This is a genomic window from Acinetobacter sp. FDAARGOS_724 (assembly GCF_013364475.1).
Lineage (GTDB): Bacteria > Pseudomonadota > Gammaproteobacteria > Pseudomonadales > Moraxellaceae > Acinetobacter > Acinetobacter variabilis.
Genome location: NZ_CP054908.1, coordinates 1,554,416 through 1,612,086, shown reverse-complemented (window position 1 = coordinate 1,612,086; position 57,671 = coordinate 1,554,416). Strand labels below are relative to the sequence as shown.

Annotated in this window: 49 protein-coding genes and 1 tRNA gene (2 of these 50 running past the window's edge); 26 read left to right on the top strand and 24 right to left on the bottom strand. The window is 42.0% G+C overall.

The window, feature by feature from the left end; all coding sequences use genetic code 11:
* Together FOC32_RS08880 and nfuA are read right to left on the bottom strand one after the other, a co-directional pair.
* Window positions 1-1,885: the 5' portion of a TonB-dependent receptor domain-containing protein gene (locus FOC32_RS08880; protein WP_175967039.1), read on the bottom strand. Its footprint begins 185 nt before the window's first position; the window shows 1,885 of its 2,070 coding nt (coding positions 1-1,885); the start codon lies at window positions 1,883-1,885; its stop codon lies beyond the left edge, outside the window.
* A 177-nt stretch (window positions 1,886-2,062) separates the two neighbouring features.
* Window positions 2,063-2,701 carry a Fe-S biogenesis protein NfuA gene (gene nfuA / locus FOC32_RS08875; protein WP_004783039.1) on the bottom strand — a complete coding sequence of 213 codons (639 nt, stop codon included), beginning with the start codon at window positions 2,699-2,701 and terminating at the stop codon, window positions 2,063-2,065.
* 158 nt (window positions 2,702-2,859) lie between these two features.
* Between nfuA and FOC32_RS08870 the strand changes: the two genes are divergently transcribed.
* The 3 genes from FOC32_RS08870 (at window position 2,860) to FOC32_RS08860 (ending at window position 6,244) form a co-directional block, all read left to right on the top strand.
* Window positions 2,860-3,477 (top strand): rhomboid family intramembrane serine protease, encoded by a 618-nt coding sequence (locus FOC32_RS08870; RefSeq protein ID WP_004783040.1) that lies wholly within the window; start codon window positions 2,860-2,862, stop codon window positions 3,475-3,477.
* A gap of 113 nt (window positions 3,478-3,590) precedes the next feature.
* Entirely contained in the window at window positions 3,591-4,535 is a 945-nt protein-coding gene (locus FOC32_RS08865; protein ID WP_175967037.1) for an ABC transporter substrate-binding protein, read from the top strand.
* A 167-nt stretch (window positions 4,536-4,702) separates the two neighbouring features.
* The gene (locus FOC32_RS08860) at window positions 4,703-6,244 is read left to right on the top strand and encodes a hypothetical protein (RefSeq protein ID WP_175967035.1); all 1,542 of its coding nucleotides are present in this window, start codon (window positions 4,703-4,705) and stop codon (window positions 6,242-6,244) included.
* A gap of 451 nt (window positions 6,245-6,695) precedes the next feature.
* Here FOC32_RS08860 and FOC32_RS08855 read toward each other — a convergent pair whose 3' ends face one another.
* Entirely contained in the window at window positions 6,696-8,315 is a 1,620-nt protein-coding gene (locus tag FOC32_RS08855; RefSeq protein ID WP_104426473.1) for an inorganic phosphate transporter, read from the bottom strand.
* A 516-nt stretch (window positions 8,316-8,831) separates the two neighbouring features.
* Here FOC32_RS08855 and metH point away from each other — a divergent pair.
* From metH to FOC32_RS08835, 4 genes are all read left to right on the top strand, one after another.
* Complete coding sequence (gene metH / locus FOC32_RS08850) at window positions 8,832-12,518, top strand: methionine synthase (protein WP_175967033.1); 3,687 nt, start codon at window positions 8,832-8,834, stop codon at window positions 12,516-12,518.
* Window positions 12,519-12,806: 288 nt separating this feature from the next.
* A complete protein-coding gene (locus tag FOC32_RS08845) occupies window positions 12,807-13,670 on the top strand; it encodes a hypothetical protein (RefSeq protein ID WP_175967031.1) in 864 nt (287 codons plus the stop codon).
* 5 nt (window positions 13,671-13,675) lie between these two features.
* Window positions 13,676-14,498, top strand: a protein-coding gene (locus FOC32_RS08840) for an IS5-like element ISAba27 family transposase (protein ID WP_076611894.1) whose coding sequence is annotated in 2 segments (ribosomal slippage) — window positions 13,676-14,056 and window positions 14,058-14,498 — 822 coding nt in all. Because the reading frame shifts where the segments join, the coding sequence is not laid out codon by codon here.
* A gap of 49 nt (window positions 14,499-14,547) precedes the next feature.
* Window positions 14,548-14,997 carry a hypothetical protein gene (locus FOC32_RS08835; protein WP_175967030.1) on the top strand — a complete coding sequence of 150 codons (450 nt, stop codon included), beginning with the start codon at window positions 14,548-14,550 and terminating at the stop codon, window positions 14,995-14,997.
* 93 nt (window positions 14,998-15,090) lie between these two features.
* Here FOC32_RS08835 and FOC32_RS08830 read toward each other — a convergent pair whose 3' ends face one another.
* Window positions 15,091-15,465, bottom strand: coding sequence for an endonuclease domain-containing protein (locus FOC32_RS08830; RefSeq protein ID WP_175967028.1), 375 nt, complete (start codon window positions 15,463-15,465; stop codon window positions 15,091-15,093).
* 255 nt (window positions 15,466-15,720) lie between these two features.
* On the opposite strand from FOC32_RS08830, the gene dhaK reads away from it, so the two are divergent.
* The gene (gene dhaK / locus FOC32_RS08825; RefSeq protein ID WP_175967026.1) at window positions 15,721-17,451 is read left to right on the top strand and encodes a dihydroxyacetone kinase subunit DhaK; all 1,731 of its coding nucleotides are present in this window, start codon (window positions 15,721-15,723) and stop codon (window positions 17,449-17,451) included.
* A gap of 120 nt (window positions 17,452-17,571) precedes the next feature.
* Here the strand turns inward: dhaK and FOC32_RS08820 are convergent, their stop codons facing one another.
* From FOC32_RS08820 to FOC32_RS08810, 3 genes are all read right to left on the bottom strand, one after another.
* Entirely contained in the window at window positions 17,572-18,846 is a 1,275-nt protein-coding gene (locus tag FOC32_RS08820) for a glutaminase (protein ID WP_175967024.1), read from the bottom strand.
* Between the two features lie 266 nt (window positions 18,847-19,112).
* The gene (locus FOC32_RS08815) at window positions 19,113-19,919 is read right to left on the bottom strand and encodes an SDR family oxidoreductase (protein WP_175967022.1); all 807 of its coding nucleotides are present in this window, start codon (window positions 19,917-19,919) and stop codon (window positions 19,113-19,115) included.
* A complete protein-coding gene (locus FOC32_RS08810) occupies window positions 19,919-20,614 on the bottom strand; it encodes a hypothetical protein (RefSeq protein ID WP_175967020.1) in 696 nt (231 codons plus the stop codon). Before FOC32_RS08810 ends, FOC32_RS08815 begins: the two co-directional genes overlap by 1 nt.
* A gap of 174 nt (window positions 20,615-20,788) precedes the next feature.
* Between FOC32_RS08810 and FOC32_RS08805 the strand changes: the two genes are divergently transcribed.
* From FOC32_RS08805 to FOC32_RS08795, 3 genes are all read left to right on the top strand, one after another.
* On the top strand, window positions 20,789-23,683 hold the full coding sequence (locus FOC32_RS08805; protein WP_175967018.1) for a valine--tRNA ligase: 2,895 nt from the start codon (window positions 20,789-20,791) through the stop codon (window positions 23,681-23,683).
* A gap of 70 nt (window positions 23,684-23,753) precedes the next feature.
* Window positions 23,754-25,172: an AAA family ATPase gene (locus FOC32_RS08800; RefSeq protein WP_175967016.1), complete on the top strand. Its 1,419-nt coding sequence runs from the start codon at window positions 23,754-23,756 to the stop codon at window positions 25,170-25,172.
* A complete protein-coding gene (locus FOC32_RS08795; RefSeq protein ID WP_175967014.1) occupies window positions 25,165-25,893 on the top strand; it encodes an HNH endonuclease in 729 nt (242 codons plus the stop codon). The genes FOC32_RS08800 and FOC32_RS08795 overlap by 8 nt, the downstream gene beginning before the upstream one ends.
* A 92-nt stretch (window positions 25,894-25,985) precedes the next feature.
* Here FOC32_RS08795 and FOC32_RS08790 read toward each other — a convergent pair whose 3' ends face one another.
* From FOC32_RS08790 to FOC32_RS08780, 3 genes are all read right to left on the bottom strand, one after another.
* Window positions 25,986-26,360 carry an endonuclease domain-containing protein gene (locus tag FOC32_RS08790; RefSeq protein WP_175967012.1) on the bottom strand — a complete coding sequence of 125 codons (375 nt, stop codon included), beginning with the start codon at window positions 26,358-26,360 and terminating at the stop codon, window positions 25,986-25,988.
* A gap of 172 nt (window positions 26,361-26,532) precedes the next feature.
* On the bottom strand, window positions 26,533-27,576 hold the full coding sequence (locus FOC32_RS08785) for a molecular chaperone DnaJ (RefSeq protein ID WP_175968181.1): 1,044 nt from the start codon (window positions 27,574-27,576) through the stop codon (window positions 26,533-26,535).
* 143 nt (window positions 27,577-27,719) lie between these two features.
* Entirely contained in the window at window positions 27,720-28,406 is a 687-nt protein-coding gene (locus FOC32_RS08780) for a carbonic anhydrase (RefSeq protein ID WP_175968179.1), read from the bottom strand.
* Window positions 28,407-28,884: 478 nt separating this feature from the next.
* Between FOC32_RS08780 and FOC32_RS08775 the strand changes: the two genes are divergently transcribed.
* Window positions 28,885-29,562, top strand: coding sequence for a DUF421 domain-containing protein (locus FOC32_RS08775; protein WP_034170417.1), 678 nt, complete (start codon window positions 28,885-28,887; stop codon window positions 29,560-29,562).
* Here the strand turns inward: FOC32_RS08775 and FOC32_RS08770 are convergent.
* The 5 genes from FOC32_RS08770 to FOC32_RS08750 all read right to left on the bottom strand — a co-directional run bounded on the left by FOC32_RS08770 (window position 29,559) and on the right by FOC32_RS08750 (window position 35,095).
* Window positions 29,559-30,260, bottom strand: a complete 702-nt coding sequence (locus tag FOC32_RS08770) for an HAD family hydrolase (protein WP_175967010.1) — start codon at window positions 30,258-30,260, stop codon at window positions 29,559-29,561. The genes FOC32_RS08775 and FOC32_RS08770 overlap by 4 nt on opposite strands.
* A gap of 131 nt (window positions 30,261-30,391) precedes the next feature.
* A protein-coding gene (locus FOC32_RS08765) for an IS3 family transposase (RefSeq protein ID WP_104426777.1) occupies window positions 30,392-31,614 on the bottom strand; the annotation gives its coding sequence in 2 pieces (ribosomal slippage) (window positions 30,392-31,278 and window positions 31,278-31,614; 1,224 coding nt in all).
* 95 nt (window positions 31,615-31,709) lie between these two features.
* A complete protein-coding gene (locus tag FOC32_RS08760; RefSeq protein ID WP_175967008.1) occupies window positions 31,710-32,867 on the bottom strand; it encodes a porin in 1,158 nt (385 codons plus the stop codon).
* A 136-nt stretch (window positions 32,868-33,003) separates the two neighbouring features.
* Window positions 33,004-34,245 (bottom strand): MFS transporter, encoded by a 1,242-nt coding sequence (locus FOC32_RS08755; RefSeq protein ID WP_175967006.1) that lies wholly within the window; start codon window positions 34,243-34,245, stop codon window positions 33,004-33,006.
* Window positions 34,246-34,343: 98 nt separating this feature from the next.
* A protein-coding gene (locus FOC32_RS08750; protein ID WP_416378060.1) for an IS5 family transposase occupies window positions 34,344-35,095 on the bottom strand; the annotation gives its coding sequence in 2 pieces (ribosomal slippage) (window positions 34,344-34,861 and window positions 34,861-35,095; 753 coding nt in all).
* Between the two features lie 126 nt (window positions 35,096-35,221).
* On the opposite strand from FOC32_RS08750, the gene FOC32_RS08745 reads away from it, so the two are divergent.
* From FOC32_RS08745 to putP, 5 genes are all read left to right on the top strand, one after another.
* Window positions 35,222-35,851, top strand: a complete 630-nt coding sequence (locus FOC32_RS08745; RefSeq protein WP_175967002.1) for a 1-acyl-sn-glycerol-3-phosphate acyltransferase — start codon at window positions 35,222-35,224, stop codon at window positions 35,849-35,851.
* Between the two features lie 65 nt (window positions 35,852-35,916).
* Complete coding sequence (locus tag FOC32_RS08740) at window positions 35,917-36,834, top strand: patatin-like phospholipase family protein (RefSeq protein WP_005234509.1); 918 nt, start codon at window positions 35,917-35,919, stop codon at window positions 36,832-36,834.
* A gap of 101 nt (window positions 36,835-36,935) precedes the next feature.
* Window positions 36,936-37,418, top strand: a complete 483-nt coding sequence (locus FOC32_RS08735) for an NfeD family protein (RefSeq protein ID WP_004783073.1) — start codon at window positions 36,936-36,938, stop codon at window positions 37,416-37,418.
* 3 nt (window positions 37,419-37,421) lie between these two features.
* On the top strand, window positions 37,422-38,273 hold the full coding sequence (locus tag FOC32_RS08730; RefSeq protein ID WP_005234507.1) for an SPFH domain-containing protein: 852 nt from the start codon (window positions 37,422-37,424) through the stop codon (window positions 38,271-38,273).
* Between the two features lie 213 nt (window positions 38,274-38,486).
* A complete protein-coding gene (gene putP / locus FOC32_RS08725; RefSeq protein WP_175967000.1) occupies window positions 38,487-39,998 on the top strand; it encodes a sodium/proline symporter PutP in 1,512 nt (503 codons plus the stop codon).
* 82 nt (window positions 39,999-40,080) lie between these two features.
* On the opposite strand, the gene FOC32_RS08720 is transcribed toward putP, so the two are convergent.
* Both FOC32_RS08720 and prpF read right to left on the bottom strand, forming a co-directional pair.
* Complete coding sequence (locus tag FOC32_RS08720; RefSeq protein ID WP_175966998.1) at window positions 40,081-40,989, bottom strand: polyprenyl synthetase family protein; 909 nt, start codon at window positions 40,987-40,989, stop codon at window positions 40,081-40,083.
* A gap of 224 nt (window positions 40,990-41,213) precedes the next feature.
* Window positions 41,214-42,404 carry a 2-methylaconitate cis-trans isomerase PrpF gene (gene prpF, locus FOC32_RS08715; RefSeq protein WP_175966996.1) on the bottom strand — a complete coding sequence of 397 codons (1,191 nt, stop codon included), beginning with the start codon at window positions 42,402-42,404 and terminating at the stop codon, window positions 41,214-41,216.
* Between the two features lie 331 nt (window positions 42,405-42,735).
* Here prpF and FOC32_RS08710 point away from each other — a divergent pair, with 331 nt between their 5' ends.
* The 4 genes from FOC32_RS08710 (at window position 42,736) to FOC32_RS08695 (ending at window position 47,460) form a co-directional block, all read left to right on the top strand.
* On the top strand, window positions 42,736-44,088 hold the full coding sequence (locus FOC32_RS08710) for an amino acid permease (RefSeq protein WP_175966994.1): 1,353 nt from the start codon (window positions 42,736-42,738) through the stop codon (window positions 44,086-44,088).
* A gap of 91 nt (window positions 44,089-44,179) precedes the next feature.
* Window positions 44,180-44,255: transfer RNA gene (locus FOC32_RS08705), tRNA-Arg, on the top strand.
* Window positions 44,256-44,592: 337 nt separating this feature from the next.
* Complete coding sequence (locus FOC32_RS08700) at window positions 44,593-45,921, top strand: OmpP1/FadL family transporter (protein WP_004783080.1); 1,329 nt, start codon at window positions 44,593-44,595, stop codon at window positions 45,919-45,921.
* 321 nt (window positions 45,922-46,242) lie between these two features.
* A complete protein-coding gene (locus FOC32_RS08695; protein WP_004783082.1) occupies window positions 46,243-47,460 on the top strand; it encodes an OmpP1/FadL family transporter in 1,218 nt (405 codons plus the stop codon).
* Window positions 47,461-47,530: 70 nt separating this feature from the next.
* On the opposite strand, the gene thrH is transcribed toward FOC32_RS08695, so the two are convergent.
* Window positions 47,531-48,148, bottom strand: a complete 618-nt coding sequence (gene thrH / locus FOC32_RS08690; protein WP_004783083.1) for a bifunctional phosphoserine phosphatase/homoserine phosphotransferase ThrH — start codon at window positions 48,146-48,148, stop codon at window positions 47,531-47,533.
* Between the two features lie 208 nt (window positions 48,149-48,356).
* Here thrH and FOC32_RS08685 point away from each other — a divergent pair, with 208 nt between their 5' ends.
* Window positions 48,357-49,091 (top strand): phosphoadenylyl-sulfate reductase, encoded by a 735-nt coding sequence (locus tag FOC32_RS08685; RefSeq protein WP_004783085.1) that lies wholly within the window; start codon window positions 48,357-48,359, stop codon window positions 49,089-49,091.
* Between the two features lie 172 nt (window positions 49,092-49,263).
* The gene (locus FOC32_RS08680; RefSeq protein ID WP_175966992.1) at window positions 49,264-50,646 is read left to right on the top strand and encodes a WS/DGAT/MGAT family O-acyltransferase; all 1,383 of its coding nucleotides are present in this window, start codon (window positions 49,264-49,266) and stop codon (window positions 50,644-50,646) included.
* 158 nt (window positions 50,647-50,804) lie between these two features.
* Here the strand turns inward: FOC32_RS08680 and FOC32_RS08675 are convergent, their stop codons facing one another.
* From FOC32_RS08675 to FOC32_RS08650, 6 genes are all read right to left on the bottom strand, one after another.
* On the bottom strand, window positions 50,805-50,978 hold the full coding sequence (locus tag FOC32_RS08675; RefSeq protein WP_004783090.1) for a PA1571 family protein: 174 nt from the start codon (window positions 50,976-50,978) through the stop codon (window positions 50,805-50,807).
* 132 nt (window positions 50,979-51,110) lie between these two features.
* Window positions 51,111-52,565, bottom strand: coding sequence for a ribonuclease G (gene rng / locus FOC32_RS08670; RefSeq protein ID WP_175966990.1), 1,455 nt, complete (start codon window positions 52,563-52,565; stop codon window positions 51,111-51,113).
* 39 nt (window positions 52,566-52,604) lie between these two features.
* Window positions 52,605-53,171, bottom strand: a complete 567-nt coding sequence (locus FOC32_RS08665; RefSeq protein WP_175966988.1) for a Maf family nucleotide pyrophosphatase — start codon at window positions 53,169-53,171, stop codon at window positions 52,605-52,607.
* The gene (mreD, locus tag FOC32_RS08660) at window positions 53,159-53,650 is read right to left on the bottom strand and encodes a rod shape-determining protein MreD (RefSeq protein ID WP_005234482.1); all 492 of its coding nucleotides are present in this window, start codon (window positions 53,648-53,650) and stop codon (window positions 53,159-53,161) included. Before mreD ends, FOC32_RS08665 begins: the two co-directional genes overlap by 13 nt.
* Window positions 53,637-54,494, bottom strand: a complete 858-nt coding sequence (gene mreC / locus FOC32_RS08655) for a rod shape-determining protein MreC (protein WP_175966987.1) — start codon at window positions 54,492-54,494, stop codon at window positions 53,637-53,639. The genes mreD and mreC overlap by 14 nt, the downstream gene beginning before the upstream one ends.
* A 16-nt stretch (window positions 54,495-54,510) precedes the next feature.
* Window positions 54,511-55,557: a rod shape-determining protein gene (locus tag FOC32_RS08650; protein ID WP_005234480.1), complete on the bottom strand. Its 1,047-nt coding sequence runs from the start codon at window positions 55,555-55,557 to the stop codon at window positions 54,511-54,513.
* A 134-nt stretch (window positions 55,558-55,691) separates the two neighbouring features.
* On the opposite strand from FOC32_RS08650, the gene gatC reads away from it, so the two are divergent.
* The 3 genes in view from gatC to gatB are tightly spaced (at most 52 nt apart) and all read left to right on the top strand, a layout consistent with a single transcriptional unit that may run on beyond the window.
* Window positions 55,692-56,006, top strand: coding sequence for an Asp-tRNA(Asn)/Glu-tRNA(Gln) amidotransferase subunit GatC (gene gatC / locus FOC32_RS08645; RefSeq protein ID WP_005234479.1), 315 nt, complete (start codon window positions 55,692-55,694; stop codon window positions 56,004-56,006).
* Between the two features lie 52 nt (window positions 56,007-56,058).
* Complete coding sequence (gene gatA, locus FOC32_RS08640) at window positions 56,059-57,537, top strand: Asp-tRNA(Asn)/Glu-tRNA(Gln) amidotransferase subunit GatA (protein WP_175966985.1); 1,479 nt, start codon at window positions 56,059-56,061, stop codon at window positions 57,535-57,537.
* Window positions 57,537-57,671, top strand: the beginning of a protein-coding gene (gene gatB, locus FOC32_RS08635) for an Asp-tRNA(Asn)/Glu-tRNA(Gln) amidotransferase subunit GatB (protein ID WP_175966983.1). 1,341 nt of this gene lie beyond the right edge of the window; the window shows 135 of its 1,476 coding nt (coding positions 1-135); it begins with the start codon at window positions 57,537-57,539; its stop codon lies off the right edge, out of view. The genes gatA and gatB overlap by 1 nt, the downstream gene beginning before the upstream one ends.

The window sequence follows — 57,671 nt, the reverse complement described above, 5'->3', positions numbered from 1 at the left end:
TACGGCTTAAATAATCACTGGTTTTGCCACGGTAATTATAGTCCAGCCAGGTCGTCCAGGTATCTGAAACATCATAATTCAGACCGACATTCAGCATATGTTTTGGCATTTTATTCAAAGGCTGGCCTTTAAATTCGCCACTTTTTTGCTCAGTTTTTGTATAAGTATAACTTGTACTCGCGTGAAGATTATCCAGTACATCATAGTCTAATGTGAATTCAGCACCTTTCATTTCTGCATCGGAAACGTTTTTCATTTGGCTAACAAATCGATATGGCTTGCCATTTGCCGAACATTTCCATTCTTCTACAGGAGAACTATTTGTTGTCCCTGGCGTGTCACATAAACGATCTTCAACAATTTTATCTTTAAAATCAGATTTAAAGACCATTAAACTGCTTGTTAAGCCAAGTTCAGGAGCCGAATAGTTAAATCCGAATTCATAGCTCGTGCTTTTTTCTGGAGACAAATCAGGGTTACCAATGATGACAGCACTGCCTTTTCCTGTTCTGCTACCAAAACCTTCTGAAATTTGGCTAATCGTTGCTTGCTTATAGCCTGTACTTACACCACCTTTCAAAGTTATAGCATCTGTTAAATGATAAACACCATAGACACGCGGTGTAATTTCACCACCAAAGTATTCATCTTTATTGTAGCGGGCGCCCACAGTTAAAGCGAAATCATCGGTAATGCTCCACTCATTTTCTGCATATAAAGCAAATAACCAACGGTCGAGTGAAGTGACCCCAGTAATATCGGCTAGACCATTTGTGGTATCAGTGATTTTTTCTTTTTGATATTGACCACCCACTGTTAATGCATGGTTACCCAAAAAGAATGAGCCTTGTGTATTAAAGACTTTTAATTCTTCATTTTTTTCGTCAGCAACGGCACCACTATAAACTTTTTTAGTTGTTTCATCTTGATAGTATGAATCAAGGGTAAAATTATCGTAACGTGCTTTATGCGTTAAGGTATATAGATTTTTCTCATTTTCATTGATAGAGGCTTGAGTGGCAACATCCACACTTTTACCCAGTGTTGTGGTGTACTGCTGCCCTGTAAAATCATATCTCAAACCAATATCGTTATGTTCATCGACATTCCAAACCAGTTCAGTACCGAGCTTTCTAACTTTCTTCTCAGACTCACTTGAACCAGATTTTTGCCCTTCTCCACCGACAAAGTCACTTTCGTCATTCCCCTGGAAGTTACCATCTATACTTAAAGATAATTTATCTTGAATTAATGGGCCTGTGACATACATGCTGACGCCATAACTATCATTTGCATAATCATTATCAGACTTCGTATATTCAGGAGAAATACTTCCATGCCAATTACTAGCAGACGCTTTTTTAGTAATAATGTTAATTACCCCCCCCATAGCATCTGAACCATAAAGTGATGACATTGGACCACGTACGACTTCGATCCGTTCAATCATGTCAATTGGTGGTAAATATGCACCAATTTTCCCACCATCTGTACCATTACCATTCACTGCTCTACCGGCACTAATTGGTCTGCCATCAACAAGGTATTTCGTGTAGGTTGCACCCATACCTCGGATTGTAATCTCTTTATTATTGCCACCGCCTTGTACAGAAACACCTGGCATATTTTTTACAGCATCAATTACATCTGTATATGATTTTTTTTGTAATTCTTCCGCGGTAATGACTGAAATAGAAGCAGGTGCATCTGCAATATTTTGTTCAAAACCGCCCGCTGTGGTTACCACAATGGTCTGCAATTTAGTAGCTTCAGTCTGTAATGCTGCTTTTTGTTCTTCAGTTACCTGGTCTTGTGCTTGTACTGAAACAGCTAATGCTGAAAGCACTGCAAAGGCCAAAGTTGATTTCATAAACAGCTTACTCATATTCGAAGGTGCCCCAAAAGTTGATTTATGAAGAAATATTGCTGGAATTGTGACGCATTGTAACAAAATTAATTACAAATACAATCAATATTGATAATTATTATCACTATCAAATACAAATAAAAAAATACCCCGATCATTCGAGGTATTTCTTACAAGCTAAATTTTATTAGAAACTTATTTGAAATAAGCACCTTCAGCTTGGGTATGGTCAGTCTGGTCAACGACACGTGCCAACTCAGGAATGTGCTGTTTCAAGGTTGTTTCAACGCCTTGTTTTAAAGTCACATCAATTGCTGAACAGCCTTGGCAACCACCACCGAATTTAAGAACCGCAGTTAAGCCATGCTCAGGATCTTCAACCACTTCAACCAGTGCACAGTTACCACCATGACCTGCCAGACCTGGGTTAATTTCTGACTGAAGCACATAAGTAATACGTTCTTCTACAGAGGCATCAGGACCCACACGTGGCACTTTAGAATTTGGTGCACGGAAAGTCAGCTGACCACCAAAACGGTCTTTATTGTAGTCAATAACTGCATCTAGCAAGTATGGAATTGACGGAGAGTCTATATAGGCCGGAAAATCTGGATATTCCTGCTTATAGTCTGTAGGTACAACCTCATCAGGTGCACTATAAGCCATGCAACATTCAGCGCGCGGTGTACCCGGATTTTCTACAAACACACGTACGCCAATACCTGGTGTATTCTGTTTGTCCAATAGATCCTTTAAATACTCTTGTGCTGTCGGTGTAATCAAAAGATTTGGAATTTCTTCTGCAACCGGAGTGTTGCTGTTCTCAGTCGACATAACAATAATTTCCTCAAGCTGAAGCTGCTATTTTAACTGAAGATGCGGGGTAATTATAAAAATTCAACCAAAATTGTCGGATTTATTATAAAAGTCGCACTTTAGATTTGTTTTAATGGCATGATCATTGTCAAATAGATAGAACCAGAATTACTTATATGCTTGATTTACCTTTTAATCATACCGTCACTATTATTCTGATCACCTGTATTGTTTCTTTTATTGCTTTTTCAAAAGAAACGGTAATGAATCGTCTGATTTTCTGGCCGCCTGCGATGCAACGTGGTCAATATGACCGTTTCATTACCCATGGTTTTATCCATGCAGATGGCACGCATTTACTGTTCAATATGATCACGCTGTTCTTTTTTGGCAGCATTATTGAAAGTTTTTATCGCCAGTATTTATATGATCTGGGCTTTATTCTGTTTTATCTTGGTGGTCTGGTTGCAGCGATTTTGCCAAGTTATCTGAAACATAAAAATGATGCGCGCTGGGCCAGCTTGGGTGCTTCCGGTGCAGTATCCGCGGTTCTGTTCGCTTATATTCTGTTTGAACCATGGAAGCTGATTTTCGTGTTCTTTATTCCAGTCCCTGCGATTATTTTTGCTGTTTTATATGTGGCCTATAGTATCTGGTCGGGCAAACGCGGCAACAGCAATATCAATCACAGTGCCCATCTGTGGGGTGCGGCTTATGGTGTGGTGATGACGATTATTCTGGAACCACGACTTATTCCGCATTTCCTGAATAAACTGACTCAAATTCCCTTCTAAAGTTTTGAATGATTAAGGGATAGCCATTATCCCTTTTTTAATTATTCACATATGTAAATGATTTTCATTTCTATAAATTATGCTAATCTTGTCGCGAATTTAAAGGAATAAACATGAAATTTAAGACTTTAGCACTTGCCACAATATTAGGACTGACAACTTCTTTTACAGTTTCTGCACAGGTCACTTTCGACTATAAAGACCAAAATATTCAACTTAAAAAAGCTCCGAAAAAGATCGCAGTATATGACCTATCTGCACTGGATATCTTGAATGCACTAGGGCTTGAAGCTCAGCTGGTGCCTGCAGCAAGCTTTGCAGGCAATTTAAGCAAATACCAGCAGGGCAAATTCACCAAAGCTGGTTCACTGTTCGAACCGGATCTCAATGTACTAAAAACTGCTAAACCTGACCTGATTATTGTCGGTGGCCGTTCGGCTTCTAAAGCAGAGGCTGTTAAAGGTATTGCTCCGACTTTAGATCTTTCTCCAGATACTAGCCAATATATTGCCGATCTGACGGAACGTGCCCATGTCTTGGCACGTGCATTTGGTAAAGAGAACATTGCTACTGAAAAGCTTAGTAAAATCGCAACGCTGCAGCAACAACTGAAAAAGCAGACTGAAGGCAAAACTGCACTGATGCTGTTTGCAGTCGGTGAAAATTTTATGCCACATGCAGAAAATGACCGTTTTGGCTTTGTTTATGAATTAGCAGGTTTTAAACCGGTATTGGACCCCTCTGAACAGTCAAATGCACCCCGTCCAGAAGTAGGCTCTCCGGAAGCATTGAAAGCAGCGGAGAAAAATGTTCAGCGTATTACAACAGCCGTTGAGAAGAATCCGGATTACATCATTGTCCTGGATCGTGGTGCAGTGAATACCCAGAAATACACCGCTCAGGATAATATTCAGAAACACCCTGCCCTAAAAAATGCCAAAGCCTTGGCAGAGAAAAAAGTGATCTATGTGAATGCTGATGCTTGGTATATCACTGGTGCGGGTTTGGACAATACCGCTTTCATGTTGAAAGAACTGATCAAAGGCACAGCGAATTAATTTTTAATCCATTACTAAAAAGGAAGTTTCGAGCTTCCTTTTTCCTTGAAACATCTCGTAATAAATTAACGCTCAAGACTGGAATTTAATGCCAACCCAAGAAGCAACTTAGCAGCGATAATGTATACATCTGTATATTAATTGCTGTAAGTCGCGAGATATTTTGCATGTCCACTTCCCTAGACGGTCTTCAATTTCCCATTTCTGCTTCACAACAAAAACCAAGCACATCGAAAATCGGCCGTAACATTATTTCTGAAGCCTTAGGCGCAGTCGATCCTGTACATGCTACTGCAGCACAACAAGAAAAGAACTGGCGTAAGCAATATCCACTACACTTTAAACATCTGGTTGAAGGTGGATTACGCTCTGCGGGTGCAGCATTGAGTATTGCCAAGCAAGGTCTGGAAACCGCACATGCTAGCTTTGAGTTTTATCGTGATGGCCAGAAGCATCTACTAAAAGATGTGATGTCTCTGCCTGCGCAGAACCTGAATACTTTCCAGCTGAAAGGCCAGTCTGAAAAAGCTCCAGAATGGTATGTGCCTTACCATGGCAAAAAGCTGCAAGGACAAGCATTACTGGATCAAATCCAGTCTTGGGAAAATCGTGGTATCGTCGAACCTAGTCATGCCAATGTGCTACGTGAATGTATTGCCCATCCGGAATGGTTTGACCTATCCGATCGTACCACTGTTCTATTAGGTGCCGCTTCTGAAGCAGGTCCATTGATCTGGCTGTCGAAATGGAAAGCCAATATCGTCGCGATCGATCTACCGAATACCCGGGTGTGGGGCAAGATTTTAGATACGGTTAGTCAAGGCAACGCCACTTTATATGCACCATCAGTTGAAGCGCTGCCAACTGATACTTCACTGGAAGTTTTAAAAGAAAAACTAGGGGCTAACCTGCTCACCCAGATTCCTGAAATTGCCCAATGGCTGATTCAGTTCAAACAGGATCTGGATCTCGCGGCAATTGCTTATCTGGACGGTGAAAAGCACGTCCGTGTTTCTATGGCAATGGATGCCATTATGAAATATGTCAGTGAGCAGAAAGCCAATACCAGCCTGATGTATATGTGCACCCCGACGGATGTATATGCAGTTCCAGAAGAAGTGATTCAGGCTTCACAAAGCAAATACCAGCAGTTATCGAAACTGGAAAGTACTTTAACCAAAGGCATTTCACTGATTTCACGCAAGCATTTTTTCCAGAAAAATAAGCAGGATCTGTTTAAGGTTGGCGACAAGTCCTATGGTGTTTGCGACTGTCTGGTCGTTGAGCAAGGTCCAAACTATGCACTGGCTAAACGCATCCAGCAATGGCGTGCAACATTGGCTCGTGCCAGCGGGCAGCAAGTGAGCATCAATATCGCTCCTTCAACAACGACTTATTCAGTGACCAAGAATCCACTGCTGAAAGCTGCGTTTAATGGTGCCAGCCTGTTTGATGTAGAAGCGTTTGCACCTGAAACCACTAATGCGATTATGGCAGCCCTGTGGATTCATGACTTACGCAACTCTGAGTCTGTTGCAAATCCTGATGTACAACTCAATCACCCACTTGAATTGATGATGTCAGGCGCAAATCATGGCGGTTTATGGCGTGTGGCTTATCTGGCACGTACTGCTCTACCATTTGCCGCGCTTTATGGTTTTGCAACGGATAAACTGCCGAAGGGATTGTTGGGTAAGTTGAAGAAGTAATTTTTTCTGAAATAAAGATGAAATCAATTTTATTGGTCAGGCGACATGGATGTCGCCGTTAGGCTGTCTTGCGTATCTTTCACAAGCAGTGCTTGTAAAGATACTCAGGAAGTATCATCAGCCTAACAAAAGAGTTTTGTTACCTTGCGAAGTGCACTTCTCATCTTTCAAAAGTAAGGCTAAGAAATACTCATTTTTTACATTTAGTTGAAATTAGCTATTAATCTCTCTATTGAAAGTACTTTTACCCTTCTGATTACCCTCACCCCCTTGCGCAGCAATGCTACTCATCCCATAGGGAGAGGGAGCATCATCCCTTATATTTCTAAAAGCCATGAGATAATAAAAAGTCTCTTATTTTCAGAAAGAAAATCGCTATTTCTTAAGGCTAAAACTTTTCTAGCACCCATAAAAAAACGCTGCCTAAGCAGCGTTTTTTACATCGAATTTCTTAGAACACTTTCAATAGAATCCAGTACAAACCACCTGATAAACAGATCGTTGCTGGCAAGGTGAATACCCAAGCAGACAGAATCGATTTCACCATTTTGAAGTTCAAGCCAGACTTATTCGCCACCATGGTACCTGCAACCGCAGAGTTCAGAACGTGAGTAGTAGAAACCGGCATACCAAAGCCATCAGCAGCTGCAATTGTAGACATGGCAACCAACTCAGCAGACATGCCCTGACCATAAGTCATATGTTCTTTACCGATCCGTTCACCAACCGTCACGACAATTCGTTTCCAGCCGACCATCGTTCCCAGACCAAGTGCCAAGGCTGTTGCGACTTTTACCCAGGTCGGAATGTATTGCAGGAATGAATCCAGATTGTCACGGTATTCGTCGACGGTTTTTTCCTGAGCCTCGCTCATTGCCGGTAAAGCTTCTGCTTTATCCAGACGTTTAAACGCTGTGGTGCTCAGGTACATATCATTACGGAATTCTGAAACTTGCGTTTCTGGGACATCTTTAATATTGCTGTAGCTACCGACTTTATCACCCAAGTGATCCGTCAAGCTTGCCAGTGCAGGAACAACCTCAGCATTCAATTCTTTAGTTTGAATGTATGTGGTAATGATGGCACGAGCCTTCTCATCCGGAATATCTTCATGCTGCGGATAAATCGCATCAGCCGTTTGCGCAGACAACTGGCCAAAAGACTGGATATGAGCTGCATCCAGATTTTTGTTCAGTGAATATGCCAAAGGTACACAGCCGATCAGGATCAGCATGATCAGACCCATACCTTTTTGACCATCGTTTGAACCGTGCGCGAAGCTTACACCTGTACAGGTAAAGATCAGAATGGCACGAATCAGCGGTGGCGGTGGCTTGTTCCCTTCAGGTGGCTTGAACAGTTCAAGCTGCTTTCTGAAGATCTTTTTCACCAGCAGAAATAGCACTCCAGCAAAAGCAAAACCGATCAAAGGTGAGAACAGCAATGCTTTACCGACTTTCAGCACCTGCTCCATATCCACACCGGAAGCACCACCACCTGAATTTAGCAGGTAGTTCATGATGCCTACACCCAGAATCGAACCGATCAGGGTATGTGAACTGGAAGCAGGAATGCCAAGAAACCAGGTGCCCAGATTCCAGAGAATCGCAGCGATCAGCATGGCAAAGACCATGGCAAAACCGGCACCTGTGCCGACATTCATGATCAGTTCGACAGGCAATAATGCAATGATTCCGTATGCAACAGCACCACTGGCCACCATTACCCCAAGGAAATTACAGAAACCTGCCCACATGACTGCAACCGGTGCAGATAATGCATTGGTATAAATCACGGTGGCAACCGCATTGGCCGTGTCGTGGAAACCGTTGACGAATTCAAAGCCCAGCGCAATGAATAACGCCGTGCCTAAAAGAATCATTGAATACAGACCGATCGGTGGAATATGAGCTAAATCTGAGGTCAATTGGAAGCCGATATAGATCAGCGTGGAGATAATTAGAGTCAGAAACACCGGCATAAAAAATTTCGGTGTTGGCACATGAACATTGGCCGGCTTATCAGAAGGCGACTGTTGTGCTGAACCTAAGGGAGTTTGATTAGAATTCATGCAAGCAGGAATAGAGGATTCAAGAATCCCCATATTGTTCAATTAAATTGTGACAATTATATGACAAAGTGCTGTCATATAAACCAGTTTTTTAGACTTTCTCGTTGCCGTTTATCCTGTAACCACATGCTCTAAATTTTAAAAATATACAAATATAATCAATTATTTATTAAAAATAAAACGCTTGAATCGCCCAGCTTTATTCATGTTTTGCAATATATCTGATCATTCCTACCCGGCTGTCATATTTCCGAGCCTGTCATATTTGATTAAAGATTAGCTTTGTTATATGACACTCTGATGAAAGCTGCTTACATTTTATTTTCCAGTCGCACGCTTTTATCAAGAACTTTAATTTCCAGATTTCCATCTGTTTTCAACTTTCTATACCGGCTTGAGTTTCTTTATCAAATTTTCATATCAAGCATATCCAGCATTCTGTATAAGCGTTACAGAAAACTGCGCACTAATCTGTTAAGATTATTGCCGTTTTTGATGCTTACTGAGAAAGTTTGAATGTCCACACTTGCCACCCTAAAAGAACTTCTTGCCAAGAGAATTTTAATTATCGATGGTGCGATGGGTACCATGATCCAACGCCATAAATTGGAAGAAGCCGATTATCGTGGTGAGCGTTTTGCTGATTGGGCATACGACCTTAAAGGCAATAACGACTTACTTGTGCTGACTCAGCCTCAGATTATTCAAGGCATTCATGAAGCATATCTTGAAGCTGGTGCCGATATTATTGAAACCAATACCTTTAATGGTACCCGTGTTTCAATGTCTGACTATCACATGGAAGATCTGGTTCCTGAGATCAACCGTGAAGCGGCGCGTCTGGCTAAAGAAGCTTGTGCAAAATATTCAACGCCGGAAAAACCACGTTTTGTTGCAGGTGTGATTGGACCGACATCACGAACCACTTCTATTTCTCCAAATGTAAATGACCCTGCCTTCCGTAATATCACTTTTGACGAATTGAAAGTGAATTACATCGAATCAACCAAGGCCTTGATTGAGGGTGGTGTCGATATCATCCTGATCGAAACTGTGTTCGATACTTTAAATGCCAAAGCTGCGATCTTTGCAGTGCAGGAAGTGTTTAAAGAACTTGGCACTGAATTGCCAATCATGATTTCCGGTACGATTACCGATGCGTCTGGTCGTACCCTGACTGGTCAAACTGCAGAAGCGTTCTGGAACTCGATGCGTCATGCAGAACCAATTTCGATTGGTTTTAACTGTGCTCTAGGTGCAGATGCCATGCGTCCACACGTAAAAACTGTATCTGACGTTGCTGATACCTTTGTTTCAGCACATCCGAATGCCGGCTTACCAAATGCTTTCGGTGGTTATGATGAAACTCCAGAAGAAACTGCAGCTTTCATTAAAGAATTTGCGGAAAGTGGTCTGATCAACATCACTGGTGGTTGTTGTGGTACGACACCAGATCACATCCGTGCGATTGCTCAAGCCGTTGAAGGTATTGCGCCGCGTAAAGTGCCAGAAATTGAGCCTGCATGCCGTTTAAGTGGTTTGGAACCATTTAACATCACTAAAGATTCATTGTTCGTTAACGTCGGTGAACGTACCAACGTCACTGGTTCGAAAAAATTCCTGCGTCTGATCAAAGAAGAGAACTTTGCCGAAGCTTTAGATGTTGCGCGTCAACAGGTTGAAGCCGGTGCACAGATCATCGACATCAACATGGATGAAGGCATGTTGGATTCAGAAGGTGCGATGGTGCACTTCCTGAATCTGGTCGCATCTGAACCTGATATCTCTCGTGTGCCAATCATGATTGACTCATCTAAATGGGAAATCATTGAAGCTGGTCTGAAATGCGTCCAAGGTAAAGCAGTTGTTAACTCGATTTCCCTGAAAGAAGGTTATGACGAGTTTGTAGAACGTGCCCGCCTCTGCCGTCAGTACGGTGCTGCGGTGATCGTGATGGCATTTGATGAAAATGGTCAGGCTGATACTGCGGAACGCAAAAAAGAAATCTGTAAGCGTTCTTATGACGTGCTGGTGAATGAGGTTGGCTTCCCGTCTGAAGATATCATCTTTGACCCAAACGTGTTTGCGGTAGCAACCGGTATTGAAGAACATAACAACTACGCAGTTGATTTCATCGAAGCGACTGGCTGGATCAAACAGAACCTGCCAAATGCGATGATCTCTGGTGGTATCTCAAACGTATCCTTCTCCTTCCGTGGGAATGAGCCGGTACGTGAAGCGATCCATGCAGTGTTTCTGTATCACGCGATCCAGAAAGGCTTGACCATGGGGATCGTGAATGCCGGCCAGCTTGCGATTTATGATGACATCGACAAAGAACTGAAAGCAGCCGTTGAAGATGTCATCCTGAACCGTAACCAGGGTGAAAGCGGTAACGAAGCAACTGAAAAATTGCTGGAAATTGCTGAAAAATATCGTGGTCAAGGTGGTGCACAAAAAGCTGAAGAAAGTCTTGAATGGCGTAATGAACCGGTTGAAAAACGTCTTGAATATGCACTGGTCAAAGGTATTACCACTTATATTGACCAGGATACTGAAGAAGCTCGTCTGAAAGCCGTTCGTCCCCTCGATGTGATCGAAGGCCCATTAATGGCCGGTATGAACGTGGTCGGTGACCTGTTCGGTGCCGGTAAAATGTTCCTGCCACAGGTGGTGAAATCTGCACGTGTGATGAAACAGGCCGTGGCTTGGTTGAACCCGTACATCGAAGCAGAAAAAACTCAAGGCGAAGCCAAAGGTAAAATCCTGGTGGCGACCGTAAAAGGCGACGTACATGACATCGGTAAGAATATCGTTGGCGTGGTACTGGGCTGTAACGGTTATGACGTGGTCGATCTTGGTGTCATGGTGCCATGTGAAAAAATTCTACAAACTGCGATTGATGAAAAAGTTGACATCATTGGTTTGTCTGGCCTGATCACCCCTTCACTAGACGAGATGGTGTTTGTTGCCAAAGAAATGCAGCGTAAAGGCTTTAACATTCCATTGATGATTGGTGGCGCGACGACTTCTAAAGCACATACTGCTGTGAAAATTGCCCCTCAATACCAGAATGATGGCGTGTACTACACAGCTGATGCATCTCGTGCTGTAGGTGTGGCAACTCAACTGCTATCTGCGGAAATGAAGCCAAAACTGGCAGCAGACTATGCAGCGGATTATGAAAAAATCCGTACCCGTCTTGCCAACAAACAGCCAAAAGCTGCGAAGCTGTCTTATGCTGAATCGGTTGAAAATGGTTTCAAAATCGACTTCGACCAGAATGCACCATTTAAGCCAAACTTCATTGGTTCACAGACGTTCACCAACTATCCATTAGAAACCTTGGTGGAATACTTTGACTGGACGCCGTTCTTTATCTCATGGAGTCTTGCAGGCAAATTCCCGAAAATCCTTGAAGATGAAGTCGTTGGTGAAGCAGCACGTGATCTGTATGCACAAGCACAAGCAATGTTGAAAGATATTATCGACAATAAACGTTTCGATGCGCGTGCAACGTTCAGCATCTACCCTGCAAATCGTACCGGTTCAGATACGGTTGCTGTGACTGATGAAGCTGGCAATGTAACGCATACCTTCGAGCACTTACGTCAGCAGTCTGACAAAGTCACTGGTAAAGCGAATTACTCTTTGGCTGACTTTATTGCACCGAAAGATGTAGCTCAGGATTACCTTGGCGGCTTTACCGTTTCGATCTTCGGTGCGGAAGAGCTGTCTCAGGAATATAAAGCCAAAGGCGATGACTATAACGCGATTATGGTTCAGGCCTTGGGTGACCGTTTTGCAGAAGCATTTGCAGAGCATTTACACGAACGTATTCGTAAAGAGTTCTGGGGCTATCAAGCAGATGAACAGCTTTCAAATGAAGATTTGATTAAAGAAAAGTATGTCGGTATTCGTCCTGCACCGGGCTACCCTGCTTGTCCTGAACATTCTGAAAAAGCGCCATTGTTTGACTGGTTAGGTACGACAGAGAAGATGGGTACTTACCTGACTTCGAGCTTTGCAATGTGGCCACCTTCATCTGTCAGCGGTTTCTATTATGCAAACCCTGAAACTGAATACTTTAATGTAGGTAAAATCTCTGGCGATCAGTTAGAAGATTATGCGAAGCGTAAAGGTTGGACCTTGGATGAAGCGAAACGTTGGTTAGCACCGAATTTGGATGATTCTGTGGTTTAATCCCCCTCCTTGCGAAGCGATGCTTCTCACCTTTGATAAAGGGGGAAGAATCCATTCGTATCGAATATGAAAAATCCCCTCGAGTGAGGGGATTTTTTGTTTTGAATCTTTGAATCCCCCTAAATTCCTCTTCTCCAAAGGGGGACTTTCACGTATTAATTTAATTACATAACAGCTCCTCCCTTTTTAAAGGGAAGTTAAAAAATCACTTAATATTTTTTGATTTTTCTGATTAATTTTCTTACTATCAAACACAATTAGATCAAAATTCATTCAAGAATTAAAATTATGGACAAAATTGATTTACATAAAATCATTGATGAATATCTTCATAAAATTGTTGCATTAAACAAAATCATCCCATTTCAAATGCATTCTGCATTTCAAAATTTTGATAATTCAAACAAAAATTTTAATGAAAAAATTGAAGAATTTGGAACACGTATCACAGAAGAAGATGGAAGCCATGCTTTTGAGATTAATTATAAACATGCTCGCCTTATACATAGATTAAGCACTGAAAGAAAGAGGGCTCAACTAGCTTTAGAAATCTTACCCAAATCATTTTTGGTAACTTTTGTTTCTGAATATGATGCATTTTTAGGTCAATTAAATAACTATATTCTTAAGCATAAACCTGAATTACTTAAAACAGAGCAAAAAACCATAACTTTTGAAGAACTGCAATCCCTTAATAGCATCGAAGAAGCTCGTAACAAAATTATCAGTCAAGAGGTCGAAAATTTGTTGCGCGATAGCCATTCAAAACAATTCGAATGGATGCAAAATAAATATAATTTACAATTAACAAATGGATTAAATTCTTGGCCTAGCTTTATAGAATTAACAGAACGTAGAAACCTGTTTGTTCACTGTAATGGAATTGTTTCGGAACAATATCTAAAAAACTGCAATAAAGTAAATTATCCTCTAGATTCAAATATTAAAATTGATACTAAGCTTGACGCAGATAAAAAATATATCGATTCTGTTTATCAAACCCTATTTGAAATTCCTGTAAAATTGACCCAAGTATTATGGAGAAAATTATTTCCTAAGGATATTGAAAGTGCTGACAATAGTCTAGGTGATATCACTTATGAACTTTTAATTAATAGACCTCTTGCGAAAGTAAAAACCACCTCAATCTAAATTTCATGAGATATCAGAAATTAAATCGTTTTTCAGATTCTGAATTCCAGCGCTTGGTTGGTGTACCTCGACCAGTTTTTAGTGAAATGATCGAAGTTTTAAAAGAAGTAGAATCACTTAAAAAGAAATCTGGGCGTCCTCATACTTTAGCTATAGAGGATCAATTATTATTAACACTCAATTACTTACGGAATTACAGCACTCAATTGGAGTTGGCTGCAAATTACCATATCGCTGAAAGTAATGTGAATCGAACCATTAAAAAGGTTGAAGATGCATTGATGAAATCAAGACGGTTTACTCTGCCAAAACGAAGCATTACCACAGCAGACGAACAGTTTAACTGGGTCATTATTGATGCGACAGAATGTTCAATAGAACGTCCGAAAAAAAAATCAGAGTAAGTTCTACAGTGGTAAAAAGAAGAAACATACGCTAAAAGCACAAGTGATCTATCATCCGAACAGCAAACAAATCATAGGGCTAGATATATCGAATGGCAGTCAGCATGACATTAAATTGGCAAGAAGAACGGTTAAAAAATTCAAACATTGTAAATATGTTATGACCGATTTAGGGTACTACGGATTAGAGCAAGATGGCTTTAAATTATTGATGCCAATAAAGAAAAAGAAGAATTTACCCTTATTTGATGTTGAGAAAAAGTACAATAAAATGATTGGAAAAATACGAGTTGTGATCGAACATATTAATAGTCAATTGAAAACATTTAGAATATTAAGTGAACGCTATCGAAATAGACGGAAAAGATTCGGTTTACGCATTAACTTAATCGCTGCACTGGTAAATCGGATGAACTTGCAATAACGACTTTCGCAAGAGGTCTAATGAAGAATATGAATTAGCATCAATATTATTGGATTTCGCATGTTGTGTTTTAAAAAAATGGAGTTCAGAAAGTCAAAGATTAGTTTTTGTTATCAATAGAGCTATTTCTTATAAGTTTAGTGGAAAAAATTACACAAAAATTCTTGATACAGAGGATTGGTCTGCCTGCAATACATCATATCAACTTTGCGTAGCTGTACTTAATGAAGATTTCGAATTAGCAAAAAAATATATGATTAAAGCAGGTAAATCTGAAGAAATATCTGAAGTATCTTTTTTAGAATGGCCATGTTTTAGAAATTTTCGTGAGACTGAATATTTTACAGAAGCATTTATTGAAATTTTCGGTAAACAACCCTCCTATATAGAAAGTATCGAAACAGAAACAGAAACAGAAACAGAAACAGAAACAGAAACAGAAACAGAAACAGAAACAGAAAATGATAATTGTGTTCAGCCAATTGAAAAGCTTGCTTAACCCCCTCCTAACCTCGCTTTAAAAAGGGAGGAACCACACGAATCCAAAACCGCGATCAAATTCATGGCAAGTCCCCCTTTGTAAAAGGGGGATTTAGGGGGATTCAGTAGCTAACTGATTCAAACAATACTGATAAATCACTTCCACCACACTATCCAATTGCTCCACCAATTGCCCATTATCAAACCTAAACACCTTCAATCCAAGTTGAGCCAGAGCATCATCCCTCATCCGATCTGCTTCCAAACCTTCATCTGTAAAGTGCTGACTACCATCACACTCAATCACCAAATTGGCAGCAGGACAGTAGAAGTCCACAATGTAATTTAAAATTGGCTTCTGTCTATAAAACTGCAAACCTAATATTTGCTTACCTCGAAGTTTTGACCATAGCAGCTTTTCAGCATCGGTCAGGTTGTTGCGTAAGTCACGCGAGGCTTGTTTTAGGTTTTTATTATAGGGTTTCATTTTTATTCTCTTTTTAGAATCTCCCTTAATCCCTCTGTTCCAAAGAGGGAGACGCCATGTAAATAAATTACGTGACAGCTCCTCCCTTTTTCAAAGGGGGTTGGGAGGGATTTAATTTATCAAATATGCGCCCCTTTTCTAACCACCCAACCCAAATCCACCCGTTTTTACACTTTTAAGTCTGCAAAATTCATCACTTTCATGAATAATAGACCAATAAATTTATCTCCCAAATCAATGACTCTTGGTGTTCCAATGAAGAAACTCATGAACGGTGCTGAAAACATCGTTGTCGAAATGTGCAAAGGCTTTGTCCTGGCACATCCAGAACTGGCATTTAATGAATCTTATAAAATCATTTCTCGAGAAGAAAAACACCAAAATGTCGCCCTGATCAGTGGTGGTGGTAGCGGTCACGAACCAGCGCATGCAGGCTTTGTCGGTCAAGGCATGCTGGATGCTGCTGTATGTGGGGACGTGTTCGCCTCACCTTCACAAATTCAGGTTTATAAAGCCTTGCAGCAAGTGGCGACTGACAAAGGCGTGTTGATGATTATTAAAAACTATTCTGGCGATATGATGAACTTCCAGAATGGTGCTGCCTTAGCGACTGAAGATGGCATCAAAGTTGATTACGTAAAAGTCGCTGATGACATCGCAGTAAAAGACAGCTTATACACTGTCGGTCGTCGTGGTGTTGCCGGTACAATCTTCGTGCATAAGATTGCCGGTGCTGCTGCCTCTAAAGGGTATGAACTAGCACGTGTTAAAGAACTGGCACAAAAAGCTGCGAATAATGTGATTAGCCTTGGTTTTGCCTTTACCTCTTGTACCGTTCCAGCCAAAGGCACACCAACGTTCATTTTAGCTGAAGATGAAATGGAATACGGCGTGGGTATCCACGGTGAACCGGGGATCCGTCGTGAAAAAATCCTGCCGTCTAAAGAACTGGCGCAACGTATTGTCGATGACCTATTTCTGGATCGTCCTGACCTAACTGAAGTGGCTGTTCTGGTAAATGGCTTTGGCACGACTCCACTGCAAGAATTGTATGTGTTCAATAACGATGTATGTGAACATCTGGCAAGTAAAGGCATCAAAATTTACCGTACCTTTGTCGGCAACTACATGACCAGTATCGACATGGCCGGTGCATCAGTTTCCCTACTAGCTGTGGATGATGAACTAAAAACTTATCTGGATGCAGAAGCCAATACGCCTGCTTTTAAAATGGATGGTTCACCTGTACTGCCATTTGAGTTTGCAGCCAAAGGTCAAACGGCTACCCGTACAGTGAATACAGATGTTGAAACACATCCTGAACATGCTGTGATTGCCAATGAACAGTTCACTATCGAGAACATGCGCTATGTTGTGGATGTGATGAGTGTCTGCATCATTAAAAATGAAGTGCCTTTCTGTGAACTGGATGCCCATGCAGGTGACGGTGACTTTGGTATGAGTGTGGCTAAAGGCTTTAAACAACTCAAACGCCAGTGGCATGAACTGGTTCAGGCTGAACAGATGGATGATTTCCTGCTGAACTGCTCCATGATCATCATGGAACATTGTGGTGGCGCTTCAGGTCCAATCTGGGGATCTGCCTTCCGTTCAGCAAGTAAAGCCATTCAAGGTAAACAAACTCTAAGCGTGGCGGATTTTGCCGAGATGCTGCAAGCTGCGGTCAAAGGTATTCAAGTGACTGGTGAGCGTTCATTTGGTCGTGGTGCTGTGGTTGGTGACAAAACCCTGATTGATGCTCTGGCTCCATGTGCAGATTCTTGGTCTGCCAATACTGACAAGACTTTTAAAGAAAACTTTGTTCTAGGTGCTCAAGCGGCAGTTCAAGGTGCAGAATCCACCAAAGAGATCGTAGCGCGTATGGGCCGTGCCGGTACGGTGGGTGATCGTAGCCTGGGTTATCCGGATGCTGGTGCGCATGGTTTAGGTGTGATCTTTACTGATATTGCTGAGCATATTAAATAATTAAAAATCCCTCCTAACCTCCCTTTAGAAAAGAGAGGAACCACGCGAATTTAATATTGTTATTTGATCCATATGGAGTCCCCCCTTTGTAAAAGGGGGATTTAGGGGAATTCCATTCCTTTATTTAAATCTCTCCAAAAACTTCTCCAACTCCTCCGTCACCACCACCCTTTTTCTACCCTTTAATTGATCTTTATCCAGCAAACCTTCTGAGTCTACAACCAGCACTTTATGTCCATCCTGTTTTAAACGCTCGACACCTTCAAATAGCATTCGGGCACCCACATCATGTATCAAAGTGAGATTGGTCAAATCGAGAATAATGGTACTTTTACCTTCAGGTTCATCCTGCAAGATCCGTAGCAGCATTTCAGACTCGGTAAACTGCAATACGCCACGCAGTTCATAAACCACGACGTTATTCTTTTTCCCCACTGTGTAACGACTTTGCAAAATGGTCTGTGCTGACGGCGTACCTTCCATGAGATGCAGTCCCATATCGTGCGACAGATTTTCAAAAATTTTCACACCACGTACACTATTACCATGCTCATCAATTTTTGGGGAAAATACCGCAATTCCCACTTGCCCTGGCAGCACTCCAATAATGCCCCCTGCCACGCCGCTCTTGGCTGGAATACCAACTGTCGTCAGCCAGTCACCTGCAGCATCGTACATACCGCAGGTCAGCATGACACTGAGTAATTGCCGGACTAAAGCCCGATCCAGCATACGTTTTCCTGTCTTGGGATGCACACCACCATTAGCCAAGATACTGGTGATCACGGCCAGATCTTTGACGGTGACTTTAATGGCGCATTGCTTGATATAGCCATGCACGATTTCTTTAGGATCTTCATCCAGCACACCAACAGTACGCAGCATGTAACCAATCGACATGTTACGAAAAGCTGTTTTAATTTCCGAATTATAAACTTGCTCATCAAAAGACAATTCCCGTCCTGCCAGTCCACTAAGAAAACGGCGTAACTGTTCAGCACGTGATACCGTTTTCTTGGCAGGAATCAAAGAATGTGTGGTAATCGCACCAGAATTAATCATAGGGTTTTTAGGAATATTGCGTTCTTTTTCCAACGAAATCTGATTGAAAGCCTCACCTGACGGTTCTACGCCGACTTTTTCAAGTACCTTTGCCAGTCCAATTTCTTTAATGGCTAGCGCATAAGCAAAAGGCTTGGAAAGCGACTGCATGGTAAATTCAACGTCATCATCTCCAGCAGAATAGATGGTTCCATCTACGGTCGATAACGCAAGTCCGAGCTTGTCAGGATTAACCGACGCGAGTTCAGGAATGTAATCTGCCAGTGCGCCTTTTTTATTATCATGGCAAGCAGAAAGCACATGGTTCAAGTAATCCGGTACCGGCGTTTTCATGGCAAATGCTCCCATCTCAATATTTTATATCATTTTTATTAAAACTGAATACTGAAGGCGGTTTTGCTACTTTTATGCAGTTTTGTGTTGTGAAAATGGGATATGGGCAAAAGAGATAGAAAAAATAGAAGACTTAACTAGACTAAATAAGGAATCTTAAAATAGATAAATCATAAAGATGAGCACATTATTTTCAGATTACAGGTCTATTTCTATCAAGCAATAAACCTGTAACCGATGACAACCAGCTTGATCTTTCAAGCAGATTATTTCACCTTAGTTTTGCGAATCATCTTATACAACACTTTTGGCGATAGACGTGAAACTAAAACACCTAGTTTTTCTTTAGAGCCACCCACCACGATATATTCTTCGCCACGTTTCAATGCTTCTACAGTCTGACGGGCAAAATCAGCCGGTTCCAGACCGTTTTCAATTGCTTCATCCTGCTTGGCCTGAGGTTTACCTTCCCCATTTAAGGCGTTAAAAGATACATTGGTTTTAATAAAGCCCGGGAAAATCACGGATACCTGAATACCCTGATCTGCCATTTCAGCGCGCAGGCTGTTGGCCCACATATGAATCGCGCCTTTGGCTGCTGAATAAGACGCCCGATATTGAGTTCCAAGTAGACCGGCCACACTGGAAATAAAGGCAATCCGACCAGATTTCTGTTTTAAAAACGTCGGTAAAACCGTTTTGGTCAAAAACACCTGAGAGAAATAATCAACTTCCATAATGGCGCGTTCAGTCTGCATGGTGGTTTCCTGAATCAGGGCACGCTGACTGAGTCCAGCATTATTGATTAGCCAATCAATGCGGCCTTTCTCACTCAGCACCTGTTCATAAGCCGTGCGTACCTGATTTTCATCAGTAATATCGGCTACGATTGAGATGTGTTGATCAGGTTTCACCAGTCCTGCACGGACTTTTTCCAGTTCTTCCAAACGTCGTGCGGTCAATACTATCTGCGCACCTTGTGCAGCACATTCTTCGGCCAGTGCCTTACCAATTCCTGAAGATGCTCCGGTAATCCAGACGACTTTTCCCTGTAAATTTTCTAGTTTTGCCATTAAATCCTGTCACCCTCTTTATATGAATATGTGCCTGGCGGCATTTCATCTTCCAGAAATGCCAGCAACTGCTCAAAATAATAACTCATGGTATCCGCATCATAGAGGCTACCAAGTTTATCAAAACGTTTATAACCCAGTTGTGTGGTCAGGCGAATCACACCATTCAATTTTTTATCCACCACCACATTAAATTTGAGCATCTTTTTCGGTTCACGCACCAGATGCATCACGCCCTGATCCACCACCTGAATAAAAGCTTTCAATGCCGGTGAGACATACTGATTATTGCCACCTTTCATTTGCTCTACACAGCCTAACAGTTCCGTGATCAGCATGCGTTCTACCGGATAACGAACAAAATATCCATCCTCATTTTCATGGGTCATCTTGTACAGATAGTTCACCATGGGAATTAGCCGGTCATTACCAAAAAACGAAACCGACCACGGCATATATTTGCGAGTCGTTTCTAAAATCTGTTGAATGACTTTTTCAGATTCCTGATCTGGGGAGCTAGAGAGTTGCACCACACGACCAAAAATCTGGTCAATAATTTCACAGGCAATATCGGCCAGATTTTCACCGAGCAGTTTAGCCAGACTTTCCTGTTCGCCAGCATTAAATCGGGAGTGCAGGTCTTTAAAGCGTTGATGGGTATCGGGGTGAATCTTGAGAGAAATGCTATAGCTCATCTTGTTATCCTTTTTTTAATCGTCTGCGATGAGTCGCGTTTTATCAATCTATCATACGTTGAGTTCAGGCAGCTGCCAATTGGCGAAAGTTTGCTTTTGGTTAAGCTGCCGCATGGCTTGATTTTTTTGCTACAATAGATGCAATTTTTTATCCACTTTTGATCTGTTTAGACTATGACTGATTCAGCGCAAAATATTGCTACGACCTACGATCCGACCGAGATCGAGAAAAAATGGTACCAAACCTGGGAAGAGCGCGGTTACTTCAAGCCGTCTCAAAAAGGTGAATCATTCTGTATCATGATTCCGCCGCCAAACGTCACTGGTAGCTTGCACATGGGTCATGGTTTTAACAATGCCATCATGGATGCCTTGACTCGTTATAATCGTATGTCAGGCAAAAATACCTTATGGCAGCCAGGTACTGACCATGCGGGTATTGCAACCCAGATGGTTGTTGAGCGTCAGTTAGGTGCTCAAGGCGTAAGCCGTCATGATCTGGGCCGTGAAAAGTTCATCGAAAAAGTTTGGGAATGGAAAGAACAGTCTGGCGGTAATATCACCCGTCAAATCCGTCGTCTGGGATCTTCAGTAGACTGGTCACGTGAACGCTTTACCATGGATGAAGGTTTATCCAATGCCGTTAAAGAAGTGTTCGTGAAACTGCATGAAGAAGGCCTGATTTACCGCGGTAAACGTCTGGTGAACTGGGATCCTAAATTGCAAACTGCCCTGTCCGACCTTGAGGTAGAATCTGATAAAGAAGAACAAAGCTCATTGTGGCACTTCAAATATTTCTTTGAAGATAAATCGCTTCGCACTCAAGATGGCAAAGACCATATTGTCGTTGCCACCACTCGTCCAGAAACATTACTCGGTGATACTGCGGTTGCGGTCAACCCTGAAGATGAGCGTTATGCACATCTTGTCGGCAAAAATATTGTATTGCCAATTACTGGCCGTACAGTTGCCATCGTTGCTGACGAATATGTTGAAAAAGAATTCGGTACAGGCTGTGTGAAAATTACGCCTGCGCACGACTTCAATGACTATGAAGTGGGTAAACGCTGTGGTCTGGCACTGATCAACATCTTCAACAAAAATGCCGAAGTTCTGGCTGAGTTTGAATATATCGAAAAAGCCGGTGAGCAGATTTCTAAAACTATCCCTGCGCCTGTAGACTATATCGGTTTAGAACGTTTTGAAGCACGTAAAAAACTGGTTGAGCAAGCGGAAGCTGAAGGCTGGTTAGATCAGATCCAACCATACACCCTGAAACCACCGCGCGGTGACCGTTCAGGCGTGATCGTTGAGCCATTATTGACAGACCAATGGTATGTAAAAATTGCTCCACTGGCTGAACCTGCGATTGAAGCGGTTAAAGATGGCCGTATCAAGTTCGTTCCTGAGCAGTACAGTAACATGTACATGGCATGGATGAACAACATTCAGGACTGGTGTATCTCGCGTCAATTGTGGTGGGGTCACCGTATTCCGGCCTGGTACGATGCTGAAGGCAATGTATTTGTCGGTCGTAACAAAGAAGAAGTTCGTGCGAAACACGGTATTGCACCTGAAGTTGAATTGAAACAGGACGAAGATGTACTGGATACCTGGTTCTCTTCTGGTTTGTGGACATTCTCAACTTTAGGTTGGACTGGCGACGAAGCGAAAGACAAAGACAACTATTTCTTGAATACTTTCCACCCGACTGATGTATTGGTCACTGGTTTTGACATCATCTTCTTCTGGGTTGCCCGGATGATCATGATGACCATGCACTTCATGAAGAATGAAGATGGCACACCACAAGTACCATTCAAAACTGTGTATGTACACGGTCTGGTACGTGATGGCGAAGGTCAGAAGATGTCTAAATCTAAGGGTAACGTACTTGACCCATTAGACCTGATTGATGGTGTTGATCTGGAAACCTTGGTACAAAAACGTACTTTCGGTCTGATGAATCCAAAACAGGCTGCGAAGATTGAGAAATCTACCCGTAAAGAATTCCCTGAAGGTATTCAGGCTTATGGTACTGACGCGGTTCGTTTCACATTCTGTGCACTTGCCAACACTGGCCGTGACATCAAGTTCGACATGAAACGTGTTGAAGGTTACCGTAACTTCGCCAACAAAATCTGGAACGGTACACGTTTCGTGATGATGAACGTGGAAGGTCAAACCGTTGGTCAAACTGCACGTCCTGATCTGTGGGAATTGCCTGAACAATGGATCGTAAGCCGTCTGCAAAAAGCAGAACAAGCGATTCAGCAAGCATTCGCGACTTACCGTCTTGATCTTGCTGCTCAAGCGATCTACGAATTTATCTGGAATGAATACTGTGACTGGTATGTCGAGCTGACCAAACCGGTTCTGAATGATGAAAACGTATCTGAAGAGCGTAAAGCTGAAGTTCGTCGTGTATTGCTTGCGGTGATGGAAGCTTCTTTACGTCTTGCTCACCCAATCATGCCGTACTTGACGGAAGAAATTTGGCAGACCCTTGCACCAATGATTGGCTTGGGTGGTGAAACCATTATGTTGGCAAACTACCCTGTTGCAGATGAGGCCAAAATTAACGAACAAGCCGAAGCAGATATGCAATGGCTACAAGGTTTGATTGGTGCGGTGCGTAATATTCGTGGTGAAATGGGTCTAGGTAATGCACGCTTATTACCTGTACTTTTACAGAACACCACTGAAGCAGAAAAAGCACAAATTTCTCGTATTGAGCCGTTGTTTAAAGCATTGGCGAAAGTTGAGAGCATTACCTTCTTGGCGGATGGTGAACAACCACCATTGTCTTCTTCTTCTGTAGTCGGCCATGTGTCTGTATTTGTTCCAATGAAGGGTTTAATTGACCCGAAAGCGGAATTGGGGCGCCTACAAAAAGACTTAGACAAGGTTCAAAAGCAGCATGACCAAATTGCCACTAAACTTAGCAATGAAGGTTTTGTGGCAAAAGCCCCTGCTGCTGTGGTTGAAGGCGAGAAAGTGAAACTTGCTGAGTTTGCGGATCAGTTAGCGAAGATTAAAGCGAATATGGAGCAAATTGCGGCGCTTTAATGTGTTGTTAGTTTGATCTAATTTGTGTATAAAGGGCTGATTATTCAGCCCTTTATTGATTTCAACAATTATGAAATATATTCAAAAAATCAGTGCAAAATTAGACTTCCTTAATCGGGATATAAATATCGACCTAAAAGGACGCAACTTAATTCTCACTGGTAAAAATGGAGTTGGTAAAACTAGATTTTTAAATCAATTAAATAGTGTAGTTCTAAACAAGTTAGTTCATGAAATTCCTCATTTTCCTCAACAGCATTATTCATGTAAGAAACAAATTATTAATATAATAAAGTCAGAGACTTCAAACTTACCGTCTAACAATATATACCAACAGTATTTGACAAACTTAGAACATTTATTAGTTAAAACAGATTATTACAACATTATTGAAAATAGAAAATTTGTAGAAATTGCGACAGAGTTAAAAGATATAATCATCCAACATCAAAATTTATCAAATGATGAGAACTTCAAATACAGACATTCACAGATACATGAGATTGATCATTATTTTAATCAATTAGGCTACATGAATTCTCATGAAAATATTGATTTGGTCGTAACTGGCATTGGTAACTTGAGCGAAAATATTCAAGCATCAAAAGTAACGTTTAATTTCTTCCCAGCCCATAGACAGTCACAAATTACTGCATCCACAAATACAATTGACTTAAATCAATATATTAATACAGCAAAACATGAATATTCTTCAAAGTTAGGACAGTTTCTTGAACAGTATTTATTAAATATCAAAATTGAAAAATCGCTCGCCTTATCAGAAGAGCAAGATACTAATCATGCCGATCAAATAGATTTATGGTTTAAAAAATTTGATGAAGATCTGAAGTTTTTATTTGAGGATTCAACAACTCAATTAAAGTTTGATTATAAATTGAGAAAATTCAGCTTAATACAATCTTATCGAGAGTTTACATTCCAATCACTTTCGTCAGGATTTACTGCCATATTTGATATTTATAGTGACCTATTAATGAGATCTCGATTACTAAATATTCTACCGAATGAATTAAATGGGGTCGTGCTCATCGACGAAATAGATGCTCACTTACATATTTCGCTTCAGAAGAAGATTTTACCATTTTTAAGCCAATCTTTTCCTGAAATCCAGTTCATTGTAAGTACACACTCTCCATTTGTTATCACCTCAACGAATAACGATACTGTAGTCTACGACCTCTCAACAGGTGAGTTCTTTGAAGAAGATTTGAGTCAATATTCTTATGAATCTGTGATTAAAGGATTATTCCACGTAAATCCTATAAGTGCAGACACAATGGATTCAATTAAAACACTAAAAGACCTCTTAAATGAGAATCCAAGAAATTATGAAAATATAAGATCAATTATCAAAAATTTAAGTGAACTAGAAAAAAATAAACTCTTAGATAAAAAATTAAAAAACCTATATTTACAAGGAATCAATCTTCTAGCAGATAACAATCAACTGGAGGGTTTAGATGTTTAAAGTATCCAAATCTGCGAGACCAACGGATTGGACTACGAAGGACTACAAAGATCCCGTGGTTGTTAAGCAATTAAAGAAAGATTTCCATAGTAAATGCTATATCTGTGAACAGAAGCATTTCCCAAACCTAAATGTTGAACATTTCATTCCACATTTAGATGATGAAACACTTAAGCTTGATTGGAACAATCTCTATTACGCATGTTCAAGATGCAATTCAATCAAAAATAAATACTACGATGATATGCTGGATTGTTGTAACGGAGATCATCTAGTTGAAGAATGGATTAAGGCTTATTACAGAATGCCAGATGAAGATATTGAGGTAATCAATGCTTGTCCTGACGGTCATTCATATCACACTAAAGCTGAAACTTCTAAAGAGCTGATAGCTAAGTGTTTCAATAATGCAAATAGTGGTATTCAAGAAGTCAGTAAAGAAGATTTGAGAGATAAAATCATTGATGTCCACAGTGAGTTTTTAGATTTAAGACGTGAATTCTTTAAGAATCTAGATAATTGGCTTGATGAAGAAAAAATCGATCAAGCTAGAAAAATTCGACACCGTTTAAAATCGCATTATCCATTTTCTGCAATTCTACGCGGTCATATAGAAAAGGATTCTAAATGGCGTAATGCTCTAGAAGATATTGATAAAATTGAAATTCTACAGTCGGCTAACCCTCACCCCAGCCCTCTCCCAGAGGGAGAGGGAGTGTGATTTGATTTAATATCTGCATAGATTTCGCAACGGATGTTCCCTCTCCTGAGCAAGTTTTAAAGCACTGCTTTAAAATGAGGCGCAAGTGAGGGCTAGGGAGAGGTCTGCTTTAATTTAGTACGCACCCGCCACAAATCTTCCAACACCACATCCGTCCTTCCCAACACATCAGAATTCCAATATCGAACCACTGTTAAACCCAAAGCCTCTAAAAATTGAGTGCGTTCGACATCATAAGTCCGACCATCTTCCGTATTATGCTGACCACCATCCAACTCAATGACCAAGCCAATTTCATGACAGTAAAAATCTACAATATACGGTTCAATGACCTGCTGACGACGGAATTTCAGATTCATAAAACGTTTGGCACGAAGCAGTTGCCACATGAGGTGTTCTGCATCGGTGGCGGTGTGGCGCATGGATTTGGCGAAAATGAGTAGTTGAGGATCGAGCTTTTTGTTCATGAGATTTTGTTTTTATTATTTTATTGAGGATAACAGAAATTTTAAATGCCCTCACCCCGACCTTCTCCCAAAGGGAGAGGGTGAATCCATCAGAACTCCATATATCATTTGATACGCAATGAAGTTCCCTCTCCTCCTAGGAAAGGGTTAGGGAGAGGTAATTCTAATTAAGTTAAAGCATCCCATGTCTTAAAAACATCTCTAATCCACTTACCTTTTTAATATACATCAGGCGTTCTTTTTCTACTTTAATCTGCTGCTTTATAGTAGAAGTATCTTCATCAATCTGCTTATACAGATCAGCAATTTGAACTTTTCCCTTTGCTTTTTTTACTGCAATTCTGGTTTTCGATGACCAGACCAGTCGATTGATCAATGTATCGATCTGCTCTTGTAACTTCTGGCTCTGCGCATCCAAAGCCAGTTGATAAAACTTGAGTTGCTCTGCACTTAAACTCTTTTGCGAAGGATCTCGATCTTGCTCAATCTGAAGCTGCATTTTTAGTAAGGCAAACAAATCCTGTTCTGCATAGGCCTCATTGGCACGTTGCAACAATTCTGTCTTTTTAATCTTTTTTACATCATTCGCTTCACGATCTGGATGAATCGCGGCAGCAATCTTTAAATATACAGATTTCACTGACTGCTCTGCCATCGCAGCTACCTGTTCCTGCTTTTCCTGCCGGCGTTTTAGTTTGGCCTGCTCGCGGACTTGCTGAAAATGATCAGAAGCCCATTCTTCAAATCTCTCAGCATCTGCCGGATCTAGGACATTTTCATTCTTAAAAAACCTTTCCAGCTCATTGGTCTTTTTTTGGCTTTTTCTGAATTGAGCATGTTCAGCACGCTGCTGATAATAAGTGAAGATTTCATTGACCTTATTGGTTTCTTGCGCTGACATTGCCTGAGAATCTTGCAGATAATCTGCCAGGTATTGAATCTTCTCATCCAGCACTATCAACTCGGCCTTGGTGAAATCTGTTTCCTGTAAATGCGTCCAGAGCTGTTCAAGCTGCTCAAACAGAACACCATGCAATTCATGATAGACCGGCATGAAAGTTTTATGCGTATATTGCTGTAGGTCTTCTTCAGCCTGTTGCCATTTTTTTAACTCCAACTTCTGCTGTTCGATTTTATCAATCAAACGATCCAGCTTCTTCTGCTGTGGCGAAAGCGCTGTGAATGGTTGGATCATGGTTTTTAAGTCAAAGAGCATGGCAGCAGAAAGACCCAAGGAAATCTTATCTATATTAATTCTTTCAGCTTTCGCCACAAAGTTCTTTTCACCTTAGGCTATTGAAATTTGTATCAGAATTAAAAAAAGCAGAACTAAGTCTGCTTTTTTCACGCGGCTCTTTATTATTCCAGTACAACACGGCCATTTAAGGACTGCACTGGGCGGTTATTTGGATGTCCCATTAACTTGGAAAATTCTGAAATCTGTGTCGCAGAGGCCTGCTGGATTTCTTTCAGAATTAACCAGCGCACACCTTCGGAACATGGTGGTGTGGTCAGCGAACCACTAAAGCGATAATAATCCAGATTCTTAGGCAACATCTCATTTACAGGTTGCGGAGTCTTTAAGACGACTTTTTCACCTTGCTTTTTCGGCAAGCGGTTCCACATACGTTGAAGCATCGGATTTTCTGTACCCTGCTCAAACATCATCGCCACTACAGCAAGTTCCCCTTGAGTATTGGCATGGACAAAATGAATCTCTAGAGGATAGCTCTTGCCCTTAATCAGGTTCTCACTTGGGCTATGCAGATGAAACTGTTTCAGCACAAAAGTTTCACCATCCAGCTGCAATTCTCCGCCTTGAGCAAAGTCTACTTGAACGGTATGACCCTTATTTTCAATCGCGTGAATCATGGTGTTATAGCTAAACTTGAGCGGTTCCAATTCAGCTTTGACTGTTCGCTCAATATTGATCGGTGACTGGTTCAGTCCATTACAGGCTGAATATTTCTGGTTTAGAGTCGACCATTGTTCAGGCTGAGTATAGTTCCAGTCTGCATCTGCAAATACTGCTGTACTTAAGCCCATAACCGTTAAAAGCGTGAATATCTTTTTCACAATACATCCTTTCTTGGAAGTCAAAATCAATTTTTTTAATTTAAAAAACAGATTTTTAGCTTGATCTAATCGCTATATTTTTCAGGGCACAACATACAGAAATTTATAAGTATCAAGTTATTTGATTACAAATCATTAAATAGTTCTCATTATTCCAAGGAAATTGCTCAGATTTTATCTTGATATATTTCAGCAGGATATTATTTATGCTGATTAAAAGTCACACAGAGTAAAATGTGAACTGGTTCAAATTTAATCTATTGAATAATCAATCAATATTTACATGAAATATCTATCTTATTTTCTCAAAATCGCTATATCTTTTACTTATAGCGATCACATTTAAAAAACATAATTTATTTTTATTCAAAAACTTACACAATTACAGCAGCAAACTAACAGTCGAGATTGCTAGACTCGGAACAAAGAGTGATCTGGAATAATAACAATGGACTGGGCCACCATATTTATAAATGATACGACCTGGGAATTTGCCACAGAGATTTTGCTGCGCTGTGTAGTGATGTACGCGATGATTATCCTGTTTCTACGGCTGACAGGTAAACGTGGGGTACGACAACTTTCGATCTTTGAAGTCACCATCATTCTTGCCTTGGGTTCCATTGCCGGCGATCCGATGTTTACAGAAGATCTTCCCCTGATCCAGGCGGCGCTGATCATGTCGGTGATCATTTTCCTGTATCGTCTGACCACCTGGCTCATGATGAAATTTCAATGGTTTGAAGACCTGCTCGAAGGCAAACCGATTCATATTGTGGAAGATGGTTTACTGGTCATTGATGAAATTAAAAAAGGCAAAATGTCTCATGATGAATTCTTTGCTGAGATGCGTCAGCAAGGCATTGAACATTTGGGTCAGGTGCGCTTAGGTTTACTGGAAACAGACGGTAAATTCAGTATTCTATATTTCCATCCAGATGATGTTCGGCATGGGCTCCCGCTTTTCCCTAAATCCTGCTGCATAGTCAAAGAAGTCAAGCCAGAAGAGCTTTATGCCTGTATTTATTGCGGTCAAGTCCAGCATTTAGAAGAAGCAGCACAGACGTGTCCGCGCTGTCACTCTCACCAATGGGCAAAAGCCATGAATAGCCACCGGATTACTTAGAGCTGCTTAAGTCGCTGCAAATGATCAAAGATTTCTGGTAGTTGCTGAATCTTGTATTGAATATGCGTAGCATCCGGATGAAAACCTTGCATCCATAAAGCATGCATACCTGCGGCTGTTGCGCCTTGAATATCATTAACAGGATGATCGCCAATATATAGACACTTCTCTGGCTGCACGCCTAAACGCTCTGCGGTAATCTGGAAAATTTCCGGTTGCGGTTTATTAAAGCCGACCAATCCTGAACTGATAATCTCATCGAAATAATCTGCAATACCTAAACCGCGAATGGTATTTAATCGGGTCTCATGTCCGCCATTGGATACAATGGCCAAGCGATAACCTTCAGTCTTAAGCTGTTTTAATACTTGTCCTGCTTGCGGCATCTCTACGGCGAAACGTCCAAACTGGCTAAACCAGAACTGCGCTAGCTCCTCTAGATCTGGTGGAGTTAACCAAGATAATTCCTGCAACAATGCATATGCAGCTGAAGCGCCAATACTGCCATGAGTCAGCAATTCCTTTTTCGGATAACCGCCATTGTCTATGCGTCGCACAATCTCAATAATTTTCTCAAGTTCAACCTGTGCTAGTGCCGAAGCATAATATTCTGCCAGATAACGGCTATAGGCCTGTGTCGTCAGGTCACGGTGCGTCAAGGTATTGTCGAGATCGAATAGAACAGCTTGAATGGTCATAATTTAAAAAGGAATAGAAGGTTTTCTGTCATGGTAACAGCTGGGAACTTTCAGGATTAGACCTAAAATTGCTAAGTTTTGTTGTTTGTCTTGTCCTGAAATAGATTGACAGTATTCTACTTCAAACCGAGTTAAGCAATTAGCTCGGTTTTAGTTTGCTCATACGTCTGATTCGGGGTGTTCATATTTAAACTTAAATGTGGTCTATAGCAATTATAAATCATGATAGATTCCGCAATTAAGTGATCTAACTCTTTCATGGTTTGACATCGTGTAATTAAAAACTCCTGCTTTAATATTCCATTAATCCGCTCTGCTAATGCATTCTGGTAACAGTCTCCTCCATCTGTCATAGAAGGACATACCCCATAATGGCGTAATGCCGATTGATATAGTTCAGAGCAATACTGAGAGCCTCTGTCTGAATGATGAATCATCCTTGTCGCTCGATCCGTCACATGCTGCATCGCCATATGTAGAGCCTGCACAACATTCTCCGCACGCATATCATTCGATAACTTATAACCTTTAATCTGACGGGTATAAGCATCTGTCACTAAGGATAAATAATGTACGCCTTCAGCACTCTCAACATAAGTAATATCACTAACAAAGACTTCGTTGGCTTGCACTGCTGAATAATCCTTTAATAAATTTGGATGCTTCTTCATCCAATGCTTGCTATCCGTAGTTTTTGTATAGCGACGCTTGGGGCGAATCAATAAATTATGCTCTTTCAATATTTTAAATAACTGATCCCGTCCACACTTTAAACCACGCTGCAACAATTTGCCTTTAATAAGCCAATACAGCTTACGTGTTCCGATACTTGGCATGAGACAACGATATTCCATAACCAACTCAAGTATTTGTTCAGTTGCTTGTGCAGCCATTTGAGCACGTTTTTCTGCTTGATAATAAGCTTGTCGGGTGATTCCCAACCACTGACAATAACGTGAAACGCTTAGTCTTCTTTGGCTTTGCCAATCTTTGAAACGTGCTCGGTATACTTTTTTCCAAGATCAGTCCCACATTCTTTATCAATGTGATAAATCACATCCTGAATAAATTCAGTTTTAAGCTTTTCTGCGGCTAACTGCTTTTCTAATTGGCGGATTCGTTGTTGGGGGGTTAATTGGCGTTTAGAAGAAGTCGGCATATTCGAAGTCCAGTCCTGTTGTCCGTGCTTGCGTAACCATACCAGCACAGTTGATCTTCCTTGAATACCATATTTTGCCTGAGCTTGTTTATAAGTAATTTGCCCTTTTTCTACTTCATGTACAACCATCATTTTAAAGGCGAAGCTATAATCACGTTGTGTGCGTTTAACTCGTTGTTCTTGTGCATGTTCCATAAAATAAGTCTCTTAAGGTGTAAACTTATTTCAGGACGGGACAGTTTCAGGCATAAAAAAAGCGATGCCGAAGCACCGCTTTTTTTGCTCTAAAATTAGAACTTGTATTCGAAGCCTGTACCAACAAGTAACTGGTTGTCTTCATCAGAACCTTGTTCAATAGTCAGGTAGCCTGCTGTACCGTACACTTTAACTTGTTTAGATAAAGCGTAGTCCACGCCAGCAAGAAATTGCTTAGCTTCAAAGTCTGAACTTGCATTGTTGAAAGTCACATCGCTATAGCTATATTGGCCTTTTACTGTCCATTTTTTAGCATTTGGCAGGTTATATTCTGCACCAATTAACCATGCTTGCGCATCGTCGATAGTTGCTGCTGCGGCTTGGTTTGCTGCTGGACTAGCAGAAGCATTTTCAATATCAGAAGTTTGATACAATGCACGAAGTGATAGACCATTCTCTAAGTTGACACGACCAATTGCACGAACTGTATTTGCTTCTGCAACAACATTACGGCTTGCTGTAACATCTTGGCCTAAACGAGGAGCTGTATTGTCGGCATTTAGGAAACCACGACCTAAGAAACGAGAAGGAATCGCTTTGTCATAGCCTAGACCTGCGACAAATGTTTTATCGCTATATACTAATGAAGAAGACCAAGAATCACCTAAACCACGACCAGCGACAGTATAACCACCTTTAGTCGAGTTAATAGTGTCGTTACCTTCACCAGTTGCAAGCTGCAGTTTACCTTCAAGTTTACCTTCACCTACTTTAAATGCTGGGGTTTCGTAAACAAGCGTATTATCAATACGGTTTTCACCCGCCATGATGCCGTGTACGTCAGCATTGTTTGCTACATAGTTGTTGAAAGTATCAACTACAGCAGAAAGCTGTTTTACAGGCGTATCAATCTTACCGACTTTTAACGCACCTAATTTCTCATCTTTTAAACCAATGAGAATATTACGCGGTACGAATACGTCATTGCTGCTGTTTGAACCTTCATCACTATAGAATGTGAATTCAGCTTGGTATAACGCGCTTAAACGATCAGTTAATTTTTCGTCCCCTTTTAAACCCAAGAATGAGTTATTAGAGTTCAGGTCAGTAATATGACGATCTTCTACGCCATTTTTATTATCTGCTTGTACATGATCTAGAGAAAGATCGATTTCACCATAGAAAGTTGGTGCTGCAAATGTAGTCCCCGCTAAAAGGCTGAGTGCGATTGCTGTTGCTAACTTAGTTTTCATTAAAAAATCCTTTAACTTATTTTGTTACAAATAATACACACGACGCCTATATTACAAAATTATTAAAAAAATATTTATATATTCTTTTTAATACTTTAGGTGGAGAGTCAATTAACTTACTTATTCATAAGAGATTTTAAATATTTTTCGCTACTTTCATCCATCGGAAAATAGGAATCAGGCAAAAAATCGCGATAATTACGATCAAATTTAGATAGTTTTGGTAACCTAAAGCATCCCCTAGTAGCCCGCTCAGGCTATAAAGTCCCCCGCTTACAGTAGCCATCAAGGCGACCTGAAAGGTGAAATCCGTCCCTGCCAGATGCTTGCGACTGTATTGCATCACCAAGGTCAGCATAACCACTAAGAGCATGGCCGATACCATATCTTCAGCAGCATTGATAAGATAAATGATCCAGTTTTCTACTTTGTTCTGGGCTTCATATCGTGCAGCCAGCCAAGCATAAGCGATTAGACTGAGTATTTTCAGAATAGAGAAAATCATTAAACTCCAACTGCGCGACCAGTATTTCAAACACCAGCCTGCTAGCCCTGCGCCAATCAACGCTGCAAAAGCGCCGAGCATGGTGACATAAATACCAATCTGACCAAAACTCAGTCCCAAATCGACCATCAAAGGTTTTAATAATGGCCCAGACAGACCATCCGCCACTTTAAAGGTTAGTAAAACCAGCAGCCATGTCGCCAAGGTAGAATCAGCTAAAAAATATTGAAAATAAGCTTTAATTCTAGTCCGAGCAGGTAATTTCTCAGGTGATGAAGAAATCATCTTTTGATGATCTGGTTCTTTAAACCATAACACCGGTAAAGTATTCAGAAAGACCAGAACTGCCAGCAGTAAAAAGGTCATCTGCCAATGCAAAAAGTCGAGTAACCACAGGACTGCCCCGCCTCCAACAATAAAGCCCAAGCGGGAACCAATCACCTGAAAGGTATTACCCCAGTGTTGCTGTTCATTTTTTAAAATATTGACTGCCAGTCCATCCGTGGCAATATCCTGAGTAGCACCGATCCCATTCATCACTAACAACGTGATAAAAAAGATCAGCAGGTACAGCGGCTGGTTTAAGGCTTGGATCGGCAAGAAGGACAGTCCAATCAGTACAGAGACGGAAAGCCATTGCAAAGGAATAATCCAGCTTCGATAATGACCTCGAGATTTTGATCCATGTCGATCAACTAAAGGTGCCCAGAAGATTTTTATCGACCATGGCAGCATGAGCAGGCCAAAGCCACCAATATGTGCCAGAGATACGCCTTCAGCTCGCAGAATGACCGGCAAGGCATGGGTCATAAACCCGACCGGAAGCCCCTGTGCCCAATATAGGGAAAACAATAAAATATAAGTATTCCGCATATTCAGCGCAGGTCCTTAAGGTAAAAATGCTAAAAGCATCCATCATCGCTATACATTTTGCCAATGATCCAGATTTTACAACAGTCTAGGACGTGTCCTCATTTGGCTTTGCACCAAATAAATATGCAGGCTATACGGATCATAGATTTATAATTGCGTGCTAGTTTATCAAATCGAGTTGCAATAGCACGGAAATGTTTTAATCTCGCAAAAGCATTTTCAACTAAATGTCTTAATTTATATAGATATTTATCAAATTCCTTATTCGATCTCTTACTGTTTGATCTCAATGGAATAATGGGAGTCATATTCTTATTCTTGGCACATATTCTAATGTGCTCAGCATCATACCCCTTGTCAGCAATGAGATAAGTTGCCTCGCCTACAATATCAATCAGTTGTTTTGCAACTTGACTGTCGTGGACGTCACCCCCAGTGATTTTAAAATCAATCGGTAATCCATTCGCGTCGGTTGCAAGATGTATTTTTGTTGTTGGTCCACCGCGTGATTGTCCAATTGCTCTTTCGAAACCATGCCGAGCTCCACTTGCATGTTGATGCACGCGTATGTAGCTTCCATCAATGAATACCCATTCCTGATCCAGAATGCCTCGTAATCTAAAAAAAATTTATCCCATAATCCCTTACTTGCCCAGCGATTAAAGCGATTGTAAGCAGTTTGCCAAGGGCAAAGTTCTTGAGGAATATCACGCCATGTCGCACCCGTACGTAGTTTCCATAAGATGGCTTCCATGATATTTCTACTATTTTTTGAACAGTAACAACCGTGTAATCGCATAGTATCTTGAATTTGCTGCCAAATATCATCGGTGAGAAGAGTACGTGCCATTGAAAAAATATAGAAATGAAAAGAGCTTAAAGGAGGATTTTAAGTATTTAAAACCAATTCTTCAAATGAGGATACGCCCTAGTATGATCAAAAATAAAGAAAAATACGTTTCAGGATGAGACATCGATGAGTAAAACACGCTTTCCCAAACTCCCTCCATTGGTTCCCTGTCGCGGAGGTAAATTGAGCCAGACCCTATTTAAACAGCTATTTTTGGCTCAGGGCTGGCAGCTTAAAGGCGAATTCCCTAACCTGCCTAAAGCAGTGGCAATTATTTCCCCGCATACCTCAAATATCGATGCCTGGTTAGGCTTTAATGCCCTGCTTGGTCTGGGTATTCAGATTACGATTTTTGGTAAAGACAGCCTGTTTCGTACTCCACTTAAACCCATTCTGGAATGGATCGGTGTAGTTCCTGTAGTACGCGATACACCGCAAGGTCACACCCGACAAATTGTTGATGTGATTAATAAGACAGACCGGATCTGGGTAGGTATGGCACCGGAAGGTTCTCGCAAGGCGCCAGAAAAAATCCGCAGCGGTTTTTATCATATTGCCAAGGCAGCCAATTTACCGATTGTGATGTTTTCCTTTGACTATGACATCAAGACCATTCATATCCTCGGTGTATATCACCTGACAGGTGATTATGAATATGATCTGGAACAGATCTATAAGCATTATGAAGGTAAATTTTCGGCTAAAAATCCGGATTGGGTCGCCAAGCCGTTACAAAAGCTTTTGAAAAAAGACTAGGCAAAACTGGCTTTTTTTGATGTGATAGCCTGAATTTTGTTGATTTAATCGCCAGTTTTTTTATAATGAAATTAGCCCGTTATGCTCTGATTGGCTGCTTGGGCTTAAGCCTTGCAGCATGTGATAAAGCTACTAAAACCCCAGCACCCTCTACTCCTCTTCAGGCTCGTGAACCTGTGGTAGCTATTGCTCTCGGTGGTGGCGGTGCCAAAGGCTTTGCCCATATCGGGGTACTTAAAGTCCTCGAATCGCATGGCATCAAACCGAAGATTGTTACTGGAACCAGTGCCGGGAGTTTCGTAGGCAGTCTATATGCCAGCGGCAAATCTCCCTTTCAGTTGCAGCAAATCGCCTTGAACTTTAAAGAATCCGATATTCGTGATTTAACCCTGAACCGCCAAGGAATTATTGCCGGACAGAAACTGCAGGATTTCGTCAATAAAAATGTGGCGAATAAACCAATTGAACAGTTCCCGATTCGCTTCGCGGCGGTGGCAACCCGCCTGGACAATGGCCGTAAAGCTGACTTTATCAAAGGCAATGCCGGACAAGCCGTGCGTGCCTCTTGCAGTATTCCAAATGTCTTTGTACCTGCTGTGATTGGCGGTACAAAATATGTCGATGGCGGTCTGGTTAGCCCGATTCCGGTAAAAACGGCCAAAGATATGGGAGCTGATATTGTTATTGCCGTAGATATTTCTGCACGTCCGGACAGCAATAAAGCGCTCAACATGTGGGGCGTACTGGACCAGACGATTAATATCATGGGTCAGCAAAGCATCAATGAAGAACTCAGTCAGGCCAATATTGTAATCCAGCCTAAAGTAGGCCATATCGGCACACTGGATTTAAAAGCCAGTAATGAAACCATTCTCGAAGGTGAAAAAGCTGCGCAATTAAAAATCCGTTCAATTGAAAAAGCCATCAGTGATTTTAGGCAATCTCCGGCTGCATTCAAGCCTGCACGACCGGCAAAATTTTAATCAGAACTTTTTTATATTCATCTGCTGCCGCATCTGCTACATTGGAATTAAATCATATAAAGATGATGATTAATTAAATACTTAGCACTATAGGTCACGATATGGAATTAGTTCTTGAACCTTGGCACTGGTTTGTATTGGGAATACTTCTTATTCTTTCAGAATTACTACTGCCCGCTTTTGCTGCCCTCTGGTTCGGGATTGGTGCCATTATGGTTGGCATTCTGTACTGGATGTTCCCGATGATGGGACTGACCACCCAGATCCTGACCTGGATCATCCTGTCTGTTCTTTGTACCTTGCTCTGGTTCAAGTTTATCAAGCCGCTTTCTATCGACAAGACCAAAGCCGGCCTGTCGCGCGAAGCCACTATTGGCCAAATTGGTATGGTGATTCAGACCGATCTTGAACAGGATCAGATCCGGGTCCGTTTTCCGCTGCCTGTTTTAGGCTCGGATGAATGGGATTGCCGCGCTCTGGATAAAGTTCAGGTTGGAGATCGTGTCCGTGTTGTCGATATTCTGGGAAATGACCTGGTTGTACAGCCCCACAGCACTCAATATCAAAACGAAAAAGGTGAATAAATTATGTCTGCTGGCACTATCATTGTTATTGCGTTCTTGGCCTTTGTTGCGATTACCATTTTTAAAGGTGTACGGATTGTTCCACAAGGCTATAAATGGATCGTGCAACGTCTGGGTAAATATCACACCACACTCAATCCTGGCCTGAATTTTGTCATTCCTTATGTAGATGAAGTGGCTTATAAAGTCACCACCAAAGATATTGTTCTGGATATTCCTTCGCAGGAAGTAATTACCCGTGATAACGCCGTCTTGCTGATGAATGCGGTAGCTTATATCAACCTGACAACTCCAGAAAAAGCGGTATACGGGATTGAGAACTACTCATGGGCAATTCAGAACCTGGTACAAACTTCGCTACGTTCAATCGTGGGTGAAATGGATCTGGATGATGCCTTATCTTCACGTGATCATATCAAGGCACGTTTAAAGTCCAGCATTTCTGATGATATTTCAGACTGGGGTATCACCTTAAAGACGGTTGAAATTCAGGACATTAAACCTTCTGTGACTATGCAGACGGCGATGGAAGAACAGGCAGCGGCAGAGCGTCAACGTCGTGCAACTGTCACTAAAGCAGACGGTGAAAAACAGGCCGCCATTCTGGAAGCTGATGGTCGTCTGGAAGCCTCACGTCGTGATGCAGAAGCGCAAGTCGTACTGGCAGAATCTTCACAGCGTGCGATTGATATGGTGAGTCAGGCAATTGGCGATAAGGAAATTCCTGTGGCTTATCTGTTGGGTGAACAATATGTCAAAGCCATGCAGGATATGGCCAAGTCTCCAAATGCCAAGACTGTGGTCTTGCCTGCCGATGTGCTGAATACCATTCGCGGTGTGATGGGACGTCACTAAATTTCAGAGATACTTCACAATAGGCAGCCAATTGGTTGCCTATTTTCTTTCAAAATAAGAAAATCTCAGCAAAGATTGTGAATTTATGGTTAAATTTCGCGTTTATTTTTGAAATCCTCTGGATTCGATGTTGCTTGGCTTTCGGATTAAAGTCTTTCGCATCTGTCAAAATCCTTGTTTCGATCTACTGTCCAACTTAAAAATGGATACCGTATGAGCTCCCTAAATCCAACCTTAATTACCTTTCTTTTTTATATTGTCGGCATGGTCGTGATCGGCCTGATGGCATACCGCGCGACAAACAACTTTTCCGATTACATCTTAGGGGGCCGACGTTTAGGTAGTTTCGTAACTGCACTTTCTGCAGGGGCTTCCGACATGAGTGGCTGGCTGCTGATGGGCTTGCCAGGCGCAATTTATCTTTCTGGCCTGTCTGAAATGTGGATTGCGATTGGTCTGATTATCGGTGCATGGCTGAACTGGCTGCTAGTTGCGGGCCGTTTACGGGTCCATACCGAAGTCCAGCACAATGCCCTGACCCTACCGGACTATTTCTCGAACCGCTTTAACGATCAGAAAAAAGTGCTGCGTGTGGTTTCTGCATTTGTCATTCTGATTTTCTTTGCGATTTACTGTGCGTCAGGCATGGTGGCAGGTGCACGTCTATTCGAAAGCATGTTCGATATGTCTTATAATACGGCACTCTGGATCAGTGCAATTGCAACGATCAGTTATGTATTTATCGGCGGTTTCCTGGCAGTCAGCTGGACCGATACCATTCAGGCAACCCTGATGATCTTTGCCCTGCTCCTCACACCAATTGTAACCATTCTGACTTTTTCAGATATGTCACAAGTTACGCTCGCTTTGGAAGCCGCACGCCCACAGGCCATGAACCTGGTCGGTGATCTAAGTACCATCGCAATCCTGTCCTTAATGGCATGGGGTTTGGGTTATTTTGGTCAGCCGCATATTTTAGTACGTTTTATGGCCGCCGATTCAGTGAAGTCGATTCCGAATGCACGTCGTATCGGGATGACCTGGATGACACTTTGTCTAGGTGGCGCAGTAGCTGCAGGTTTCTTTGGTATTGCCTACTTTCAGCAACATCCGGAACTCGCTACTGTGGTGAATGCCAATCCTGAAACCGTGTTTATGGAACTGACTAAAATCCTGTTCAATCCATGGATTGCCGGTGTGGTTCTGGCGGCCATTCTCGCTGCTGTGATGAGTACATTGAGTTGTCAGTTACTGGTGTGTTCAAGTACCCTGACTGAAGACTTTTATAAATCATTCCTTCGTAAAAATGCCTCACAAAAAGAGCTGGTTTGGGTCGGTCGTTTGATGGTGCTTCTCATTGCTTTACTGGCGATCTGGATGGCTGGTAATCCTGAATCTAAAGTGCTGGGGCTGGTAGCGTATGCCTGGGCTGGTTTTGGGGCTGCTTTTGGTCCATTGATTATTCTGTCTCTGTTCTGGAAACGTATGACCTTGAATGGTGCTTTGGCAGGTATGATCGTTGGCGCATGTATGGTGATTCTGTGGAAGAATACTGTTGGTGGAACAGGTCTTGGTTTTATTCCAGCCGGCATCTATGAAATTATTCCAGGCTTTATCTGTTCTTGGATTGCGATTGTGGTTGTGAGTCTATTAGGCAAAGCACCAACAGCTGAAATTACAACACGCTTTGAACAGGCAGAACGTCTCTATAACGAAAGCAAATAATTCAATATAAAAAAAAGAGGACTTTAAGTCCTCTTTTTTATGCTCGTTTTCAGCTAATTTCAGGAAGATTAGTTTATTCAAATCAGCTTTTACGTGTCAGCAGGAACTGGGTAATCTGCATCAGATCATCAGCCTGACCATCAAAATGATTCAGTGCAGTCATGGCCTGATCATGTAATTGCTGTGCATAGGCTCGGGCTTTCTCTAAACCCATTAATGCCGGATAAGTTGACTTCTCCACCTGTTCATCCTTGCCCGCCGTTTTACCGAGCACTTCTGTATCAGAAATAATATCCAGAATATCGTCCTGTACTTGGAAAGCTAGACCAATCGCTTGCCCGAATTCACGCAGTTTTGGAATCGCCACATCAGTCCCTTCAAAGATGGTTACCGCTGCCATCATAATCGCTGCACTGATCAGAGCACCGGTTTTATTACGGTGAATGGTTTCCAATGCTTCCTGATCAATTTTTTTGGCTTCGGCTTGTAAATCCAGTACCTGACCATTGACCATTTTCGAGGAAGCAGTAGCCAGAATCTGAATTTGCTTCAAGACAATCGCTGGCTCTACTGCAGGCCCCTGATCAAACAGACGACTACCCAGAATTTCAAACGCCATAGATTGCAAAATATCACCTGCCAGAAGAGCCGTATCTTCACCAAAAGCAGCATGACAGGTTGGCTGACCACGACGTAACAAGTCATTGTCCATGCATGGCAGGTCATCATGGGCTAACGAATAGCAATGAATAAACTCGATCGCAACTGCGGCACGGCGTACCGCAGCACTATTCTGATTCGGTTTTAAAGCGGCAGTGGCATAACAGAGTGCTGGACGTACCCGCTTTCCTCCTAGCATTACGGCATGATGTACTGCCGACTTTAACGGTTCCGGAATGGAAAAGGCTTCCAAAGCAGTCATTAAATCGTGTTGGATTCGTTGTTGTGCTTGAGTTAGTGCATGGGTTGATACGTCAGTGATAGATGACACATTCGCCTCGAATACGTAGCCAGAATAATAAAATGACAGTTTATAAGTACCTGTCTGTTATCAGGCATTGTACCTAGAATTGCTTTGAATTTTCAGTCTTAAATCCAAATGTTGTTTCATAATTCTGTATTGAGACTGAAAATTTGAGGTAGAAAATCTGCATCAATAAAAAACTACCAGAGAACTGATGGTTTTACTTAGGCTAATTTTCTCAAGAAATAATTTTAAGAAAGAACATCTTCAGGAACACGCACCCAACCTTCCATTAGCACACGAGCACTACGACTCATAATGGCTTTTTTCACTTTCCATTCTCCATTTTCCTGCACTGCTTGCGCACCCACTCTTAAGGTACCGGAAGGATGACCAAAGCGGACTGATTCACGTTCACCACCACCCGCAACACGATTGACCAAGGTTCCCGGAATTGCTGCCGCTGTCCCAATCGCTACAGCCGCTGTCCCCATCATGGCATGATGCAATTTACCCATCGATAAGGCACGGACCAGAATATCGCTATCTGCCTCAGTGACTTCCTTACCACTAGAGGACGTATAAGTCTTTGGCGGAGCCACAAAGGCGATCTTTGGCGTATGCTGACGTGTAACAGCTTCACTAATGTCCTGAATCAGACCCATCTGTTGAGCAGCATAAGCTCGGATGGCTTCAAACTTCACCAAGGCAGCTGCATCATTGTTGATATGGTCCTGTAACTCGGTACCGTTATAGCCCAGGTCTTCTGCTTTTAAAAAAACTGTCGGGATCCCGGCATTAATCATCGTCACTTCAAAGCTGCCAATATTCGGTACTTCCAGCGTATCGGTTAAATTTCCAGTCGGAAACATTGAACCGCCCTCGGCATCATCATCGGCAGGATCCAGAAATTCAATCTGCACTTCGGCTGCTGGAAAAGTTACGCCATCCAGCTCAAAATCACCTAGTTCCTGAACCTGACCATTCTGCATCGGTACATGGGCAATAATGGTTTTCTGAATATTCGCCTGCCAGATTCGAACCGTACACAGCCCATTTTCAGGAATACGTGCAGGATCGACTAGACCATTGGAAATCGCAAATGCCCCAACTGCTGCAGTCAGATTGCCACAATTACCACTCCAGTCCACAAAAGGTCGATCAATCGATACCTGACCAAACAGATAATCTACATCATGATTTTCTTGCTGACTTTTAGACAAAATCACAGTTTTGCTGGTACTTGAACTGGCACCGCCCATCCCATCAATCTGCTTGCCATATGGATCCGGGCTGCCGATCACTCTTAATAACAACTGGTCTCGAATTCGGCCTGCCTGTTGTGCAGCATCAGGTAAATCGTCCAGTTTAAAGAACACCCCTTTACTGGTGCCTCCACGCATATAAGTGGCTGGGATTTTGATTTGGGCAGCGAAACTCATGAATACTTTCTTCCTCTGGCTTGTCTTTATTCTGATCAAAATTATTGAATATTTGTGAGACGAGTATAATCGGTTTAAAGCCAAGTAGTTGCCTTGCCCGACCTAAGTATAAAAAAACAGCATTTGTATCGAGTTAAAAAAACAGCAAACTCATCAGTTACATTTTCAATAAAATTAATATATTGATTCACATATCTTTTATTCTATTTATTTTTATAATTTTTTTTGTAAATACGATAATTATATTTCATCCAGACGGGTGCTCTAGGCTTCTTATCTTTGTTCCATTACAATCTTTATACCTATTTCTTACATTGTCGGGCTGAACACTTTGAATAACGAGTCTTCACAACTTCAGCGTGGCTTAAAGAACCGTCATATTCAGTTGATCGCCATGGGCGGTGCAATTGGCACAGGCTTATTCTTAGGTTCCGCACAGGTGATCCAATCTGCGGGTCCTTCTATTATTCTTGGCTATGCCATTGGTGGCTTAATTGCATTCTTAATCATGCGTCAATTGGGTGAAATGATAGTTCATGAACCTGTAGCAGGTTCATTCAGCCATTTTGCTTATAAATACTGGGGCAAATTCCCCGGTTTCCTTGCGGGTTGGAACTACTGGATCTTATATATTCTGGTAGCCATGACCGAACTTACCGCCGTTGCAAAATATATTAATTACTGGTGGCCTCATATTCCTGCCTGGACCTCAGTCCTGTTTTTCTTCATCGTAATTACGCTGGTCAATCTAGGCAATGTGAAATTCTACGGTGAATCAGAATTCTGGCTGTCCATTGTGAAAGTGACTGCAGTCATTTCCATGATTGTCTTTGGTCTCTATCTGATCCTGACCGCTGATGCATCTTCAGGGGCTTCTTTCAGTAACCTCTGGACTGCGGGTGGTTTCTTCCCGAATGGCTTTGAAGGCTTATTCTATATGCTGGCCTTCCTGATGTTTGCCTTCGGTGGTATTGAACTGATCGGGATGGCAGCAGCAGAAGCTGAAAATCCAGAAAAAACCATTCCAAAAGCGATTAATCAGGTCGTATTCCGTATTCTGGTGTTCTATGTAGGTGCATTGACAATCCTGTTGTCTTTGGTGCCTTGGAACCAGTTAGAGCTTGGCGGTCTGGATAAAAGCCCGTTTGTAATGATCTTTAGCCAATTGGGGATTGACTGGGCAGCACATCTGCTGAACTTCATCATCCTGACAGCTGCACTTTCTGTTTATAACAGTGGCATGTATGCCAATAGCCGTATGCTCTATGGTCTGGCACAGCAAGGTAATGCCCCTAAAGTCTTTAAAAACGTGAACAAACAAGGGGTTCCAATTCCTGCAGTTCTGTTCTCTGCCCTGCTGATTTTCGGCTGTGTACTTCTAAATTACTTTGTTCCTGAAGATGCTTTAAGTCACCTGATTTATGTGGTGGTAGGTGCACTGGTACTGAACTGGGCCATGATAAGCCTGACTCACTTCAAGTTTATGCAAAGCATGAAACACTTAGGACAAAAGACCAGTTTCCCTGCATTGTGGTCACCTGCAAGTAATATTCTGGTTTTAGCTTTCATTGCAACCATTCTTTACATCATGTGGACACAAGGTTTTAAAGAATCAGTGCTGATGCTTCCGGTCTGGGTAGTGATCATGTTTATTCTGTTTAAGGCACTGCGTCCTAAGAATTAATCAAAAAATCTTTTAATCGATGATTTTTAAAGTTATTGCTTCGGCAATAACTTTTTTTTTGCATTTTTTACAGTACAATAGCCTTCTTTTCGCGCCCTTAGCTTAACTGGATAGAGCAGTTGCCTCCTAAGCGACCGACGTGGGTTCGAGTCCCGCAGGGCGCACCATCCTTTCAAAATGTGATCTATACTTCAAAAAATTAGCGTTAATCTTCATATTTTTAGAATATTTTTTATACAAAAAATCATTTTTTCTCCATTATTTTATTTCTTTTACTTTCAAATACTTATTTCAAAATAAGGCCATTTTTTGGTGCAAAAACTCTATTTTGGTGCTTTTTTAGACTAATTAGTTTTTTCTAGAGCATTTACTCTTATTTTAATTGTGCTATTTTTGTCACATGGAGTAACAAATGATTGCGGATAAATACCCGAAATCTCCAAGAATTCAATAAGTGCAAACAACAACGCTAGATATAAATTTGTACCTCAAGGAAAGACGTAAATGAAATTAAAAACATTAACTACTGCAATGATTCTTGCAACTGTACCTATGACAGGCGCATTTGCAGCAGCACTAGATCGTTCAGGCCAATCTATTGCAGCCTTCCTACAACCTGGTAACTATTTTGAAGCAGGTATTTCTGTTTTAGATCCATCTGTATCTGGTAAAGCTAATGCAGGTTATACACCTAACGCTGCTATTCCTGCAGCTTTAGCTGGTCTTGAGAATACCTCTCTATCAGACATGGGCGAAGATTATTACTTCCCAAGTGCAGCATTAAAGTTTCAAGTAGCTGATAAATTATCAGTGGGTCTTTTATACGATCAACCTTTTGGTGCTGATGCAGCCTATTCAGTTGGTGATGCTGGAGCAAACCCAGCATTAGCAGGCTTGGGGCTTCCAGCTGCATTATTTGCTGGACAGGGCTTATTGCATGATGGCCAAGAAGCAACTGAAGTAGAAGTTACAACCGAAAATTTAACGTTCCTATTAGGTTTCCAACCAACTGAAAACTGGAATCTATATGGTGGTGCGGTATACCAGACCGTTAAAGGGAATGTTCAACTACGTGGTACCGCATACGGTTCTACTATTGCATTAGGCCAATATAATGCAGATATGAAGAAAGATTCTGCAGTAGGCTGGATTGCAGGTTTAGCTTACCAAATTCCTGAAATCGCATTAAAAGCATCTTTAACGTATCGCTCTGAAATTGATCACGAAGCAGCAACGAATGAATATGGTACAAGCTTAATTTTAACTGGTTTAGTTCCTGGACCAGGTGCGGTATATAACGAAAACACTACTACCAAAATTACAACTCCACAATCTGTAAACCTTGATTTCCAAACTGGTATCATGGCTGACACAGTCGCTTTTGCTAATGTGCGCTGGGTAAACTGGGAAGATTTTTCAATTCGTCCTGAACAGTTTGGTACAGTTTCAGAAGCTTTAGGTGCCGCAGGCTTAACCCCAGATAATCCAAATGGTTTTGACTTAGTGGGTTATACAGATGATCAATGGTCAGCTACTGTAGGTGTAGGCCGTAAATTTAATGAAAAATGGGCAGGTAATGTCTCTGTAGGTTGGGATTCAGGTGCAGGCAACCCTGTTTCAACTTTAGGTCCAACTGAAGGTTACTGGAACGTTGGCCTAGGTCTACAATTCTCACCTGCTGCAAACTACTTTATCGCTGGTGGTGTGAAGTACTTCTGGTTAGGTGATGCTAAAGCTCAACCTGCATCAATGTTTGGTACAGGAAACTCTGTGGCACAATTTGAAGATAACCATGCTTTAGGTTATGGCTTAAAAATGGGCTATCGCTTCTAATTCCTGTTAGTTAATAAAAACCACCTTCGGGTGGTTTTTATTGTCTCATTTATATTTTTATACACCCGTATACTATTCGATGCTTTTATCACCAATCAAATTTTGCCTAAATTTTGTTTTTAATATATTTTGATAAAAATTATTATTTGTTTATTTTCATTAAGTTAATCAAAAAAATATAGTATAAATACTCTAAGCAATCATTTTTTATAACCGCCATAGTTAATTTCTTGGACGAAGTGGAGCATTTACTCTTTTTAAATTTGTGTTACTTTTCCACAACTTTTATTAATATTTATGCAACATTGTCAAGGATGAGCCATGAAGCTTAAGCCAATCTCTATCGCTATTCTTCTTTCTAGCCTGCCTACTTCTCTCGTGTTCGCTGCCGGTTTAGACCGTTCAGGCCAGTCTATTCAGGCTTTTTTACAACCTGGTAACTATGCAGAAGCAGGAATTTCTGTTCTTGATCCAACTGTGAAAGGGACATCTAAAGTATCTGCTTTTGAAGGTGAAAAAATTAACGACATGGGGGAAGATTACTATTTCCCCTCTGCTGCAATTAAAGTTCAAGCAACAGACAAAATTTCTTTAGGCTTGATCTATGATCAACCTTTTGGAGCAGATGCAACATACGCTGAAACTGCTGGTTCTTTTGGTAATGGTGTAGAAGGTACATCAGTTGATGTTGACACACATAATTTAACTGCCCTCATTGGTTATCAACCTACAGAAAACTGGAATTTCTATGCTGGTCCAGTGTGGCAAACTGTTGAGGCTGATATTAAATTACGGGGGGGTGCTTATTCTTTATTAAGTGGCTATAACATTCAGCTTAAACAAGAAGAAGCCTTTGGATGGCTTGCTGGATTTGCTTATCAAATTCCTGAAATTGCATTAAAAGCTTCTGTTACCTATCGTTCAGAAATTAAGCATAAAGCAAAATCTTCTGAACAGTCTGATTTAGCTCTTTTAGGACAACAACTTCCTGATGCAGGTCATCCTTTAAGTCCAGCAAAACCATTATTGGCGACTTTAGGTGAAAGAGAAAGTACTGTAGAGGCGGTTACACCTCAGTCGGTAAATATTGATCTGCAATCAGGTGTCGCTCAAAATACTATTGCTTTTGCAAATCTTCGTTGGGTTCATTGGGATCAATTTGCTGTAACACCATCTTTACTCGCTCAAGCTTCAGCCTTGGCAAAAGGAAAAGCACAAAATCTGATCGATTACTCTAATGATCAATGGTCAGCAACAGTCGGTGTAGGTCGCAAATTCAATAATAAATGGTCAGGTTCAGCTTCTGTAGGTTATGACTCAGGTGCAGGCAACCCTGTAACGACTTTAGGTCCAACTGAAGGTTACTGGAATGTAGGCTTAGGTGCTCAATATAGCCCTGCTGAGAATTACTTTATTCAGGCTGGCGTAAAATATTTCTGGTTAGGCGATGCCCAAGCACAAACTGGCGGTACTATTGTAGGTGATTTTGAAGACAACCATGCCATGGGTTATGGCCTAAAAATCGGCTACCGTTTCTAAGCAATAAAGAGTTTTACTCTAATAAAAAAAGGCACCCTTTGGTGCCTTTTTTTAATTTCAAACTTAAAAATTAAGCTGGAATATTACGTACCGATGCATTACGGATTGCTTCTTTCAATGCGTCATAACCATAAATTGGCGGGAATTGCGGGAATTCTGCAATCACATTCTCTGGTGCGTCGAACAGGAAGCCATGATCTGCTTCACCCAGCATTGTCGTATCGTTATATGAATCACCGGCTGCAATCACACGGAAATTCAGACCGTGTAATGCTTTCACTGCCTGACGCTTCTGATCTGGCTGGCGAAGTTTATAAGCAGTGATCATGCCCTCTTCATCAGTTTCCAGCTTATGACAGAAAATCGTTGGCCAGCCTAGTTGCTTCATTAAAGGATGAGCAAATTCATAGAAAGTGTCAGACAGAATAATCAGCTGAAAATGAGTACTTACCCATTCTACAAATTCCTTGGCGCCTTCAAATGGCCCCATATCCGCAATCACAGCCTGGATATCATTTAGACCCAAACCATGCTGTTTTAAAATATTCAAACGCTGGGTCATCAACACATCATAGTCAGGAATATCACGTGTCGTTGCTTCGAGCTCTTTAATACCTGTTTTTTTAGCAAAATTGATCCAGATTTCTGGAACCAAAACGCCCTCTAGATCTAGACATACGACTTCCATGAAGCATCCCCTCAGTTGTATTGAAAAAATTTTGCCCTATCATAGCTGAAGAAAAAGATTTTGCACTGTTCTTTTTTAAATCTGTTTTTTTCATAAGTATTTATTTTTTAGTGATAAGTAGCTTTGGGCATTTCTATTAAAATAGAATAAATCTGAAATAAATTCATATAGGCCACGTCATTTCCAAGCCTATGTCGCCAGGACTCATATGACCAAAATCCCCACTATTGCTATGGTAGATGCGCTCGCATCTGAATATGCAGATAAATCACCAAGTGAAATTTTAGCGCTTGCTCTCGACCAGGAAGGCGAAATTGCCATTTCATTTTCCGGTGCAGAAGATGTCGTACTGATTGATATGGCATCCAATTTAGGTAAACCTTTCCGGGTATTTAGCCTGGATACAGGGCGTCTGCATGCTGAGACTTATCAATTTATTGAAAAGGTTCGTCAGCACTATAATATTGATATCGAAATCTGCTTCCCGGAAACAGAGGAGATTCAACAACTGACGACTGAAAAAGGTTTGTTCAGTTTTTACCGTGACGGCCATCAGGAATGTTGCGGAATCCGCAAGGTGCAACCTTTACGCAAAAAACTGGCAACTTTAGATGGCTGGATTACCGGTCAGCGTAAAGACCAAAGCCCGGGAACACGGAATGACATTCCGGTGGTTCAATCTGATGAAGGTTTTTCTGGTCCAGGCAAACAGCTGATTAAATATAATCCCCTTGCCAACTGGTCTAGTGCAGATGTGTGGAATTATATCCGAATGATGGAAATTCCATACAACCCACTACATGAAAAAGGTTTTATCTCCATTGGCTGTGAACCTTGTACCCGTCCTGTGCTGCCAAATCAGCATGAACGTGAAGGACGCTGGTGGTGGGAAGAAGCCACCCATAAAGAATGTGGCTTGCATGCCGGGAACTTGAAAAAATAATCTTAAAAAACCATCCGTTCGTCGGGTGGTTTTTTTGTGAACCAATCGGCTACAGAAAAATCAGTACCTTTATGCGACAAAATCGCTATACTTTGTAATGTGATACCAATAATTCTAACAAGGTTGCTTATACATGAGCAGCTGAAGAAAATGCAGTGAGGCAATCTACGCTATGCGTCCATTACATCCGATTGACTTTATTTTTTTGTCTTTAGAGAAACGGCAGCAGCCTATGCATGTAGGCGGGTTATTTTTGTTTCAAATTCCTGACAATGCACCAGCCTCTTTTATCCGGGATCTGGTGACTGATATTCGCAATTCCAAATCCTCACCGATTCCTCCATTTAATAACTATTTAAACGGTTTATTTTGGGATGAAGATGAAGAGTTTGATTTAGATCATCATTTTCGTCATATTGCCTTACCGAAACCTGGGCGTATCCGCGAGCTGCTGACTTATATTTCCCAAGAACACAGCGCACTGATTGACCGCGCTAAACCTTTATGGACCTGTCATATTATTGAAGGCATTGAAGGCAACCGTTTTGCCATGTACTTCAAGATTCACCATGCGATGGTAGATGGTATTGCAGGCATGCGTCTGGTAGAAAAATCACTTTCCCATGATCCACATGCGAAAAGTATTGTGCCACCTTGGTGTGTAGAAGGTCCACGAGCAAAACGTCTGAAAGCGCCGAAAGTCAGCCGCATGAAGAATGTGTTACAGGCGATTAAAGGCCAGCTGGAATGTACGCCACGAGTGGCTTATGAATTATCACAAACCGTACTGAAAGATATGGGGCGTAATCCGGATTATGTGTCCAGCTTTCAAGCACCAAGTTCTATTTTAAATCAGCGTGTCAGTGCCTCACGTCGTTTCGCAGCCCAATCTTTTGAATTCTCACGTTTACGTCATATTTCTAAAGCTTTAGGTGTAACGATTAATGATATCGTGTTAGCGATCTGTTCAGGTGCCTTACGCGAATATTTACTCACACAAAATGCCTTGCCGAAAAAACCATTAATTGCAATGGTGCCCGCTTCTGTACATAGCGATGACTCCGATGTTTCCAACCGTATTACCATGATTCTGGCGAATCTGGGCACGCATAAGGATGATCCTTTGGAGCGTCTTAAAACGGTACGTCGCAGTGTACTCAGTGCTAAAGAACGCTTTAAGCGCATGAATGCCAATCAGATTCTGAACTATAGTGCTTTTGTCTACGGTCTTGCAGGATTCAATATTGCATCTGGCTTAATGCCAAAACGTCAGGCATTTAATGTAATCATTTCCAATGTCCCTGGTCCTCAGGAACCTCTGTACTGGAATGGCGCACGTTTGGAAGCCTTATATCCGGCTTCGATTGTACTGGATGGACAGGCACTGAATATCACCATGACCAGTTATATGGACAAGCTTGAAGTAGGTCTTACTGCTTGCCGTAATGCTCTACCCAAAATGCAGAATCTATTGACTCATCTTGAAGAAGAAATTCAACGCTTCGAACGGATTGTGGATGGTGAACCCGTCCCAAAGTTGAAAGCGGTCAGTTAGCCGCGGACGAATAAAATCTGGCAATAGACTGCTAAAAAGTGTGTGAGCACTTTTGCCAATCATTTAGTAAAAAATAAAGGGGCAATTTAAGCCCCTTGATTTTATTCCTTTTTACAGTTTGAATGAAATTCATACAACTGCAATCTATTTTGGTTTAATTAACTTTTAATAGTACGACACTGTTTTAATAACTGATGGCAAACAGAGCGAATCATAGAAGCTGTAATCTGAACTTCATTCCCGCGTTCATCCACAATATATCCTGCATGCACAGCCTTTGGTTCTAATACGTGTTTCAAGCTTTTATTGATTACAACTTTACTCATACTCATCATAGACTCCTTTTGCTAAGCCTAGAACTGGGAGAAAGGCTTTGGCTAATTTGATGTTTCTAGTATTGTAAATATCAGTAGAGATGTAAAATTTCAGATGTAACAAGTGTTTAACGATATTCTGTTACAATTTCAGCTGAGAATGATATCGTATTGCTCTTGCGTGTATAAATTTTCGACCTGGAATTTAATTACACGATTAATAAAGTGTTCCAGATCCGCCACAGCTGGGGCTTCTGCAGTTAACAGCCGATCAATCACTGCCGGATGGGCAACGACAGTAAAGCCACTTTGTGATTCATAAGCGCGAGCATAGCGCAGGATTTCCCGAAAGATTTCGTAACACACTGATTCTGCTGTTTTCACATATCCACGTCCCTGACAGGTCGGACAGGACTCGCATAACAAGTGTTCCAAAGACTCACGGGTACGCTTACGCGTCATCTCCACCAGTCCCAGTTCAGACACCTGGGTGATCTTGGTTTTGGCATGATCACGTTCCAGCATTTTCATAAACTGGTTCATCACTTCTTCACGATGTTGGGCTTCCTGCATGTCAATGAAGTCGATGATAATAATACCGCCCAGATTACGCAGACGCAGCTGACGTGCAATGACCTGTGTGGCTTCCATATTGGTTTTAAACACCGTATCTTCCAGCGAGCGACCGCCCACATAAGAACCGGTATTGACGTCAATTGTGGTCATGGCTTCAGTCTGGTCAATCATCAGATAACCACCGGACTTCAGTGCTACACGGGTTTGTAGAGCCTTTTGCAGATCTTCTTCGACATTGTACAAATCGAAAATTGGTCGCTCGCCCGGATAATGTAGCAAACGGTCTTTCATATTCGGCACGAACTCATCCACAAACTCTTTCAACTTGCCGTGAATTTCGCGTGAATCGATATAGATCTTTTCGGTTTCTTCATTGGCAAGATCACGAATAACACGCTGTGGCAAAGGCAGCTCTTCAAAGATCAATGAAGGCACTGCGATGACTTTTTGTTTGCGCTGAATGTATTCCCAGAGTTTAGCCAGATAAGCCATATCCTGTGCAATCGCTTCTTCCTCAATGCCGTCAGCGGCAGTACGGACAATGACGGAACCTGGCAGCTTGTGTTCTGCCTGAATACGCTCAATGATCGAGCGTAAACGATTGCGTTCATCTTCGGATTCAATCCGCTGCGATACACCAATATGATTGCCATATGGCATCAGGACCAAATAACGTGAAGGAATAGAAAGATCAGTAGATAGACGTGCGCCCTTGGTGCCGAGCATGTCTTTCATCACCTGAACGGTGAGAATCAGACCCGGCTGCAACAGCTCGAATACATTCGGCGTTGGCTGGTTACGTGGCCAGACCATGTCATTGATATGCAAAAATGCCGTTCTGGACAGGCCAATATCAACAAAAGCGGCCTGCATGCCCGGCAAGACCCGGACCACTTTCCCTTTATAGATATTCCCGACCAATCCGCGCTTGGCCGTACGCTCGACAAACAGTTCATTCACCGTGCCGTTTTCAATCAACGCCACCCGACATTCCATCGGTGTGACGTTAATCAACAACTCGTCAGACATAACAACACTCAAAACATTATAAGAATTCTTTTTCAGCAGTTAATTTAGTGCCTTAACCGTCTGCAATAACTGTACTGTTTCATATAGTGGCAAGCCCACTACATTCGAATAACTACCTTCTATTCTTGGAATATAACGCGCTGCAATTCCCTGTATTGCATAGGCGCCTGCTTTCCCAAGCGGCTCACCTGTTGCCCAGTAACTTTCCATATCATGGCTATTTAGTGGCTGAAATTCAACCTGTGTACGAACTACTATACTGTATTTTTCTTCTTTTGTGCGGACGCACACTCCAGTAAACACATCATGCCATCTCCCTGAAATTTTTTCCCACATTTCAAAGGCATGCTGTTTGGATTCAGGTTTCCCCAAAATCTCATTATTCACACCTAAACTGGTATCCGCAGCAATAATAATGGCATCCGGAAACAGCTTGGCCACCGCTTCCGCTTTGACTTGTGCCAGACGTTCGACATAGGCTGCAATGGACTCATTTTCCAGTACAGATTCGTCTACATCTGGGCTACAGATCTCAACGTTCAGCCCGAGTTGCTGCAAAAGTTCACGGCGTCGGGGTGAGCTGGAAGCGAGGATTAAATGCGCCATTTTCTCAAAAAGTAATAAAGCACTGGCCATATGATGACACTAGTCAGCATGGGAATCCAATGTCGTGCAAATGAGAATTGTACGCCGGTCGAAATCTGGGCAAAGAAGATAATCATCAAATGTGCCAGAATCGCAATTGCCGTAATGACCCATAAATTAGCAAAGGTCAGAATACGGCGCTCACGGGTCAGGAAACGTGCCACAAAAGCAATGATGATAAAGCTAAGTGCATTTAGACCTAAAGGCGCATCAAGCAGTAAATCAATGAATATCCCGGTAGCAAATGCAAACCAGATTCCACACCAGGTCGGCTGACACAACACCCAGAACAGCATGATCATCAGCATAAACTGCGGGCGCCAGCCAGAGAGCGAATAAGATAAAGGATAGACCACCAGAACCGAGGCAAAAATTACCGAAATCATGATCGGCAACAAGGGATCCCGATGGGTTCTTGGTTTCAGTTTAGCGATCGACATGTGGCTGCTCCATCGCTAAAGAATCGGAAAATAACACCACTACATGATGACCACCAGCCAGCTGCGCTGCCGGAACCACATCAATCTGGGCAAACTCACCTGAATTATGACGTTGTACTTTAGAGACGGTGCCGACCAGATAGCCTGCCGGGAAATGCTGTCCCAAACCCGAGCTATAGACTTTTTCACCGACTTTGATGTTGGCACTGGTCGGTACATATTCCATTTTCAGGCGTCCCAGATCCCCGGTTCCCGAGACAATGGCACGCATGCCAGTATGTTCCAGACGTACCGACAAGGAGTGTTCTTTATCAGAGAGCAGCATAACCCGGCTACTATGCGGATAGACATCAATAATCTGTCCCATAATCCCCATGTCATCCAGTACGGTCTGACCGACTTTCAGCTTGTTATTGGAACCACGGTTGATCACGATGATATGGCGTAGCGGATCAGCATCGGTACCAATCACCTCAGCAATTTCCATACGTCCATCAAGAATCAGAGAGGTATCTAAAAGACCGCGCAAACGGGTATTTTCTGCAGAAAGCTCTGCAATTTTTTGTAGGCGAACTTGCGCCTGCAATAGCTCAGCCTGCATCGCGGTATTTTCACGACGCAGTTGTGCTTCAGATTTGGTTTGTTGATTCAGCCATTCTCGCGACAGTACCGGATAGCTGGCCACGGCATAAATGGGATTATAGGCCGCGTACAAGACATCCCTTGCAGGTTGAACAACATGTGGCATGCGCCAGTCAAAGAACAGCACCACCAGACATGTTATCAGTGCAATGATAAAAGAGCGAAAAGATGGCGGTTGTCGAGAAAACAGATGTGCTTGCACCCGCCGAATCCTTGTCTTAGCCTACAAATAACATGTCATGATTTGGATTGTCGAAGAATTCGAGTACCTTACCACCTCCACGAGTCACGCAAGACAGTGGATCTTCAGCAACCACAACAGGCAGACCTGTTTCTTTAGCAAGCAGCTTGTCCAGGTTACGCAGCAATGCACCACCACCGGTCAACACGATCCCGCGTTCAGCGATGTCAGAAGACAGTTCAGGAGGTGTTTGTTCCAATGCAGATTTCACAGCAGACACGATGTTTTGTAGTGGATCAGAGATCGCTTGAGTGACTTCATCCGAGTTCACCACAATCGCGCGAGGCACACCTTCAGCCAAGTTACGGCCACGAACTTCAATTTCCAGCGGTTTTGCACCTTCATCTGGAAGTGCCATGCCAACTTCTTTTTTGATCACTTCAGCTGTGGTTTCACCGATCACGCAACCATGTGCCTTACGTACGTAGTTGATGATCTGTTCATCAAATACATCACCGCCAATACGCAGCGAGTCTGCATATACACAGCCCTGCAATGAAATTACTGCAATCTCAGTTGTACCGCCGCCCACATCGACAACCATCGAACCACATGCCTGCTCAACCGGCATGCCTGCACCAATTGCAGCAGCCATCGGTTCTTCAATCAGACGTACTTCACGTGCACCCGCATTATAAACTGCTTCACGGATCGCACGGCGTTCAACCAGTGTCGATTTACATGGCACGCAAACCACCACGCGTGGCGCTGGCGGGAATAAACGTTTTTCGTGTACCTTACCAATGAACTGATTTAACATGGTTTCGGTCACTTCGAAATCCGCAATCACGCCGTCTTTCATCGGACGGATTGCAGAAATATTTGCTGGGGTACGACCAAGCATTTGTTTCGCGTCAAGACCTACGGCAGCAACAATTTTATGTGAACCACTGTGACGGATGGCTACAACCGTCGGTTCATTTAATATAATGCCTCGTCCTGGCGCATAAATAAGTGTATTTGCAGTACCTAAATCAATAGCGAGATCTGGCGAAAACAAGCCTATTAGTCGTTTTAGAATCACGGGGACGTTCTCAGTTAAACTTTATATGGACGCAAGGTGGCCACTTTAACTAAATGTGATGATTTGGACAAGTCAATCGCTTATCATAACGCATGATAATTTGAATTTTTTTTTAATACTGATTAGGTAATATTATGTCTACATCGGATGCACAGTCTTCTGCAGATTTAAATGCAGAAACAGTTTCAGCTATTGCCAACCTCGCAAGGTTATCTCTTAATGATACGCAATCTGCTGAATATGCTCAAAGTTTAAATAAAATTTTAGGCATGATGGAAACGCTGAAAGGCATCGATACTGACGGTGTTGAACCACTGAAAAGCCCTTTCGACCACCCACAGCCTTTACGTGAAGATGTCGTGTCGGAAAGCAATCATCGTGAGGAATACCAAGCAGTTGCACCTGCTGTACAGGACGGTTTGTATCTCGTCCCACGCGTGATTGAGTAATTACTACCCAGTCCATTCTTTTTATTAAATTAAACGTAAAGAATTATTTCTCATGACAGATTTACACCGCTTATCCATTCGTGAACTGACTGAAGGTTTGGCAAATGCTCAATTTTCATCCTGCGAATTGACTCAACACTATTTAAAACGCATCGAAAAAATTGATGCACAGGTCAAGGCTTATGTGACCGTGACTGCTGAACAGGCATTGGCTCAAGCTGATGCTGCCGATGCTGCAATCAAAGCCGGCAATGCCACTGCCCTGACTGGCGTGCCCATTGCGCATAAAGATATCTTCTGTACCCAAGGCATTAAAACCACTGCCGGTTCTAAAATGCTGGACAATTTTATCTCTCCTTACGACGCGACCGTTGTAGCGAAAGGTAAAGCTGCGGGCTTAGTCACACTTGGTAAAGTGAACATGGACGAATTCGCCATGGGTTCAACTTCTGAGTCATCTTATTTTGGCGCGACCAAAAACCCTTGGGCACTAGATCACGTTCCAGGCGGTTCTTCAGGTGGTTCTGCTGCGGTTGTGGCTGCTGATCTAGCACCTTTTGCAACCGGTACCGATACCGGTGGTTCAATCCGTCAACCAGCATCTTTTTGTGGTCTGACTGGTCTAAAACCGACTTATGGCCGTGTATCACGTTTCGGTATGATCGCGTACGCATCATCACTGGATCAGGGTGGTCCAATGGCACGTTCAGCGGAAGACTGTGCTTACCTGATGAATGTGATGGCCGGTCATGATGCCAAAGACTCAACCTCCATGGACAAAGACGTTGATGACTACGTTGCCAACCTGAACGGCACTTCTGTAAAAGGTCTGCGCATTGGTATTCCTAAACAATACTTCAATGTTGAAGGTCTGGATGCTGATGTAAAAGCACGCGTTGAAGAATCCTTAAAAAAACTGGAAGAAATGGGCGCAACGCTGGTTGAGATTGATCTCAACATGACGGAAGCCTATGTTCCAACGTATTACCTGATTGCCCCTGCTGAAGCATCTTCAAACCTGTCTCGTTATGACGGTGTGCGTTATGGCTACCGTTGTGAAGAGCCTAAAGATCTTCTCGACCTATATAAACGTTCCCGTTCAGAAGGTTTCGGTGCCGAAGTTCAACGTCGTATCCTGATTGGGACTTACGCGTTATCTGCGGGCTACTACGATGCTTATTATGTAAAAGCACAGAAAGTACGCCGTCTGATCCAGCAAGATTTCCTTAAAGCATTTGAATCTGTCGATGTCATCGCTGCGCCTTCTGCACCGACTACTGCATATCGTATCGGTGCAAACCTGTCTCCGGTTGAAATGTACTTAGGTGACATCTACACCATCGCGGTAAACCTTGCAGGTCTTCCTGCGATTAATGCGCCTGTTGGTTTTGACAAAGACAACTTGCCAGTTGGCTTACAGCTGATTGGTAACTACTGGTCAGAATCTCAATTGTTGTCTGTGGTACACCAGTATCAACAAGCAACTGATTGGCATACTAAACGCGCTGCAATTGCTGAGGAGAATGCATAATGGCTAAAAACGCTGCTAAACCAAAATCTAACCTGATTGATGGTTGGGAAGTCGTTATTGGTATCGAGATTCACACTCAGCTTGCGACTAAATCTAAAATCTTCTCTGGTTCATCAACTGAATTTGGTAATGAT

Excerpts from the sequence above, each read along its gene's own strand:
- nfuA (WP_004783039.1), bottom strand. The coding sequence starts at position 2,701 with ATGTCGACTGAGAACAGCAACACTCCGGTTGCAGAAGAAATTCCAAAT.
- FOC32_RS08870 (WP_004783040.1), top strand. The coding sequence starts at position 2,860 with ATGCTTGATTTACCTTTTAATCATACCGTCACTATTATTCTGATCACC.
- FOC32_RS08865 (WP_175967037.1), top strand. The coding sequence starts at position 3,591 with ATGAAATTTAAGACTTTAGCACTTGCCACAATATTAGGACTGACAACT.
- FOC32_RS08860 (WP_175967035.1), top strand. The coding sequence starts at position 4,703 with ATGTCCACTTCCCTAGACGGTCTTCAATTTCCCATTTCTGCTTCACAA.
- FOC32_RS08855 (WP_104426473.1), bottom strand. The coding sequence starts at position 8,315 with ATGAATTCTAATCAAACTCCCTTAGGTTCAGCACAACAGTCGCCTTCT.
- metH (WP_175967033.1), top strand. The coding sequence starts at position 8,832 with ATGTCCACACTTGCCACCCTAAAAGAACTTCTTGCCAAGAGAATTTTA.
- FOC32_RS08845 (WP_175967031.1), top strand. The coding sequence starts at position 12,807 with ATGGACAAAATTGATTTACATAAAATCATTGATGAATATCTTCATAAA.
- FOC32_RS08830 (WP_175967028.1), bottom strand. The coding sequence starts at position 15,465 with ATGAAACCCTATAATAAAAACCTAAAACAAGCCTCGCGTGACTTACGC.
- dhaK (WP_175967026.1), top strand. The coding sequence starts at position 15,721 with ATGAAGAAACTCATGAACGGTGCTGAAAACATCGTTGTCGAAATGTGC.
- FOC32_RS08820 (WP_175967024.1), bottom strand. The coding sequence starts at position 18,846 with ATGAAAACGCCGGTACCGGATTACTTGAACCATGTGCTTTCTGCTTGC.
- FOC32_RS08815 (WP_175967022.1), bottom strand. The coding sequence starts at position 19,919 with ATGGCAAAACTAGAAAATTTACAGGGAAAAGTCGTCTGGATTACCGGA.
- FOC32_RS08810 (WP_175967020.1), bottom strand. The coding sequence starts at position 20,614 with ATGAGCTATAGCATTTCTCTCAAGATTCACCCCGATACCCATCAACGC.
- FOC32_RS08805 (WP_175967018.1), top strand. The coding sequence starts at position 20,789 with ATGACTGATTCAGCGCAAAATATTGCTACGACCTACGATCCGACCGAG.
- FOC32_RS08800 (WP_175967016.1), top strand. The coding sequence starts at position 23,754 with ATGAAATATATTCAAAAAATCAGTGCAAAATTAGACTTCCTTAATCGG.
- FOC32_RS08795 (WP_175967014.1), top strand. The coding sequence starts at position 25,165 with ATGTTTAAAGTATCCAAATCTGCGAGACCAACGGATTGGACTACGAAG.
- FOC32_RS08790 (WP_175967012.1), bottom strand. The coding sequence starts at position 26,360 with ATGAACAAAAAGCTCGATCCTCAACTACTCATTTTCGCCAAATCCATG.
- FOC32_RS08785 (WP_175968181.1), bottom strand. The coding sequence starts at position 27,576 with ATGCTCTTTGACTTAAAAACCATGATCCAACCATTCACAGCGCTTTCG.
- FOC32_RS08780 (WP_175968179.1), bottom strand. The coding sequence starts at position 28,406 with ATGGGCTTAAGTACAGCAGTATTTGCAGATGCAGACTGGAACTATACT.
- FOC32_RS08775 (WP_034170417.1), top strand. The coding sequence starts at position 28,885 with ATGGACTGGGCCACCATATTTATAAATGATACGACCTGGGAATTTGCC.
- FOC32_RS08770 (WP_175967010.1), bottom strand. The coding sequence starts at position 30,260 with ATGACCATTCAAGCTGTTCTATTCGATCTCGACAATACCTTGACGCAC.
- FOC32_RS08760 (WP_175967008.1), bottom strand. The coding sequence starts at position 32,867 with ATGAAAACTAAGTTAGCAACAGCAATCGCACTCAGCCTTTTAGCGGGG.
- FOC32_RS08755 (WP_175967006.1), bottom strand. The coding sequence starts at position 34,245 with ATGCGGAATACTTATATTTTATTGTTTTCCCTATATTGGGCACAGGGG.
- FOC32_RS08745 (WP_175967002.1), top strand. The coding sequence starts at position 35,222 with ATGAGTAAAACACGCTTTCCCAAACTCCCTCCATTGGTTCCCTGTCGC.
- FOC32_RS08740 (WP_005234509.1), top strand. The coding sequence starts at position 35,917 with ATGAAATTAGCCCGTTATGCTCTGATTGGCTGCTTGGGCTTAAGCCTT.
- FOC32_RS08735 (WP_004783073.1), top strand. The coding sequence starts at position 36,936 with ATGGAATTAGTTCTTGAACCTTGGCACTGGTTTGTATTGGGAATACTT.
- FOC32_RS08730 (WP_005234507.1), top strand. The coding sequence starts at position 37,422 with ATGTCTGCTGGCACTATCATTGTTATTGCGTTCTTGGCCTTTGTTGCG.
- putP (WP_175967000.1), top strand. The coding sequence starts at position 38,487 with ATGAGCTCCCTAAATCCAACCTTAATTACCTTTCTTTTTTATATTGTC.
- prpF (WP_175966996.1), bottom strand. The coding sequence starts at position 42,404 with ATGAGTTTCGCTGCCCAAATCAAAATCCCAGCCACTTATATGCGTGGA.
- FOC32_RS08700 (WP_004783080.1), top strand. The coding sequence starts at position 44,593 with ATGAAATTAAAAACATTAACTACTGCAATGATTCTTGCAACTGTACCT.
- FOC32_RS08695 (WP_004783082.1), top strand. The coding sequence starts at position 46,243 with ATGAAGCTTAAGCCAATCTCTATCGCTATTCTTCTTTCTAGCCTGCCT.
- thrH (WP_004783083.1), bottom strand. The coding sequence starts at position 48,148 with ATGGAAGTCGTATGTCTAGATCTAGAGGGCGTTTTGGTTCCAGAAATC.
- FOC32_RS08685 (WP_004783085.1), top strand. The coding sequence starts at position 48,357 with ATGACCAAAATCCCCACTATTGCTATGGTAGATGCGCTCGCATCTGAA.
- FOC32_RS08680 (WP_175966992.1), top strand. The coding sequence starts at position 49,264 with ATGCGTCCATTACATCCGATTGACTTTATTTTTTTGTCTTTAGAGAAA.
- FOC32_RS08675 (WP_004783090.1), bottom strand. The coding sequence starts at position 50,978 with ATGAGTATGAGTAAAGTTGTAATCAATAAAAGCTTGAAACACGTATTA.
- rng (WP_175966990.1), bottom strand. The coding sequence starts at position 52,565 with ATGTCTGACGAGTTGTTGATTAACGTCACACCGATGGAATGTCGGGTG.
- FOC32_RS08665 (WP_175966988.1), bottom strand. The coding sequence starts at position 53,171 with ATGGCGCATTTAATCCTCGCTTCCAGCTCACCCCGACGCCGTGAACTT.
- mreD (WP_005234482.1), bottom strand. The coding sequence starts at position 53,650 with ATGTCGATCGCTAAACTGAAACCAAGAACCCATCGGGATCCCTTGTTG.
- gatC (WP_005234479.1), top strand. The coding sequence starts at position 55,692 with ATGTCTACATCGGATGCACAGTCTTCTGCAGATTTAAATGCAGAAACA.
- gatA (WP_175966985.1), top strand. The coding sequence starts at position 56,059 with ATGACAGATTTACACCGCTTATCCATTCGTGAACTGACTGAAGGTTTG.